The 56,511-nt window shown below is 27.9% G+C and carries 67 protein-coding genes, 2 tRNA genes and 1 riboswitch (1 of these 70 only partly in view); of the genes, 46 read left to right on the top strand and 23 right to left on the bottom strand.

Translation table 11 applies throughout. The features are described from left to right. The 3 genes in view from pyrC to ruvX are tightly spaced (at most 42 nt apart) and all read right to left on the bottom strand, a layout consistent with a single transcriptional unit that may run on beyond the window. Nucleotides 1–1,098: the 5' portion of a dihydroorotase gene (pyrC, locus tag AMN99_RS05325; protein WP_075506775.1), read on the bottom strand. It extends 189 nt beyond the left edge of the window; the window shows 1,098 of its 1,287 coding nt (coding positions 1–1,098); the start codon lies at nt 1,096–1,098; its stop codon lies off the left edge, out of view. Further along, on the bottom strand, nt 1,099–2,037 hold the full coding sequence (locus AMN99_RS05320) for an aspartate carbamoyltransferase catalytic subunit (protein WP_075506774.1): 939 nt from the start codon (nt 2,035–2,037) through the stop codon (nt 1,099–1,101). 42 nt (nt 2,038–2,079) lie between these two features. Further along, nucleotides 2,080–2,535, bottom strand: coding sequence for a Holliday junction resolvase RuvX (ruvX, locus tag AMN99_RS05315; RefSeq protein ID WP_075506773.1), 456 nt, complete (start codon nt 2,533–2,535; stop codon nt 2,080–2,082). A gap of 50 nt (nt 2,536–2,585) precedes the next feature. On the opposite strand from ruvX, the gene gatC reads away from it, so the two are divergent. From gatC to AMN99_RS05280, 7 genes are read left to right on the top strand one after another with little or no spacing between them, the layout of a single operon-like run. Then, on the top strand, nt 2,586–2,873 hold the full coding sequence (gene gatC, locus AMN99_RS05310; RefSeq protein WP_075506772.1) for an Asp-tRNA(Asn)/Glu-tRNA(Gln) amidotransferase subunit GatC: 288 nt from the start codon (nt 2,586–2,588) through the stop codon (nt 2,871–2,873). Further along, nucleotides 2,873–4,330, top strand: coding sequence for an Asp-tRNA(Asn)/Glu-tRNA(Gln) amidotransferase subunit GatA (gatA, locus tag AMN99_RS05305; protein ID WP_075506771.1), 1,458 nt, complete (start codon nt 2,873–2,875; stop codon nt 4,328–4,330). The genes gatC and gatA overlap by 1 nt, the downstream gene beginning before the upstream one ends. Then, the gene (gene gatB, locus AMN99_RS05300; protein ID WP_075506770.1) at nt 4,327–5,790 is read left to right on the top strand and encodes an Asp-tRNA(Asn)/Glu-tRNA(Gln) amidotransferase subunit GatB; all 1,464 of its coding nucleotides are present in this window, start codon (nt 4,327–4,329) and stop codon (nt 5,788–5,790) included. Before gatA ends, gatB begins: the two co-directional genes overlap by 4 nt. A 4-nt stretch (nt 5,791–5,794) precedes the next feature. After that, nucleotides 5,795–6,445, top strand: coding sequence for an O-methyltransferase (locus AMN99_RS05295; protein ID WP_075506769.1), 651 nt, complete (start codon nt 5,795–5,797; stop codon nt 6,443–6,445). Next, the gene (locus tag AMN99_RS05290; protein WP_075506768.1) at nt 6,445–7,350 is read left to right on the top strand and encodes an oxygen-dependent tRNA uridine(34) hydroxylase TrhO; all 906 of its coding nucleotides are present in this window, start codon (nt 6,445–6,447) and stop codon (nt 7,348–7,350) included. The genes AMN99_RS05295 and AMN99_RS05290 overlap by 1 nt, the downstream gene beginning before the upstream one ends. A 20-nt stretch (nt 7,351–7,370) precedes the next feature. Continuing rightward, nucleotides 7,371–8,708 (top strand): MATE family efflux transporter, encoded by a 1,338-nt coding sequence (locus AMN99_RS05285; protein WP_075506767.1) that lies wholly within the window; start codon nt 7,371–7,373, stop codon nt 8,706–8,708. After that, nucleotides 8,708–9,235, top strand: a complete 528-nt coding sequence (locus tag AMN99_RS05280; protein WP_075506766.1) for a thermonuclease family protein — start codon at nt 8,708–8,710, stop codon at nt 9,233–9,235. Before AMN99_RS05285 ends, AMN99_RS05280 begins: the two co-directional genes overlap by 1 nt. A 3-nt stretch (nt 9,236–9,238) precedes the next feature. Here AMN99_RS05280 and AMN99_RS05275 read toward each other — a convergent pair whose 3' ends face one another. The 4 genes from AMN99_RS05275 to AMN99_RS05260 are packed head-to-tail and all read right to left on the bottom strand — an operon-like array spanning nt 9,239 to nt 14,334. Continuing rightward, nucleotides 9,239–9,802, bottom strand: a complete 564-nt coding sequence (locus tag AMN99_RS05275) for a sarcosine oxidase subunit gamma (protein ID WP_075506765.1) — start codon at nt 9,800–9,802, stop codon at nt 9,239–9,241. Beyond that, nucleotides 9,795–12,800 carry a sarcosine oxidase subunit alpha family protein gene (locus tag AMN99_RS05270; RefSeq protein WP_075506764.1) on the bottom strand — a complete coding sequence of 1,002 codons (3,006 nt, stop codon included), beginning with the start codon at nt 12,798–12,800 and terminating at the stop codon, nt 9,795–9,797. Before AMN99_RS05270 ends, AMN99_RS05275 begins: the two co-directional genes overlap by 8 nt. Nucleotides 12,801–12,805: 5 nt before the next feature. Further along, nucleotides 12,806–13,081 carry a sarcosine oxidase subunit delta gene (locus tag AMN99_RS05265; protein WP_075506763.1) on the bottom strand — a complete coding sequence of 92 codons (276 nt, stop codon included), beginning with the start codon at nt 13,079–13,081 and terminating at the stop codon, nt 12,806–12,808. Then, nucleotides 13,081–14,334, bottom strand: coding sequence for a sarcosine oxidase subunit beta family protein (locus AMN99_RS05260; protein ID WP_075506762.1), 1,254 nt, complete (start codon nt 14,332–14,334; stop codon nt 13,081–13,083). The genes AMN99_RS05265 and AMN99_RS05260 overlap by 1 nt, the downstream gene beginning before the upstream one ends. Before the next feature lie 67 nt (nt 14,335–14,401). On the opposite strand from AMN99_RS05260, the gene AMN99_RS05255 reads away from it, so the two are divergent. Further along, nucleotides 14,402–14,493, top strand: a tRNA-Ser gene (locus AMN99_RS05255). On the opposite strand, the gene AMN99_RS05250 is transcribed toward AMN99_RS05255, so the two are convergent. After that, on the bottom strand, nt 14,494–16,680 hold the full coding sequence (locus AMN99_RS05250; RefSeq protein ID WP_075506761.1) for a lytic transglycosylase domain-containing protein: 2,187 nt from the start codon (nt 16,678–16,680) through the stop codon (nt 14,494–14,496). Between the two features lie 43 nt (nt 16,681–16,723). Here AMN99_RS05250 and dapA point away from each other — a divergent pair, with 43 nt between their 5' ends. The 10 genes from dapA to recO are packed head-to-tail and all read left to right on the top strand — an operon-like array spanning nt 16,724 to nt 24,046. Continuing rightward, nucleotides 16,724–17,599, top strand: coding sequence for a 4-hydroxy-tetrahydrodipicolinate synthase (dapA, locus tag AMN99_RS05245; RefSeq protein WP_075506760.1), 876 nt, complete (start codon nt 16,724–16,726; stop codon nt 17,597–17,599). After that, the gene (gene smpB, locus AMN99_RS05240; RefSeq protein ID WP_075506759.1) at nt 17,599–18,069 is read left to right on the top strand and encodes an SsrA-binding protein SmpB; all 471 of its coding nucleotides are present in this window, start codon (nt 17,599–17,601) and stop codon (nt 18,067–18,069) included. Before dapA ends, smpB begins: the two co-directional genes overlap by 1 nt. Further along, nucleotides 17,996–18,553: a 2-amino-4-hydroxy-6-hydroxymethyldihydropteridine diphosphokinase gene (folK, locus tag AMN99_RS05235; RefSeq protein ID WP_256998122.1), complete on the top strand. Its 558-nt coding sequence runs from the start codon at nt 17,996–17,998 to the stop codon at nt 18,551–18,553. Before smpB ends, folK begins: the two co-directional genes overlap by 74 nt. Nucleotides 18,554–18,573: 20 nt before the next feature. Further along, a complete protein-coding gene (locus AMN99_RS05230; RefSeq protein WP_075506757.1) occupies nt 18,574–20,319 on the top strand; it encodes a RelA/SpoT family protein in 1,746 nt (581 codons plus the stop codon). Continuing rightward, nucleotides 20,276–20,863, top strand: a complete 588-nt coding sequence (gene pyrE / locus AMN99_RS05225; RefSeq protein WP_075506756.1) for an orotate phosphoribosyltransferase — start codon at nt 20,276–20,278, stop codon at nt 20,861–20,863. The genes AMN99_RS05230 and pyrE overlap by 44 nt, the downstream gene beginning before the upstream one ends. Continuing rightward, nucleotides 20,860–21,579 (top strand): pyridoxine 5'-phosphate synthase, encoded by a 720-nt coding sequence (locus AMN99_RS05220; RefSeq protein WP_075506755.1) that lies wholly within the window; start codon nt 20,860–20,862, stop codon nt 21,577–21,579. The genes pyrE and AMN99_RS05220 overlap by 4 nt, the downstream gene beginning before the upstream one ends. Further along, nucleotides 21,579–21,962 (top strand): holo-ACP synthase, encoded by a 384-nt coding sequence (acpS, locus tag AMN99_RS05215; protein WP_075506754.1) that lies wholly within the window; start codon nt 21,579–21,581, stop codon nt 21,960–21,962. Before AMN99_RS05220 ends, acpS begins: the two co-directional genes overlap by 1 nt. Further along, nucleotides 21,962–22,699: a signal peptidase I gene (gene lepB / locus AMN99_RS05210; protein ID WP_075506753.1), complete on the top strand. Its 738-nt coding sequence runs from the start codon at nt 21,962–21,964 to the stop codon at nt 22,697–22,699. The genes acpS and lepB overlap by 1 nt, the downstream gene beginning before the upstream one ends. Beyond that, a complete protein-coding gene (gene rnc, locus AMN99_RS05205; protein ID WP_075506752.1) occupies nt 22,699–23,364 on the top strand; it encodes a ribonuclease III in 666 nt (221 codons plus the stop codon). The genes lepB and rnc overlap by 1 nt, the downstream gene beginning before the upstream one ends. A 1-nt stretch (nt 23,365) precedes the next feature. Next, nucleotides 23,366–24,046, top strand: coding sequence for a DNA repair protein RecO (gene recO, locus AMN99_RS05200; RefSeq protein WP_075506751.1), 681 nt, complete (start codon nt 23,366–23,368; stop codon nt 24,044–24,046). On the opposite strand, the gene hemB is transcribed toward recO, so the two are convergent. Beyond that, the gene (hemB, locus tag AMN99_RS05195) at nt 24,047–25,036 is read right to left on the bottom strand and encodes a porphobilinogen synthase (RefSeq protein ID WP_075506750.1); all 990 of its coding nucleotides are present in this window, start codon (nt 25,034–25,036) and stop codon (nt 24,047–24,049) included. A gap of 73 nt (nt 25,037–25,109) precedes the next feature. On the opposite strand from hemB, the gene AMN99_RS05190 reads away from it, so the two are divergent. The 11 genes from AMN99_RS05190 (at nt 25,110) to AMN99_RS05140 (ending at nt 34,638) form a co-directional block, all read left to right on the top strand. Beyond that, a complete protein-coding gene (locus AMN99_RS05190) occupies nt 25,110–25,748 on the top strand; it encodes an aspartyl/asparaginyl beta-hydroxylase domain-containing protein (protein WP_075506749.1) in 639 nt (212 codons plus the stop codon). A 1-nt stretch (nt 25,749) separates the two neighbouring features. Further along, nucleotides 25,750–26,175: a ribose 5-phosphate isomerase B gene (gene rpiB / locus AMN99_RS05185; RefSeq protein ID WP_075506748.1), complete on the top strand. Its 426-nt coding sequence runs from the start codon at nt 25,750–25,752 to the stop codon at nt 26,173–26,175. Nucleotides 26,176–26,181: 6 nt separating this feature from the next. Then, complete coding sequence (glyA, locus tag AMN99_RS05180; RefSeq protein WP_075506747.1) at nt 26,182–27,489, top strand: serine hydroxymethyltransferase; 1,308 nt, start codon at nt 26,182–26,184, stop codon at nt 27,487–27,489. Nucleotides 27,490–27,492: 3 nt separating this feature from the next. Then, nucleotides 27,493–27,951 carry a transcriptional regulator NrdR gene (nrdR, locus tag AMN99_RS05175; RefSeq protein ID WP_075506746.1) on the top strand — a complete coding sequence of 153 codons (459 nt, stop codon included), beginning with the start codon at nt 27,493–27,495 and terminating at the stop codon, nt 27,949–27,951. After that, entirely contained in the window at nt 27,932–29,044 is a 1,113-nt protein-coding gene (gene ribD / locus AMN99_RS05170) for a bifunctional diaminohydroxyphosphoribosylaminopyrimidine deaminase/5-amino-6-(5-phosphoribosylamino)uracil reductase RibD (protein ID WP_075506745.1), read from the top strand. Before nrdR ends, ribD begins: the two co-directional genes overlap by 20 nt. Beyond that, nucleotides 29,037–29,630 (top strand): riboflavin synthase, encoded by a 594-nt coding sequence (locus tag AMN99_RS05165; RefSeq protein WP_075506744.1) that lies wholly within the window; start codon nt 29,037–29,039, stop codon nt 29,628–29,630. Before ribD ends, AMN99_RS05165 begins: the two co-directional genes overlap by 8 nt. Beyond that, on the top strand, nt 29,617–30,717 hold the full coding sequence (ribB, locus tag AMN99_RS05160; RefSeq protein WP_075506743.1) for a 3,4-dihydroxy-2-butanone-4-phosphate synthase: 1,101 nt from the start codon (nt 29,617–29,619) through the stop codon (nt 30,715–30,717). Before AMN99_RS05165 ends, ribB begins: the two co-directional genes overlap by 14 nt. Continuing rightward, nucleotides 30,717–31,106, top strand: coding sequence for a 6,7-dimethyl-8-ribityllumazine synthase (gene ribH / locus AMN99_RS05155; RefSeq protein ID WP_075506742.1), 390 nt, complete (start codon nt 30,717–30,719; stop codon nt 31,104–31,106). The genes ribB and ribH overlap by 1 nt, the downstream gene beginning before the upstream one ends. Continuing rightward, a complete protein-coding gene (locus AMN99_RS05150; protein ID WP_075506741.1) occupies nt 31,103–31,504 on the top strand; it encodes a transcription antitermination factor NusB in 402 nt (133 codons plus the stop codon). The genes ribH and AMN99_RS05150 overlap by 4 nt, the downstream gene beginning before the upstream one ends. Beyond that, entirely contained in the window at nt 31,497–32,456 is a 960-nt protein-coding gene (thiL, locus tag AMN99_RS05145; protein ID WP_075506740.1) for a thiamine-phosphate kinase, read from the top strand. The genes AMN99_RS05150 and thiL overlap by 8 nt, the downstream gene beginning before the upstream one ends. 76 nt (nt 32,457–32,532) lie before the next feature. Next, nucleotides 32,533–34,638, top strand: a complete 2,106-nt coding sequence (locus tag AMN99_RS05140; protein WP_075506739.1) for a sodium-translocating pyrophosphatase — start codon at nt 32,533–32,535, stop codon at nt 34,636–34,638. On the opposite strand, the gene bamE is transcribed toward AMN99_RS05140, so the two are convergent. Next, the gene (gene bamE / locus AMN99_RS05135; RefSeq protein WP_075506738.1) at nt 34,625–35,107 is read right to left on the bottom strand and encodes an outer membrane protein assembly factor BamE domain-containing protein; all 483 of its coding nucleotides are present in this window, start codon (nt 35,105–35,107) and stop codon (nt 34,625–34,627) included. The genes AMN99_RS05140 and bamE overlap by 14 nt on opposite strands. Between bamE and AMN99_RS05130 the strand changes: the two genes are divergently transcribed. The 6 genes from AMN99_RS05130 to AMN99_RS05105 are packed head-to-tail and all read left to right on the top strand — an operon-like array spanning nt 35,106 to nt 37,619. Further along, nucleotides 35,106–35,573, top strand: coding sequence for a ubiquinol-cytochrome C chaperone family protein (locus AMN99_RS05130; protein ID WP_075506737.1), 468 nt, complete (start codon nt 35,106–35,108; stop codon nt 35,571–35,573). The genes bamE and AMN99_RS05130 overlap by 2 nt on opposite strands. A gap of 2 nt (nt 35,574–35,575) precedes the next feature. Next, nucleotides 35,576–35,758, top strand: coding sequence for a 50S ribosomal protein L32 (gene rpmF, locus AMN99_RS05125; protein ID WP_023853776.1), 183 nt, complete (start codon nt 35,576–35,578; stop codon nt 35,756–35,758). A gap of 12 nt (nt 35,759–35,770) precedes the next feature. After that, nucleotides 35,771–36,772, top strand: coding sequence for a phosphate acyltransferase PlsX (gene plsX / locus AMN99_RS05120; RefSeq protein ID WP_075506736.1), 1,002 nt, complete (start codon nt 35,771–35,773; stop codon nt 36,770–36,772). After that, entirely contained in the window at nt 36,773–37,072 is a 300-nt protein-coding gene (locus tag AMN99_RS05115; protein WP_075506735.1) for an HU family DNA-binding protein, read from the top strand. It begins immediately after the preceding gene. Next, a complete protein-coding gene (locus AMN99_RS05110) occupies nt 37,065–37,427 on the top strand; it encodes a MerR family transcriptional regulator (RefSeq protein WP_075506734.1) in 363 nt (120 codons plus the stop codon). The genes AMN99_RS05115 and AMN99_RS05110 overlap by 8 nt, the downstream gene beginning before the upstream one ends. Further along, a complete protein-coding gene (locus tag AMN99_RS05105) occupies nt 37,428–37,619 on the top strand; it encodes a 50S ribosomal protein L33 (protein ID WP_023853780.1) in 192 nt (63 codons plus the stop codon). Nucleotide 37,620: 1 nt separating this feature from the next. On the opposite strand, the gene AMN99_RS05100 is transcribed toward AMN99_RS05105, so the two are convergent. Further along, the gene (locus tag AMN99_RS05100) at nt 37,621–37,911 is read right to left on the bottom strand and encodes a chorismate mutase (RefSeq protein ID WP_075506733.1); all 291 of its coding nucleotides are present in this window, start codon (nt 37,909–37,911) and stop codon (nt 37,621–37,623) included. Between the two features lie 43 nt (nt 37,912–37,954). Between AMN99_RS05100 and AMN99_RS05095 the strand changes: the two genes are divergently transcribed. Continuing rightward, nucleotides 37,955–38,980 (top strand): COX15/CtaA family protein, encoded by a 1,026-nt coding sequence (locus tag AMN99_RS05095; RefSeq protein ID WP_075506732.1) that lies wholly within the window; start codon nt 37,955–37,957, stop codon nt 38,978–38,980. Nucleotides 38,981–39,007: 27 nt separating this feature from the next. Here AMN99_RS05095 and AMN99_RS05090 read toward each other — a convergent pair whose 3' ends face one another. Next, a complete protein-coding gene (locus AMN99_RS05090) occupies nt 39,008–40,336 on the bottom strand; it encodes an O-acetylhomoserine aminocarboxypropyltransferase/cysteine synthase family protein (protein WP_075506731.1) in 1,329 nt (442 codons plus the stop codon). Between the two features lie 2 nt (nt 40,337–40,338). Next, a riboswitch (SAM riboswitch) is annotated at nt 40,339–40,405 on the bottom strand. Between the two features lie 141 nt (nt 40,406–40,546). On the opposite strand from AMN99_RS05090, the gene rplM reads away from it, so the two are divergent. From rplM to AMN99_RS05055, 7 genes are read left to right on the top strand one after another with little or no spacing between them, the layout of a single operon-like run. Next, complete coding sequence (rplM, locus tag AMN99_RS05085; protein WP_075506730.1) at nt 40,547–41,005, top strand: 50S ribosomal protein L13; 459 nt, start codon at nt 40,547–40,549, stop codon at nt 41,003–41,005. Between the two features lies 1 nt (nt 41,006). Beyond that, on the top strand, nt 41,007–41,444 hold the full coding sequence (gene rpsI, locus AMN99_RS05080) for a 30S ribosomal protein S9 (protein WP_075506729.1): 438 nt from the start codon (nt 41,007–41,009) through the stop codon (nt 41,442–41,444). Nucleotides 41,445–41,477: 33 nt separating this feature from the next. Continuing rightward, nucleotides 41,478–42,500, top strand: a complete 1,023-nt coding sequence (gene argC / locus AMN99_RS05075) for an N-acetyl-gamma-glutamyl-phosphate reductase (RefSeq protein WP_075506728.1) — start codon at nt 41,478–41,480, stop codon at nt 42,498–42,500. After that, a complete protein-coding gene (locus AMN99_RS05070) occupies nt 42,497–42,721 on the top strand; it encodes a hypothetical protein (RefSeq protein ID WP_075506727.1) in 225 nt (74 codons plus the stop codon). Before argC ends, AMN99_RS05070 begins: the two co-directional genes overlap by 4 nt. Beyond that, nucleotides 42,718–44,010, top strand: coding sequence for a homoserine dehydrogenase (locus AMN99_RS05065; protein ID WP_075506726.1), 1,293 nt, complete (start codon nt 42,718–42,720; stop codon nt 44,008–44,010). Before AMN99_RS05070 ends, AMN99_RS05065 begins: the two co-directional genes overlap by 4 nt. Continuing rightward, on the top strand, nt 44,010–44,912 hold the full coding sequence (locus AMN99_RS05060; protein ID WP_075506725.1) for an AEC family transporter: 903 nt from the start codon (nt 44,010–44,012) through the stop codon (nt 44,910–44,912). The genes AMN99_RS05065 and AMN99_RS05060 overlap by 1 nt, the downstream gene beginning before the upstream one ends. Nucleotides 44,913–44,928: 16 nt before the next feature. Continuing rightward, the gene (locus AMN99_RS05055; RefSeq protein WP_075506724.1) at nt 44,929–45,780 is read left to right on the top strand and encodes a DMT family transporter; all 852 of its coding nucleotides are present in this window, start codon (nt 44,929–44,931) and stop codon (nt 45,778–45,780) included. 544 nt (nt 45,781–46,324) lie between these two features. Here AMN99_RS05055 and AMN99_RS05050 read toward each other — a convergent pair. The 3 genes from AMN99_RS05050 to AMN99_RS05040 are packed head-to-tail and all read right to left on the bottom strand — an operon-like array spanning nt 46,325 to nt 47,254. Further along, nucleotides 46,325–46,600: a methylated-DNA--[protein]-cysteine S-methyltransferase gene (locus AMN99_RS05050; protein WP_179850447.1), complete on the bottom strand. Its 276-nt coding sequence runs from the start codon at nt 46,598–46,600 to the stop codon at nt 46,325–46,327. Beyond that, complete coding sequence (locus AMN99_RS05045) at nt 46,581–47,018, bottom strand: GNAT family N-acetyltransferase (protein ID WP_075506723.1); 438 nt, start codon at nt 47,016–47,018, stop codon at nt 46,581–46,583. The genes AMN99_RS05050 and AMN99_RS05045 overlap by 20 nt, the downstream gene beginning before the upstream one ends. 35 nt (nt 47,019–47,053) lie before the next feature. Further along, the gene (locus AMN99_RS05040) at nt 47,054–47,254 is read right to left on the bottom strand and encodes a DUF6356 family protein (RefSeq protein ID WP_075506722.1); all 201 of its coding nucleotides are present in this window, start codon (nt 47,252–47,254) and stop codon (nt 47,054–47,056) included. Nucleotides 47,255–47,336: 82 nt separating this feature from the next. Here AMN99_RS05040 and AMN99_RS05035 point away from each other — a divergent pair, with 82 nt between their 5' ends. Further along, nucleotides 47,337–48,290: a site-specific integrase gene (locus AMN99_RS05035; protein ID WP_075506721.1), complete on the top strand. Its 954-nt coding sequence runs from the start codon at nt 47,337–47,339 to the stop codon at nt 48,288–48,290. Between the two features lie 2 nt (nt 48,291–48,292). Here AMN99_RS05035 and AMN99_RS05030 read toward each other — a convergent pair whose 3' ends face one another. The 3 genes from AMN99_RS05030 to AMN99_RS05020 are packed head-to-tail and all read right to left on the bottom strand — an operon-like array spanning nt 48,293 to nt 51,427. After that, on the bottom strand, nt 48,293–49,063 hold the full coding sequence (locus AMN99_RS05030; RefSeq protein WP_075506720.1) for an FkbM family methyltransferase: 771 nt from the start codon (nt 49,061–49,063) through the stop codon (nt 48,293–48,295). A gap of 8 nt (nt 49,064–49,071) precedes the next feature. Beyond that, nucleotides 49,072–51,189: a glycosyltransferase gene (locus AMN99_RS05025; RefSeq protein WP_075506719.1), complete on the bottom strand. Its 2,118-nt coding sequence runs from the start codon at nt 51,187–51,189 to the stop codon at nt 49,072–49,074. Beyond that, complete coding sequence (locus AMN99_RS05020; protein WP_075506718.1) at nt 51,164–51,427, bottom strand: GIY-YIG nuclease family protein; 264 nt, start codon at nt 51,425–51,427, stop codon at nt 51,164–51,166. The genes AMN99_RS05025 and AMN99_RS05020 overlap by 26 nt, the downstream gene beginning before the upstream one ends. A gap of 1,041 nt (nt 51,428–52,468) precedes the next feature. On the opposite strand from AMN99_RS05020, the gene AMN99_RS05700 reads away from it, so the two are divergent. After that, the gene (locus tag AMN99_RS05700; RefSeq protein WP_143323943.1) at nt 52,469–53,065 is read left to right on the top strand and encodes a hypothetical protein; all 597 of its coding nucleotides are present in this window, start codon (nt 52,469–52,471) and stop codon (nt 53,063–53,065) included. On the opposite strand, the gene AMN99_RS05010 is transcribed toward AMN99_RS05700, so the two are convergent. Beyond that, entirely contained in the window at nt 53,062–53,346 is a 285-nt protein-coding gene (locus AMN99_RS05010) for a hypothetical protein (protein WP_075506716.1), read from the bottom strand. The genes AMN99_RS05700 and AMN99_RS05010 overlap by 4 nt on opposite strands. Nucleotides 53,347–53,416: 70 nt before the next feature. Next, nucleotides 53,417–54,130: a glycosyltransferase gene (locus AMN99_RS05005; protein ID WP_075506715.1), complete on the bottom strand. Its 714-nt coding sequence runs from the start codon at nt 54,128–54,130 to the stop codon at nt 53,417–53,419. Between the two features lie 20 nt (nt 54,131–54,150). Between AMN99_RS05005 and AMN99_RS05000 the strand changes: the two genes are divergently transcribed. Then, a complete protein-coding gene (locus AMN99_RS05000) occupies nt 54,151–54,756 on the top strand; it encodes a class I SAM-dependent methyltransferase (RefSeq protein ID WP_075506714.1) in 606 nt (201 codons plus the stop codon). Between the two features lies 1 nt (nt 54,757). On the opposite strand, the gene AMN99_RS04995 is transcribed toward AMN99_RS05000, so the two are convergent. The 3 genes from AMN99_RS04995 to AMN99_RS04985 form a co-directional block, all read right to left on the bottom strand. After that, nucleotides 54,758–54,832: transfer RNA gene (locus AMN99_RS04995), tRNA-Glu, on the bottom strand. A 41-nt stretch (nt 54,833–54,873) separates the two neighbouring features. Then, nucleotides 54,874–55,821 (bottom strand): class II fructose-bisphosphatase, encoded by a 948-nt coding sequence (glpX, locus tag AMN99_RS04990; RefSeq protein WP_075506713.1) that lies wholly within the window; start codon nt 55,819–55,821, stop codon nt 54,874–54,876. Next, nucleotides 55,821–56,511, bottom strand: a 691-nt coding sequence (locus AMN99_RS04985; RefSeq protein ID WP_075506712.1) for an SbmA/BacA-like family transporter, incomplete at its 5' end; no start/stop codon positions are given. The genes AMN99_RS04985 and glpX, both read right to left, overlap by 1 nt.

Below are 56,511 nucleotides of genomic sequence, written 5' to 3'. Positions count from 1 at the left end.
TAAAATTTTAGCTGGATTAGATGTTAGTGCTTGGATTATTGTTTCAAGTTTTACAGATCCATTATGAAATAGTTCCAAACTTAAAGACAATAAAGTTTCAATACCAGAAGCACCTGTTGCTGCTTGCGAAAATGTCAATCGTTTTGATTCTTCATCTTCAGGTTTATGATCTGAAACAATGACATCAATTGTTCTATCTTTTAATCCTTGGACTAAAGCCAATCTATCTTCTTCTTTTCTCAATGGCGGAGATAATTTTAAAAATGTTTTAAAATCTCCAATATCATTTTCATTTAAGGAAAGGTTATTTATTGAAACTCCACAAGAAAATTTAATATCATTTTTCCTTTGTTTAATGATTTCTACTGATTTGCCTGATGATAGTTGAGATATGTGATATCGACACTTTACTTTTTCTAACAATGTTAAATCTCTCTCAATAATTATTCTCTCAGCCACATCTGGTATACTTGATAATCCAAGTTTTGTAGCGATTATACCTGAATTTATCATACCGTTTTTTGCTAATTCATAATCCTCAGCATGTTGCATTATTAGACATCCTAAATCCTTTGCTGAATTCATTATTCTTGACATTAATCTAGTATTTTGAATTGTCTTTACACCATCTGTAAAAGCTACAATCCCTTTACTAGCTAACAATCCAAATTCTGTCATATTTGTTCCCTCTACATTTTGCGTAAGAGATGCGCATGGAAATATATTAATCTTAGATTTATCTCGTCCTCTTCGTTTTAAAAAATCTACTATTGAAACATTATCAATTACAGGATCTGTGTTGGGCATTGTCACTACAGATGTTACTCCTCCAGATAGAGCTGCATTACTTAAAGTTTTAAAATTTTCTTTATACTCATACCCAGGTTCTCCAACAAAAACTCTCATATCGACTAAACCAGGGAATATATATTTTCCTTTTAAATCAATTGGTTTTTCTCTGGACGGTAAATTATTTGTATTTACTTTTTTCCCTATTGCTTCAATTTTACCTTCTTCTCCAACAATAAGTCCTCCATTTTCATTAATTGAATTTTGAGGATCAATTATATTTGCGTTAATAAAATATTGTTTTTTCATTTATTCACAAAATATTTTTAAACAGGCCATCCTTACAGCAACTCCAAGTTCAACTTGCTCTTTGATTACACTTTTATTTATATCGTCTGCCAATCTAGTATCTATTTCGATACCTCTATTCATTGGGCCAGGATGCATTATTAGTGCATCAGATTTAGCATGATCTAATTTATCAGGTGTTAAACCGTAATATTCATAATACTCTCTATTTGATGACAAATAAGAACTTGTCATTCTCTCATTTTGCAATCTTAGCATCATTACAATGTCACAATCTTTCAATCCTTTTTTCATATCGGTAAAAGTATTAACACCAAATTTTTCAATTTCTTTTGGCATCAAATTTGTTGGGGCAACAATATTTACTTCAGCACCAAGCATTGTTAATAAGTAAATATTTGATCTTGCTACTCTGGAATGAAGAATATCTCCACATATAGCAATTTTTAATCCTTCAATTTTTTTCTTTCTATTTCTTATTGTTAAAGCATCCAGTAATGCTTGAGTAGGGTGTTCACGTCTGCCATCACCAGCATTTAATACTACACAATTTACTTTCTGAGATAATAAATTGCATGCTCCAGAATCTTGATGCCTTATTACAATAATGTCAGGATGCATCGCATTTAGTGTCATTGCTGTATCAATTAAAGTTTCACCTTTTTTAATTGCTGAATTATTCATATTCATTGACATCACATCAGCACCAAGTCTTTTTCCAGCTAACTCAAATGAACTTTGAGTTCTTGTTGATGGTTCAAAAAATAGATTAATTTGAGTTTTGCCTCTAAGAACGTCAATTTTCTTGTTCTTACTCTGATTTAATTTAATGAAAGTTTCAGATTCATCTAAGATGTTGTTAATATCACTAACTGATAGATCTTGGATACCTAACAAATGTTTTTGAGAAATTTTAATAGCTTTGATGTTTTTTGCCATTAAAATTAACTCTATAACTATAAAGCCATTGAATGGCAAGGATTAATTATTTAGATAGTCTATGGCTCCCTGAAGAATAAAAGCTGCTGCGTTCTGATCTATATTCTTCTCTCTTTTAGATACATTAACATCTAGTTGACTTGATAAATTAAAAGCCCCAACAGTTGATAGTCTTTCATCCCAAAGACACACATCAACATCTAACTCTTTATCTATATTTTTAGACACATCATTGACTGACTGTGCTGAAGAGCCTAAAGATCCATCCATATTTAAAGGATAACCAATGATAATTGCCTTGATGTCATTCTCTTGAATAATGTTTTTTAACTCTTCAATTAATTCATTATTTTTTGATTTATGTATAGTTTTATAAGGGGTAGCAATTAATTGCTTTTCGTCACAAATTGATACACCAATTCTTTTTGAGCCCAAATCTAAACCTATCAAACGACATTTTTCTGACTGTTTTTTTTTAAATTCTTCTATTGTGATCATGTTGTATATTTTAAACTATAGTGATAGTTTGCGTCATATTTAAATATCATATGAGCATCGATCTTAAAACCATAAAGCATATATCTAAATTATCAAGAATTTCAGTAGATGAGAAAAAAGCTGAAAAACTTGCTAGTGATTTGAATTCAATTTTTGATTTCATTGAAAAACTCAATGAACTTAAAACTGAAAATGTTGAACCACTTACATCAGTGGCTGAAACGACTTTAAAATTAAGACCGGATGAAGTTAAAAGTAAAAATTTAAGGGAACAAATAATAAAAAATTCTCCAAAAGATAATGAAGATTATTTTGTTGTACCAAAAGTTATAGAATAATGTCTGACATAACCAAGCAAACACTTTCTGAATTAGTTAATAATATTAAAGAAAAAAAACTTTCTTCTTCAGAAGTTACCCAAGCTTTTGTTGATAGGTCAGAAAAATCAAAAGAATTAAACACTTATATTACTGAAGATTTTAGTAATGCTTTAGAAAAAGCTAAAAAATTTGATGACAACCCAAAATTGGATTTAAAATTACCAGGAATACCAATGGCTGTAAAAGATCTATTTTGTACAGTTAATGTAAGAACAACAGCTGGTAGCAAAATATTAAACAATTTTGTACCTAGTTATGAGTCTACCGTTACTCAGAATATTTGGAATGAGGGAGCAATTCTTATTGGTAAATTAAATTGTGATGAATTTGCAATGGGATCATCAAATGAAACAAGTTTTTTTGGCAATGTTCAAAATCCGATCGATAAAAATTTAGTTCCAGGTGGTTCATCTGGTGGTTCATCTTCCGCTGTAGCAGCACAATTAACTCCAATTACAATTGGAACTGATACAGGTGGATCTATTAGACAACCAGCGTCATTTACTGGTACAGTTGGTTTAAAACCAACTTATGGTAGTTGTTCTAGATATGGAATAGTTGCTTTTGCATCTTCTCTTGATCAAGCTGGTCCAATGGCTCAAAATGTTAAAGATTGTGCTTTGTTACAAGAGGTAATTAGCTCATATGATCAAAAAGACTCAACTTCTATTGATTTTAAAAGAAACCAGTACAGCAAAGAATTAATAAAAGACATTAAAGGAAAAAAAATAGGTATACCAAAAGAATATAGAGTTGATGGAATGCCAAAAGAAATTGATGATCTTTGGCAAAAAGGTATTGAGTATGCTAAAGATTGTGGTGCGGAAATAATTGATATTTCTCTTCCACACACAAATTATGCTTTACCAACTTACTATATAGTGGCACCAGCTGAAGCATCTTCTAATCTTGCAAGATATGATGGTGTTAAATATGGCTTTAGAGCTGATGGAGAAAACCTTATTGATATGTATGAAAAAACTAGATCAGAGGGATTTGGAGCCGAAGTTCAAAGAAGGATAATGATAGGCACATATGTTTTATCTTCAGGTTATTACGATGCATATTATTTGAAAGCTCAAAAAGTTAGAAAACTAATTAAAAATGATTTTGATGAAGCATACAAAAAAGTAGATGCAATATTAACTCCATCAACACCTAGTTCAGCTTTTAAAATTGGTGAAAAAACAAATGACCCAGTTTCAATGTACTTAAACGATATTTTTACTGTTCCTGTAAATTTAGCAGGTTTACCAGGAATTTCTATTCCAGCTGGTCATGACAGCAAAGGTTACCCTTTAGGTTTACAAATTATTGGAAAAGCATTTGATGAACAAAATATCTTAAACATTGCTTATGCAATGGAAGAAAAAATTAATTTTAAAAACAAAATTACTGATTGGTGGATTAAGTGAGTAAAGAAAAGTCAGAATATTTAATTAATAGAAATGACAATCAATATGAAGTTGTCATAGGTTTAGAAGTTCACGCTCAAGTACTTTCCCAATCAAAGCTATTTTCTACATCAGCTACTAAATTTGGTGCTGAGCCTAACACACAGGTAAGTTTAGTAGATGCTGCATTTCCTGGAATGCTTCCAGTGATTAATGAATTTTGTGTTAAGCAAGCAATTAAAACTGGAATAGGGTTAAAAGCTAAAATTAACAAAAGATCAGTATTCGATAGAAAAAATTATTTTTATGCTGATTTGCCACAAGGATACCAAATCTCTCAATTTAAGGACCCAATCGTTGGTGAAGGTAAAGTTATTTTGGATATGCTTGATGGTCAAAAAGAGGTTGGTATTGAAAGATTACACTTAGAACAAGATGCGGGTAAAAGTATTCATGATTTAGATCCAAAAAACACCTTTGTTGATTTAAATAGGTCAGGAGTAGCTTTAATGGAAATTGTTAGCAAACCTGATTTAAGATCACCAGAGGAAGTTAATGCTTATATTAAGAAATTAAGATCAATAATGAGATATTTAGGAACTTGTGATGGTAATATGCAGGAAGGCTCTTTGAGAGCAGATGTTAATGTTTCTGTGAGAAAAAAAGGAACAAAAGATTTTGGCACTAGATGTGAAATTAAAAACGTTAATTCTATTAAATTCATGCAAATGGCTATTGAATATGAAGCTAATAGACAAGTTGATTTAATTGAAGATGGAAAAACTGTTGATCAAGAAACAAGACTTTTTGATACTAAAAAAAATGAAACAAGATCTATGAGATCAAAAGAAGATGCTCATGATTATAGATATTTTCCAGATCCTGATTTATTACCACTAGAAGTTTCTGATGAATTTATCGATCAATTGCAATCAGAAATACCGGAGTTACCCGACGAAAAGAAAAAGAGATTTATAGATCAATTTAAATTAACCCCATATGAAGCAAATATCATGGTTTCAGATATTGAAACTTCAAACTATTTTGAAGATGTTGTTAAAAAATCTGACGTTAAATTAGCAACAAACTGGATTATAGGTGAATTATTTGCTGCACTTAATGAAAAAAATTTAGAAATAACCGATAGTCCAATTAGTGCTGGTAATTTATCAAAATTAATTAATTTAATTAAGGATGGCACAATTTCTGGAAAAATTGCAAAAACTGTTTTTGAACAAATGATGGAAGGGGACAAGGATCCTAAAAAAATTGTTGAAGAAAAAGGTTTAAAACAAGAAAGTGATCCAAAAGCTTTAGAGACTTTAATTGATAAAGTAATTGATAGCAATAGAGATAAAGCCACCGAATATAAATCTGGTAAAGTTAAATTATTTGGCTTCTTTGTTGGACAAGTAATGAAAGTATCAGGTGGAAAAGCTAACCCTCAGTTAGTAAATGAGATTTTAAAGAAAAAACTTTAGGTTTATGGGCTCAGATCTAAAAATTAGCACCAAAATTCAAGAATACATTTTAAATAATGGACTAGATCTTCATTCAGTTCAAAAAGAAATTATTTCTTATAATGAGTCTCTGGGAGACATCAAAAGGATGCAAATATCTATCTCACAATCTCAATTTTTACACTTAATAGTAAAAACATCTAATGTTAAAAAAATACTAGAGATTGGAACTTTTACCGGTTTAAGCGCTTTATCAATGTCTCTTGCTTTACCAGAAGACGGTAGAATAATTGCTTTGGATAAAAATCAAGAAACTAACGAAATTGCAATAAAATTTTTTGAAAAAGCAAAGCAAAATCATAAAATTCAAACAATAATTAAACCAGCTTTAGAAAGTTTGAGTGAAATAGAAGAAAAGGATTTTGATTTAATCTTTATTGATGCTGATAAGAAAAATTATAAAGAATATTACGAAAAATCTTTAATATTATTAAAGAAAAATGGCTTAATTATAATTGATAATGTTCTGTGGTATGGTCAAGTTGTCGATGAAAATAGTGATGATAAAATCACTTTAACTATTAAAGATTTTAATAATTATGTTTCCAAAGATAAAAGAGTTGAAAAAATTATAGTTCCATTAGGTGATGGTATGACAGTTTGTAGAAAATTATAATGTTTGATGTTTTTGGATTTTATAAGTTTATTAAAATTTCTTATTTAAAGAAAAATCAAAAAATACTTCAAAATCAATTATTAAATAAAAACACACGTGGAACAATTATCATTTCCAGTGAAGGGTTAAATGGAACAATTTCTGGAAAGAATAAAGATATTAAACTGATCAAGGATTATTTACACAAATTATTTAAATTTGAAAAATTTGATAGTATTAATAATTCAAAAAGCACTTTTCAGCCGTTTCATAAACCAAAAGTAAAAATTAAAAAAGAAGTGGTTCCAATGAATTTAAGTTTAAAAAAGAGAATTAAAAAAAAAGATAGTCACGTTAACCCTCAAAAGTGGAACTCATTAATTAAAGATAAAAAAACAGTTTTAATTGATGCGAGAAAACCTTTTGAATATAAAGTTGGAACTTTTAAAGGTTCAATTAATCCAGATGTAGATAACTTTCGAGATTTTCCAAAATATCTTAAAAAATTAAAAAAAAATCAACCTATTGCTATGTTTTGTACTGGAGGTATTAGGTGTGAAAAAGCGTCAGTCTTTTTGGAAAATAAAGGCTACAATAATGTCTACCAATTAAAGGGTGGTATTTTAAACTATTTAAAAAAAACAGACCCAAAAAAAAGTTTATGGAAAGGTGAGTGCTTCGTCTTTGACAACAGAATTAGTTTAAAGCATGGTTTGAAAATAGGTTCTTACTCAATGTGTAGTGGATGCAGAAAACCCATTTCTTTAAAAGATAAAAAATCTAAAAAATATGAAGAAGGGGTTTCTTGTCCAAATTGTCACGATAATTTAACAAATGATCAAAAATCGAGATTTAGAATGAGACAAAAACAAATTAACCTTGCCAAAAAAACTGGAAAAAGTCATATCTTTCAAAAAGAATATTAAAATATTTTTATTTTAAAGAAATGAATTTATTAAAAGATGACGTCTCTCAACTTATAAAAAAACTTGCAATACCGGCAAGTGTTGGGACATTATTTCAAACATTATACACTTTAGTTGATACTTTTTATGCTGGGAAAATTTCACCTGAAGCTTTATCTGCATTAAGTAAATCCTTTCCAATCTACTTTCTAATTATTGCTACGTCTATTGGTGTGACTGTTGCGGGTACTTCATTAATTGGTAGTAGCATTGGGGAAAAAAATGAAAAAAATGTATTAGGTTATTTTACAAATATTATTCTTTATTCAGTAATAATTTCAACAATTGTATCGATAATTGGATTTAGTTTTTCTGAAAAATTATTTTTAACCATGAATTCATCAAGAGAAGTAATTACTCTTGGCCTTGAGTACACTAATGTAATATTTTATGGAACTATTCTCTTTATCCTGGTTGTTGCTTTAAATTCATTTCTACATGCTGAGGGAGATACAGTTACATATAGAAATGCTCTTATATTATCTTTTTTTTTAAACATTTTATTAAATCCAATATTTATATTTGGATTTTTATTTATCCCAGCTTTTGGTGTTGCGGGTATAGGTTATGCAACTTTGATTGCCCAATTTCTTTCTCTAATAATCGTTTTAATTAAATTGTTAAAAAATAAACGTATTAAAGAGATCAATATTCAAAATTTTAAGATTAAATTTTTCTACATTAAAAACATTTTCTTTCAATCAATGCCAATCACAATAGCTATTCTTGGTTATTCAATTGCTGCAACAATTGTATTTACTTATGTTGCATTTACAGGAGAATATGCTGTAGCAGGTTATGGAGCAGCAACAAGGATAGAGCAAGTTGTCTTGTTGCCTGTATTAGGGATCAATACAGCAATAATATCAATTATTGCACAGAATATAGGTGCGAAATATTATGATAGAGTAAAGCAATCTTATTTTACATCAGTAAAATACGGCTTGGTTATAATGTTAGCGTCTGGAGTATTGGTATTTGTAACTGCAGATTTAATGCCAAAATTTTTCTCATCTAACACGGAAGTTATTGAATATGGATCAATGTATTTAAAAATTTCTGCATTTATCTTACCAGCATACCCAATTTTTTTTCTATCAAATGGTTTCTTTATGGCTTTAAAAAAATCTGAGAAAGCAATGATTAACAATATATTAAGGAACGTTTTTGTTCCATTTTTATCTTATTATATTGCGCGTTCTATTGATGCTGATTTTAAAACTTTCTTTTATATTTGGGCAATATTGCAATGGTTAATATCAATCTTACTATTCTTTTATGTTAAATATTATATTAACAATAAATTAACTACTGGTTAATGTTTTATACAAAAAAGAAATTGATAATATTGATAATTATTTCATCTATATTTTTTATACTTACATATAACGATGTAAGATCTGAAAATATAAATAAAATCTCAGGTTTTGCTAAAGTTGTTGATGGAGATACAATTAAGATCAATTCAAAAAAAATTAGATTGTACGGTATTGATGCACCTGAAAAAAAACAAAAATGTAAAAAAATTTATTTAACAATATCTTTTATGTCTTTTACTAAAGATTATATGTGTGGAGAAATATCTACTCAAAAGTTAATTAAAAAGATTAATAAACAAAAATTGAATTGTAATATTCTAGATGTTGACAGGTATAAAAGGTTAATAGGCGAGTGTTTTAAAAGAAATATAAATTTAAATTCTTGGATGGTTTCTAATGGTTATGCAGTAGCATATAGAAAGTATTCTAAAAAATATGTTTCAGATGAAATTAATGCCAAAAATAACAAATTAGGTCTTTGGCAAGGTAAATTTGAAATGCCGTGGGATTATAGGCGTAAAAATTAATCTTTATAATCTTGAAGAGCTATCTTCCATCCATTCCCAAAGGTGTTTAGCAAATGATCTTCTAACAAATAAATTAACAATATTTTCGTCCTTATTGTGAATAATAACATCTATATGATTTAGCAAAGTTTGAGTTGTTGACCCTTTTTTTTCACGAAATAAGTTAAAATTAAAAGGACATCCTGAGGAAAAAAGTTCATATATTTTTTCACCTTTTATCTCTAATTGAACAAACTGGTCAGTTACATCAGTTACTGCTCCTAATGATGTTTTTGAAATATTGTTAAATAATACATCATTTAATTCGTATGTATTGGTTTCTTTGCTAGTAGTCTCATTTGATACAATCATCCACTCATCTGGACTTAACCATATCGCAGTAAGTTTATCACTAGATGAGGATGTATTTGCTTCTGTTGGCAAAATCATATTTAAACTTTTTCCTACATTTGTAAAAAATTCTCTTGTTTTACCTCTTAAATTTAATTTCATTATTGGTGCAATTTCTTTTATGGAAACACCGTTGTTATTAATTTCACTATTTGTTACTTGATTATAACTAAGCATTTAATCTTTCATTAGTTTGATCAAAAAATACTGGATTTGAAACAGTTACATTAATTGTTTTATCTTCCATAGGGATAAATAGTTTTTTACCCATCATATCTTTCCCACCTCTGACAACGGCTAGGGCTATAGATTTATTTAAATTAGGGCTAAAGTAACTTGATGTAACATGACCAAGCATTTCAACAGGATTTTTATTTAGTTCAGAAACAATTTGCGCTCCTTCCTCTAATACAACTTTAGGGTCATCTGTTAATAATCCCACCAATTGTTTTCTGTCTTCTCTCATAGTATCTGATCTGTAAAGAGACCTTTTGCCAATAAAATCATATTTCTTTTTACTGACAATCCAATCCATCTGTAAATCTATTGGTGTCATTGTTCCATCTGTATCTTGGCCAACAATAATAAAACCTTTTTCAGCTCTTAATAAGTGCATTGTTTCTGTACCATAAGGAGTAATATTAAATTCTTTACCAGCCTCTATGCATTTCTCCCATAGATCTTTTCCATAACTTGATTGCACGTTAATTTCAAAACTTTGCTCACCTGTGAAACTTATTCTCATAATTCTGCAAACAATGCTTCCGATTTTTGCTTCTTTAAAAGACATGTGTGGAAAATTTTCATCAGACAAATCTAAATCAGGAATAATTTTTTTAAGAATTTTTTTACTATTTGGGCCACACAAACTTGCTGTAGCAAATTGATCTGTAACTGAAGTTAAATATACATCTAATTCTGGCCATTCAGTTTGAAGGTAATCCTCTAATTTTCCAAGAACATTTGCTGCACCACCAGTTGTTGTTGTCATTAGATAGTGATTTTCACCTAATCTTGTAGTAACACCATCGTCATATACCATACCATCTTCGTTTAACATTAAACCATATCTACATTTGCCAATGCCAAGTTTTGACCATGCATTTGTATAAACTCTATTTAAAAACTCTGAGGCATCACTTCCTTGTATATCAATCTTACCAAGTGTGGACGCATCCAATATTCCTGAACTTTCTCTCGCAGCTTTGCTTTCTCTTTGAACTGCTTGGTGCATAGTTTCACCATTAATAGGGTAGTACCAAGCTCTTTTCCATTGACCAACATTTTCAAATTCTGCTTTTTGTTCAACATGCCAATCATTCATAGGCGTTCTTCTAAAAATATCAAAAAACTTACCAACATTACGTCCTACAATTGTTCCAAATGTTAAAGGAGTATAAGGAGGTCTAAAAGTAGTCGTTCCAAGTTCTCCCATCTTAACACCTGCTGTATCTGCTATTATTCCCAAAGCATGCATATTTCCTAATTTTCCTTGATCAGTTCCCATCCCAGTTGTTGTATATCTTTTGACATGTTCGATAGATCTGAAACCCTCTCTTAGTGCTAATTTTATATCCTTTGCAGTTGCATCATTTTGATAATCAACAAAAGGCTTAGTTTTGCCTAAAGCTTTATCAGAGGGTAATAACCAAATGTTTCTTTTTGAAATCTCTTGGTCGTTATTAACAGTAATATTTTCAAAATCTGTTTTATTTATATCTAAAAAATTTTTTAGTTTTTCATTTAAGTTTTTAAGTATTTCATCAAGCTTAAAATCACCACAACAAGATCCAACACTTATTTGATCTGAATTATTTTTATTTGGAATAAATATTTTTTTATCCTCATCAAAAGCAAGTTTGCTACCTGACTGAGTATATAGGTGAACAGCTGGAGTCCATCCACCAGCAACCCCTAAACAATCACATGAAATAGAAATTTTATTTCCAGTTACTGAAGTTCCATCATTTGATAGTTTCATTATTGAGACATTGTTTAATCTTTTATAACCAGACGTATCAACCACTGTATGTTCCCAGTATATTTTTATACCGGCATCAATAACTCTTTTTTCTAAATTTGTTTCGGATTGCTTTCTAATATCAACTACTGCTTCAACTTTTATACCTTTATCGTTTAATGAAAGTGCACTTTCATATGCACTGTCATTATTTGTAAAAAATATAATCTTCCTGCCACAGGCTACACCATAAAAATCACTATATTTTTTAATTGCAGAAGAAAGCATTATTCCAGGTCTATCATTATTATTAAATACCATCGGTCTTTCCAAAGCACCTGTTGCCAAAATTACCTTCTTTGCTCTTATTTTAAGTAACCTTTGTCTAATTTTGTTTGTCTTATCTTTTTTTTCTAAATGATCTGTTAAGTTCTCTCTTGCAAGCAAATAATTATATTGATGGTAGGCAGCAACACTTGTTCTAGTTTTTATTTCTAAATTTTTAATATTTTTAAGTTCTTCAATTTCTTTTTTTAACCATTCAGATGAAATTTTATTATCAATTTTATTACTTTCATTGTTTTCATAAATAGTTGATCCTCCTAATTCATTTTTTTCATCTAAAAGTAAAGTTTTGTAATTATTCTTCGCAGCATTTTTAGCTGCTAGAATTCCAGATATACCTGCGCCAACTACAAGAACATCACAATGAATATTTCTGTGATCGTAAATGTCAGGATCTTTTAACGTTGGTGATTTTCCTAATCCTGCAGAGTGTCTTATAAAGTATTCATATTTTTCCCAGAAGCTTGCAGGCCACATAAATGTTTTGTAATAAAATCCTGCAGGAAGTAGGGGTGATAAAAAATTATTTATTCCACCAATATCAAAGTTTACACTTGGCCAGCAATTTTGACTTGATGCTTCCATTCCTTCATATATTTCAACTTCAGTTGCCCTAACATTTGGTTCAGTTCTATTAGTATTGGGATTAATTTGAACAATTGCATTGGGCTCCTCAGAACCTGATGTCATTATACCTCTTGGTCTATGGTATTTAAAACTCCTACCTACTAAATGAACATTATTTGCCAATAAAGCAGAAGCAAGCGTGTCTCCTTTAAATCCGTAATAAGTTGTACCATTAAATTTAAACGAAACTCTTGTTGTTTCATCAATATATTGACTAGATTTAACTCTTAAATTTTCTGACATTTGTTTTATATCGAAGGGGGTTTTTCTCCCATTTTATAGATTGCTTTAATCTCATCATTCGAAGTGTCTCTAATCATATTAAACCATTTACGACAACCATGAGCATGGTTCCATCTTTCATATTGAACACCTTTAATATTTTTTCTCATAAATAAATATTCTGCCCATTCATCATCACTAAGTTCTGTCGGTTGTTTTGGTCTTTCAATATGAGCTTCACCACCAGCTTTAAATTCTTGCTGATCTCTCTCACCACAATATGGACAATTAATAACAAACATTAGTGAGCAACTGCTGCAGCGCCATGTTCATCAACAAGGTCTCCACTTACAAATCTATTTAAATTAAATGCTGCGTTGAGTTTGTGTGGCTCATCATTAGCAATTGTGTGTGCAAACAAATCTCCTGATCCAGGTGTAGCTTTAAAACCCCCTGTACCCCAACCACAATTAAAATAAAGTCCTTTGATAGAAGTTTTACTTAATATTGGACTTGCATCAGGACAAATGTCTACTATTCCTCCCCATTGTCTTAGCATTCTCATTCTGCTGAAAATTGGATACAATTCTAAAATAGCATTTAGAGTTCCCTCGACTATTTGATGACTTCCTTTCTGAGTGTATGAAACATAATCATCTGTTCCAGCGCCAATAACTAATTCACCTTTATCAGATTGACTTACATAAGCGTGTACAGCGTTTGACATAACAACTGTATCTATAATTGGTTTCACAGGTTCTGATACTAGTGCTTGAAGAGGTTTGCTCTCTAGAGGAAGTCTTATTCCAGCCATATTAGCAATCACACTTGAATGTCCAGCTGCCACAACTCCAATTTTTTTTGTTTTAATAAATCCTTTTGTTGTTTCTATACCTTCAACACTATCACCATTTCTTTTTATACCTTTTACTTCACAATTTTGAATTATATCAACACCCATTTCATCAGCACCTCTAGCATAACCCCAGGCAACAGCATCATGTCTTGCTGTACCAGCTCTTCTTTGTAATGTACCACCAAGTACAGGATATCTTATATCTTGAGATGTATTTATAATTGGACAAAACTTTTTAACTTCTTCTGTACTCAAGTAAACAGCATCAATGCCATTTAGTCTATTTGCGTGTGTTCTTCTTTTTAAATCTCTTACATCTTGCAAATTGTGAGCAAGATTCATTACACCTCTTTGACTAAACATTACATTGTAGTTTAACTCTTGAGATAATCCCTCCCAAATTTTTAGCGCGTGATCATAAAGTCCAGCACTAGCGTCCCATAAATAATTCGATCTAATAATTGTTGTGTTACGACCAGTGTTTCCTCCACCAATCCATCCTTTTTCAACAACGGCAATATTTTTCATATTGTGTTTTTTTGCTAAATAGTATGCTGTCGCTAAACCATGACCACCTCCACCAACTATGACAGCATCATACTCTTTTTTTGGAGTAGGGTCTTTCCATGCTCTTTGCCAATTCTCATGGTATGAAAGAGCGTTTTTGATTAACGAAAATACTGAGTATTTATTTCTCATAATAATTGAATAATTACTTTATAAATATTGAATTTTCAATAAAATCACTTATTACACAATGTCATACGGAGAGATGGGTGAGAGGCTGAAACCAGTCGTTTGCTAAATGACCGTGCGAGGAAACTTGTACCGAGGGTTCGAATCCCTCTCTCTCCGCCACTAATATAAAGGCTGATCTTTAAAAAAATCTTTCATTACTATTGGATTTTGTTCCAGTACATATCTGTAAACATTATAATTTTCCAATACACGCTGAACATAGTTTCTAGTTTCTCTAAATTTAATTAGCTCAACCCAATCAACATAATTTATTTGTTTTTTTTGTGGATCCTTATTTAATTTTTTCCAATATTTAACTCTATTTGGACCAGCATTGTACGCAGCTATTGCAAATGGATAAGCACCATCATATTGCTGAATTAAACCAGCAATATAATGAGACCCTAAATTTATATTGTACTCTGGGTCGGTTGTTAATCGAGATTTTGCATAAGGAAGCTTTGCTTGTTTAGCAACTAATTTTGCTGTGTAAGGCATTAATTGCATTAATCCTTTTGCACCCGCATGACTATTTGCTTTTAAATCAAATTCACTCTCTTGTCTTATAATTGATAAAATTAATGCGCTTTCAGGAATCTTTCTTCCATTAATGTATTTAGGTGTGCTTATTAATGGATAATTGTATTTGTTATGAAATCTTTTTTGATAAGAGGCAATTTTTGATACTTGTATTGCAAAATCATATCTACTGATACTTGTAGCAAGTTCAGCAGCTAAAAGTTCACTGCCTTCAGAAACGTTATCATTAGCAAGATGTCTTAAGATAAATTTTGTATACTTGTCTTTATCTAATTCATGCAAAAGATGTGTGATTTTTACTAATTCTTTATTAAAAAAAGCTTTTCTATATTCATCTTCAACCAACATTGTTTTATCAAGTTCAAATTTTCCATTAGGATTAATTTTTAAAAATGCTAGTTGTCCGTAATATGTAGTTAAATATTTTGTAGCCTCTTTATACCATTTTTCCGATCGATCTTTATCTTTTAGTTTTTCATATGATCTACCTAACCAATATGCGCCCCTAGAAACACTTATTGGATAATTAACATTATCAAAAAAGTTTTTAAAATGATCTTTAGCAAGAAGTGGATCATTTAAAAAACTTAGCGCTATCCAACCACTCATCCATTCTGCTTCAGCAAATTCAGATCCTTCAGACATTCCGTGATTGCTACTAATTTTATAAGCTAGTTCATATTGTTTTTTATAAATTAATTTTCGAGAAATGATTTCTCTTTCTTTCCACCATTTGTCAGGTCTAACTAAATAATCTTTATCATTTCTTATCTTGAGCAAAATTTCAGTAGAAGACTCCAGTCGTCCTTTTTTTCTTCTCCACTTTAAACGATCATAGTTTAATCCAGCATCGTTTTTAAATTTATTTGGAACATTTTTGATTGCTTGATCTACACCGTATCCCTTGGTCATTAAAATATGTCTTGCTGTATAGAGCAATTCATAGTCTTTAGGTAAATATCTGATTAGTCTTTTTAAATCCCAATGATCACTATTCCATGCAAGATGATCAGCTCTCTTAATATAGTCATTTGCATCAAGATATTTTTTATATTTTTTTCTGAAAAACCTTAACTCACTTTTTGATAAATCTGCAGAAATCCATCCATTTTTAATTAGAGCAATACCTTTTGCTTTGTCTCCTGATAAAATATGACTTTCACCTAAAATCATTTTACCATATCCACTTAAAGGTTCATTTTTTGAAAACCAATTGATTATTTTTTTTGGAGAAACTTTTTCCGTCGAAAGTTTATGTTCAGCCAAATATCTCAATCTATCTATTCTTGGATAATCTGAATTTTCTTCGATAAAGACTTGGTAATCAAAAAATGACTCTTGATTACCTGTAGTTAATAAATGTCTCCATTTTATAAAATTATATATAGATCTATCTTTAGCTTTTTTTGAGATTTTAATTGCAGATTTCCACTGGCCTTTTTGCATTTCGCCAATAGCTTTTTTTGCAATCCCAAAATCTTTTTTATTATAAAATTTAGAAATTTTTACTGTTTCTGAATTAATTAATCCTCTAATAACTGGTTTTTTTTTAGGTAAAAGAATACTAAGTTTGGTTTCTTTTTTAGCTACCTTTTTCTCAACTTTAACTTTTGAAGGTTTTTTTAGAGGTTTGATTGTGTTTAATATTATTTTTTTATTTAATTCCTCAGAGGATAGCGATGGTTTTTTTAAAGGTACAATCTGTGCACCACTGAAATTAAAGCTAATCAAGGAAGTTATTATTAAAAATAATAATTTTTTAATCATAATCTTTTGGTATATGAATCTTTAAACTATGTTATAAGTATTTATGTTCAAAGGATCAAATGTTGCTTTAATTACGCCGTTTAAAAACAATCTCTTAGATGAGGAGGCGTATATTAAATTAATACATTTTCATATTGAAAATGGAACTAGTGGGCTTGTACCTGCTGGTACAACAGGAGAATCCCCAACATTAAGTCATGATGAACATCAAAAAGTAATTGATCTCTGCATAAAAGAAAGTAATGGAAAAATTCCAGTTATAGCTGGAACAGGTTCAAATTCTACTGAGGAAGCTATTTCTTTAACTTCACACGCTGAAAAGGCAGGTGCAAATGGTGCTCTAATCGTAACACCTTATTATAATAAACCTACTCAAGAAGGTTTGTACCAGCATTATAAAGCTATAAATGACAAATGCGGGATACCAATAATAATTTACAATATACCAGGTAGATCAGTTATTGATATGAATGTTGATACAATGGCAAGACTGTTCGAGTTAAAAAATATAGTTGGTGTAAAAGATGCCACTGGAGATTTGGATAGGGTTGATCAACAGTTATCAAAAATGGGTAAAGAATTTGTTCAATTGACTGGTAATGATGACAATGCGCTAGAATTTAATAAAAGAGGTGGAGTAGGTGCAATAAGTGTAACAGCAAACATAGCACCAAAACTTTGTTCAGATTTTCAAAAATTTTCTAAATCTGAAAATGATATTGGTGAAGCTGAAAAATTAGATAAAATTTTACAGCCAATTCATCATTCAATGTTTGTTGAAAGTAATCCTAGTCCAGTAAAATATGCTGCTAAATTATTAAATCTATGCGAAGATGATGTTAGATTACCTCTGGTAAAAGTTACCGAACAAACTAAGGAAATTGTTAAAAAGTCTCTTCAGTCAGCAAAATTGATTTAATGAACAAAAAAACCAATTCTGGTTTAAAAATAATTTGTTTAAATAGGAAAGCTAGTTTTAATTATTTTTTTGAGGATATTTTAGAAGCAGGAATTGTTCTTAAAGGTTCTGAAATTAAATCAGTAAGAGATGGAAAAGTTAATATAGCAGACTCTTATGCAGTTGAAAAAAATGGAGAAATAATTTTAATTAATTCTCATATTTCACCTTACAAACAAGCAAGTTATTCCAATCATAACCCAACCGATGAAAGAAAGTTGTTACTAAATAAAAGAGAAATAAACAAATTGATTGGAAAAATGCAAAGAGATGGCTTTACTATTGTTCCAACAAAAATGTATTTTAAAAAAGGAAAGGCCAAAATTGAATTAGCAGTTGCTAAAGGAAAGAAACAATATGATAAAAGAGCAACAAAAAAGAGCAGAGACTGGAACCGTGAAAAGGCAAGATATATCAGAAAATCAAGCTAAAATTGTTTACTTAGGTATTGGCTCTAATTTGGGTGATAGAAAAAAAAATATAGAAATTGCAAAATCTCATTTAAGCGAAAATAATCTAGATTTTTTATCTATCTCAAGTTTTTATGAAACACCTTCTTGGCCGGACCCCAAAAAACCTGAATTTTTAAATGTAGTTATCAAGGCAAAGTTTTGTTTTGATCCTGAAAGTCTCCTTAAAATATGTAAGAAAATTGAAATTTTATTAGGAAGAAAAAAAGGTAAAAAAAATGATCCACGTATTTGTGATATTGACATTATTGATTTTAATAAAAAGATTTTAAAAGTAAAAAACAAATTAACTTTGCCTCATAAACTTATGCATAAAAGAAATTTTGTACTCATCCCTTTTTTTGAAATTCAAAAAGAATGGCATCATCCAATTATTAAAAAAGATCTTAAAAGCTTGATTTCTTCACTCTCTCAAGCAGACATTAGGTCTATTAAACAAATTTAAATTAATGTTATAATAGGGTTATGCTAAATTCTAATGAACTAATTAATAAAGTTAAAAATTATAATAAATTTTTAAATCCTGAAAAATTAGATAAAGCTTATAATTTTGCTGTAAAGGCCCATAAGAGTCAAAAAAGAGCTTCCGGTGATCCTTACTCAGTACATCCAATTGAAGTTGCAAATATTTTAACAGAGTTAAAATTAGACAGTGCTACAATTGCCACTGGGTTATTGCATGACACTATTGAAGATACCTTTGCAACTTATGAAACAATAAAAGCTGAATTTGGTGATGAGGTTGCTGACTTAGTAGATGGTGTCACTAAAATATCTGTTTTTGAAAATACAGCTGGATCAAATTCTAAAGTAGAAAACTTTAGAAAATTAATTTTAGCAACATCAAAAGATATTAGAGTTTTATTAGTAAAAATTGCAGACAGATTGCACAACATGAGAACGATTAAAGCAATTACTAAAGTGGAAAAAAGACAAAGGATTGCTCAAGAAACAATGGAAATTTATGCTCCATTGGCAGACAGAATGGGTATGCACAGAATACGTGATGAGCTTGAAGATTTATCGTTTGAAATTTTAAATTACGATGCGAGAAAATTAATAAAAAAAAGACTTGATGAAATAAAATTAGATAGAAAAGATATTTTTGAAGAACAATCATATGAACTCAGTGAAATATTGAATGATCACGAAATTAATGCTGAAATTTTTGGAAGAGAAAAAACTCCATTTTCAATATGGAGAAAAGTTCAAAAAAAAAGAGTTTCATTAGAACAGATAACAGACATCATTGGCTTTAGAATTATACTAGATACTATTGATGACTGTTATAAAACTCTTGGTATATTTCATAAGAAATGGAACTGTATTCCTGGTAAATTTAAAGATTACATCTCTTCGCCCAAAATAAATGGATATAAGTCAATTCATACTTCAGTTATTGGTTCAAATAAAAAGCCTATAGAGATTCAAATTAGAACTAAAGAAATGCATGACTTTGCACAAAGAGGTGTCGCATCGCATTGGCAATATAAATCTTCTGAAAAATTTAATTCATTAAGTTGGAAAGAGTATGATTGGTTAAAAGATTTAGTGGAGATTATTGAAAAAAATGAAAATCCTGAGGACTCTTATGAATATACAAAGCTTCAAATGTTTCAGGAAAATGTCTTTTGCTTCACACCAAAAGGATCTGTAATTAAATTGCCAAAAGATGCAACAGCAATTGATTTTGCTTATGCTGTTCACACTAAAATTGGTAATTCCGCAATTGGTTGTGAAGTAAATGGAAATAACTGTGAATTACAAACAATATTAAGAAATGGTGATAGGGTTAACATTCTCACATCTAAAAATAGTTCACCATCTCTGCATTGGATACCTACCACCAAAACAGGTAAAGCAAGAGCTGCTATTAGAAGATATTGGCATGACAAAGGTGAACAAAAAGAGGAAAAAACAAAAAAATATAACACTACACTTTGGATTTCATTACCTGATAAACCCGGTCAACTTGGTGATATAAGTTCTTTAATTGGAAGTCATAAACTTAACATTTCTAATTTAGAGATGGCGGGTAAAAATCCAAACTATATTAATTTTAAATTTAGATTAATAATCAGAAATCTTAAGAATTTTACAAATTTTATTGCAGAGCTAAAGCAAAAAGGTATAAAATTTAAGATAATTAGACACGAAGAAAAAAGAAATGCTTTCACTCAAAAAATCCTTAAATATTTTAAAAAAGACTGATGCGTTATTAGAAGGACATTTTGTTTTATCCTCAGGACTACACTCTCCAAAGTATATTCAATGTGCTAAACTTTTAAGCTTTCCTTATTTAGCTGAAAAAATTTGCAAATCACTAGCAAATAAAATTAAAAAAAATTTTAAAAAAATAGATTTAATACTCGCTCCTGCTATGGGTGGTGTAATAATAGGCTATGAAATTGGTAAAATTTTAAAAAAAGAAACAATTTTTTGCGAAAGAGTGAATGGAAAATTTACTCTCAGAAGAGGTTTTAGTATAAAAAAGGGAGCAAGAGTTTTAATTATAGAAGATGTGATTACGACAGGTAAATCTAGTTTGGAATGCGTAAAACTTATAAAAAAATCAAATGCAAGACTTGTTGGATTTGCTTCTATAATTGACAGATCAACAAAAAAATCTCTGAAAATAAAAAATAAAATTGTTTCTCATTTAAAAATAGATGTCCCTAGCTATAACCTTAAAAATATACCTAAATCTCTAAAATCAATTCCCATTACTACTCCAGGAAGTAGATTTATTAAGTGAAAAGATTAGGTGTAAATATAGATCATATTGCAACACTGCGTAATGCACGTGGTGAAAAACATCCTAATCCAGTATTTGCAGCAAAAAAAGTTATAAAATTGGGTGCAGACTCTGTAACTATTCATTTGAGAGAAGATAGAAGGCACATAAATGATTTAGATACTAAAGAGATTTGTGCTTTGAATAAAGTGTTAGTGAATCTTGAAGTTTCAATGAATAGTGAAATAATTAAAAAAGCTTTAAGATATAAACCAAATTACATTTGTATTGTTCCAGAAAACAGAAAAGAAATAACCACAGAAGGTGGTTTAAATCTAAAAGATAATTATAAAAAATTAAAAGAAATAATTTTTAAATTTAAAAAGTCAAATATTAGAACTAGTTTATTTATCAACCCCAACTTAAATGATATTAAACTTTCAAAAAAATTAAATGTGGATTGTGTTGAAATCCACACTGGAAAACTAGCTAATTATGTTAAATCGCATAAAAATTTTTCAAGCGAATTAAATAGAATTAAAAAAAGCTCAAAACTTGCATCTAAGCTAGATATAGAAGTACATGCAGGTCATGGTTTAGATTACAAGACTACTAAAATTTTAACAAAAATTAAAGAAATCGAGGAATTCAATATAGGACATTTTATTATTGGAGAGTCGATATTTTATGGTCTACCCAGAGTAATTAAAGATTTTAATAAAATTATTAAAAATTAATGAAAATTTTAGGTGTTGGAGTTGATATAATTGAAAATAAAAGAATTAAAGAAGCTATAAAAAATAAATCTTTTATTAATCGAGTTTATAGTGTGAGAGAGCAAAGACAATCAAACTTAATAAAGAATAAAGTGGCTTTTTTTTCAAAAAGATTTGCAGCAAAAGAAGCATTTGCCAAAGCTTTGGGTACCGGATTTAGAATGAAATTGAACTTTAAAGATATAGAAGTAGTTAACGATAAAATGGGTAAACCAAATTATGTTACAAACAAAAAAATCACCAAAATGATCCAAAATAAATTTAAAATTAAAAAATATAATTGTTTTCTATCCATTTCGGATGAAAAAAAATATTCAACAGCATTTGCTATTATTCAATCATAATGAAACTTGATAAAAAATTTTTTTCAGAAAATATAAAAACTTTATTTTATGCTTTGATAATTGCAGTAATAATTAGATCACTTTTAGTGCAACCTTTTTATATACCTTCTTCTTCGATGGAACCCACATTACTTGTAGGTGATAGATTATTTGTTACAAAATATTCATATGGGTATAGCAAACATTCTTTCCCTTTTAGTCCACCAATACTTAGTAAAAGAATAATGTTTAAAAGTCCTGAAAGAGGGGATGTAATTGTATTTAAAACACCAGCTGACAATAGAACAGATTATATAAAACGTTTAATTGGGCTGCCAGGAGATAAAATCCAGTTTATTGACGCCAATCTATATTTAAATAGTAGCGAAATACTTAAATCTAAAATCCCACTTAAAACAAAAATTTATTGTGGTGACACAACAATAGATGTCTTAAAGTTTGAGGAAAAATTACCTAACGGTAAAAAATTTCATACAGTTTATTTAAAAAATTATACATATCAAAATTCAGATGTTTTTACAGTTCCAGATGATCATTATTTCTTTTTGGGTGATAATAGAGATTGTTCTAAGGATAGCAGATTTCTTTCAAGTGTTGGTTATGTTCATAAAGATAACCTGGTTGGTAAGGCTCAATTTATTTTTTTTTCATCTGATAAAAAAATAGGAAGTTTTATTGAATTTTGGAAATGGCATAAATCTATAAGATTTAAAAGAACCTTTAATGTAATTAATTAATGAAAATAAAGCATCAAGAACTAGAAAAAAAAATAAATATAGTTTTTAAAAACAAAAATTTATTATACCAATCTCTTACTCATAAAAGTTTTAATTCCTCTAAAAATAATGAGAAAATTGAATTTTTAGGTGATCGTGTACTAGGACTGGTCATGGCTAAAAAATTATTAGAAATTTATCCAAATGAAAAAGAGGGAATACTTGATAAGAAATTTGCTTCACTTGTTAATAAAAAATCTTGTCTTGAAATTGCAAAATCAATTAATTTAGAAAAATATATTAAAACTTTTAATCCAAGAAATAAAAAAATAAAAATTGAAGATAAAATTATTGCAGATAGTTGTGAAGCTTTAATAGGAGCAATTTATCTCGATAAAGGCTTTAATATTGTTGAAAAATTTATTTTAAAGCAGTGGGAAGCAAAAATTAGCGATAGTGTTGTTACCGAAATTGATGCCAAAACCAAGTTACAAGAACAAACATTAAAAAAATTTAAAAGTCTTCCTAAATATAAATTAATCTCAAATACTGGTCCAAGACACAAACCTGTATTTAAAGTAGGAGTCAAATTACCCAATACAAAATACTTTATTGGCATTGGCAATTCCAAAAAAAATGCCGAGCAAAGTGCAGCTACAGAGTGTTTAAATACTTTCAATAAATAATATGAATTGGTCTGATGAAGGTTTTTTGATAAGTAAAAATAGATATAACGAAAACTCCTTAATTGTAGAAATTTTCACCAAAGAAAAAGGTAAAGTATCAGGCATCATATTTGGTGGAACATCAAAAAAAATTAAAAATTATCTGCAAATAGGAAATAAGTTGCATGTTAATTATAATTCAAAAAATGAGAATAGGATTGGCTATTTTAAAGTTGAAATTTTAAATGCTTACAGCCCTTTGTATTTTGATGATAGACAAAAATTATCATGCTTAACTTCTGCAATGAATTTGATTAAAATTTTAACAGCAGACGCACAATCAAATGAAAAAGTTTTTTTCATAATTCAGAATTTTTTTTTAATTTTACAAGATAAAAATTGGTTAAAAAAATATATTTTTTGGGAATTAGAATTACTCAAAATATTAGGTTATGATTTAGAATTAGAAAACTTAGTAGAAAAAGATACTGAAAATAACGAAACTGTTTACTATGTTTCATCATCAAATGAAAAAAAATATGTTCCAAACTTTCTTATTGAAAAAGATAAAGAGGTTGAAGATATTAAAATTTTACTAAAAGGTTTGAAGTTAGTTAATGATTATCTAGATAAAACAATTTTAAAACCAAATAATATTAATTTTCCAAACAATAGATTGTTATTTCTAAATACTTTAAGGTGATTACTTTATTATTTTGTCAATTCGATCAGCGTAATAACTCACAATCGCATTTGCACCAGCTCTTTTAAAAGACACTAAACTTTCATACACTGCATCTTTATTTACAAGGTTTTTATTAATAGCATTTTCTATTAGACTGTACTCACCAGATACTTGATATGCAAAAACTGGGATTTTGAATTTTTCTTTAATTGATTTAATTATATCCAAATATGGCATTCCTGGTTTAACCATAACCATATCAGCTCCTTCTTTTATATCCAAAGCAACTTCTCTTAATGCTTCATCAGAATTTCTAAAATCCATTTGATATGTTTTTTTATCACCCTTTAATGAACTTTTTGATCCCACAGCATCTCTAAAGGGACCATAAAAGCTGGATGCATATTTTGCTGCATAAGATAAAATCTGAACGTCTTGGAAATTGTTTTGATCTATTGCTTTTCTAATTTTACTAATCCTTCCATCCATCATATCTGATGGAGCTAAAACATCACAACCCATTTCAGCTTGAAGTAAAGATTGGTTTATTAAAACTTGAATTGTTTCATCATTTAAAATTTTATTAGATTTGATTAATCCGTCATGTCCATGAGAGGTATAAGGATCTAATGCAACATCACACATAATTCCAATTTGATTTTTGTATTTTTTTTTAATCATTCTTGATGCTCTACAAACAAGATTATTTTCATTGAGCGCTTCTGATCCTAGTTCATTTTTTAATGACTTTTTTGTGTTTGGGAAAAGGGCAACCATCGGAATTCCTTTGCTTATCGCTTTATCAATAATTTGACCGATTCTATCCACTGAATACCTGTAGACGCCAGGCATTGATTTTATATGTTGTTTTTTATTTACTCCATCAATAAGAAAAATTGGAAGAATAAAATCATTAGGACTTAGGGTATTTTCCTGTATTAGTTTTCTAGTCCAAGAAGATTTTCTGTTTCTTCTTAATCTTAGGCTTGGATATTTTCCTACAATCATGTTTAAATTTACTTTATTAATGCGACAAATGTATTATACAAATAACTCTTAAATTAAGTACAAAACCATTTTTATGAACATTGATAACACAAAAGTTGTAAACCTAAACCTAAAAAAAGAAGAAAGAGTTTTAGATTTTAGCGATTTTCAAAAACAAAACTTGAAATTTGATATAAACAAACTTCAAGAGGCCTATAACCAAATTATTAAGACAAAAAAATTCGAAGATGCTGGAATAACACACTTTGGAGCAATTTCATTAACTCAAATTCCTGGTGATCCTGACTCAATCAAAGGCAATAAAGCTAGAGGTGTTTACTGGACTAAACCTGATAAAACTGGACAAGAGGTTTCTAGAGATGTTGAAATTGATGAAGCAGCTTATTCTGAATTTATAAAAGATTATGAGAACACTTATTTTAAAGAAGTTTATGATGTTTTATCAAGCAAATACAAATTGGGTAGAGTAAGAATTTTGCTAAAAGAACCAAGATCAACTTTAAGTTGGCATAGAGATCCAGAACCAAGATTGCACATTCCGATTGTAACTAATCCTGGATGCTTAATGGTCATAGATAATGTTGCAAAACATATGCCAGCAGATGGTTCTGTGTGGGTGACTAATAACACAAAATATCATAATGCATTTAATGGTGGTGAAGAAAATAGAGTCCACCTTGTTGCTTGTGTGCTAGATTATAAATTCAATTAGTTTGAAAAAGATATTTATTTCATCAGACCACGCTGGTTTTAAACTTAAAGAAGCAATTAAAATTTATTTAGAAAAGAAAAAAATTAATTTCCAAGATTTTGGTCCCTCAAATGAGAATAGCGTTGATTACCCAGATTACGCACATAAAGTTGCAAGAAAAGTAAATTCATCAAAAAAAAATATTGGTATTTTGGTATGTGGATCAGGAACTGGAATGAATATTGCGGCAAATAAACATAAAAATGTTAGAGCCGCTCAATGCTTTAATGAAAAATCGACTAAATTATCTAGATTGCATAATGATGCAAATATCATTACATTGGGTTCTAGATTATTAACTAAAAAAAATGCATTAAAATTTATTAGCATTTTTTTAAATACAAAGTTTGAAGGTGGGAGACACTTAAAAAGAGTAAAAAAAATATAATTGATTATGTCTAGTGAAAAAAGTTATTTAAACGATAGTTATAAGAGTTTCTTTGAAGATGGTTTGTCTAGCAAGGACCCTGAATTATATAAAGCTATAAAAGACGAACTCTTAAGACAACAACAACATATAGAATTAATTGCATCAGAAAATATAGTTTCACAAGCAGTTCTTGAAGCTCAAGGATCAGTTTTAACTAATAAGTATGCCGAAGGATATCCAGGAAAAAGATACTATAATGGTTGCGAACATGTAGATGTTGCAGAAAGTCTTGCAATTGAGAGATTAAAAAAATTATTTAATTGTAAATATGCAAATGCACAACCGCACTCTGGAGCTCAAGCAAATGGAGCTGTATTTTTAGCTTTATTAAATCCTGGAGATACATTTATGGGAATGAGTTTAAATTCAGGTGGACACATAACACACGGATTGAAAATATCTATGTCAGGTAAATGGTTTAACGCTATAGGTTATGACGTTGATAAAGAGTCTGAGCTTATTGATTATGATAATGTTGAAAGACTTGCTTTAGAACACAAGCCTAAATTAATAATAGCAGGCGGCAGTGCTTATTCTCGAGTAATAGATTTTAAAAGATTTAGAGAAATAGCTGATAAAGTAGGAGCCTATTTAATGGTTGATATGGCACATTTCTCAGGACTTGTGGCTGGTAAAGGTTATCCAAATCCATGTGATTATGCTCATGTTGTAACCTCAACTACACATAAAGTTTTTAGAAGTGCAAGAGGTGGAATAATTTTGTCTAATGACGAGGAGCTTGGTAAAAAGTTTAACACAGCTGTTTTCCCTGGTTATCAAGGTGGACCTTTGATGCATATTATTGCTGCTAAAGCTGCTGGTTTTCTAGAAGCTCTTCAACCAGATTTTCAAGATTATATAAAATCTGTTTTAGCTAATGCAAAAATCTTAGCCGAAACTTTAAAAAACAATGGATTTAAAATTTATTCAGATGGAACTGATACTCATTTAATGCTTGTTGATTTAAGACCTTTTAATGTTAAGGGAAATCTTGCAGCGGAAAGTCTATCAAGAGCCAACATAACATGTAATAAAAATGGAATACCTTTTGATACAGAGAAACCAATGATTACATCGGGAATTAGATTGGGTACTCAAGCTGCTACTACACGTGGATTTGGATTAAATGAATTTAAAACTGTAGGTGAATTGATAACAAAAACTATTAAAGGTTTATCTGAAAATCCTGATGATAACAGTAAAGTTGAAAACGAAGTAAGAAATGAAGTTATTAATCTAACTTCGTCATTTCCAATATATAAAAATTTATAAATAATGATTTGTCCTTGTGAAAAAAAAGGTGATACGTCAGTTGTAGATTCTAGACCAACTGAAGATGGAACTGCAATAAGAAGAAGACGATTATGTATATGTGGCGAAAGATTTACTACCTTTGAAAGAATTCAATTTAGAGAATTAATGGTTGTTAAAAAAAATGGAAGAAAATCTTCTTTTGACAGAGATAAATTATCTAAATCAATCTATATAGCACTAAAAAAGAGACCAATTGATACGGAAACTGCTGAAAAATTTATAAGTAAAATCTCAAGATCATTAGAAGAACTTGGACAAACAGAAATATCAACTAGTACAATTGGAACAATGGTTATGGAAGGATTAAAAGAGCTTGATCCTGTAGCATATGTGCGTTTTGCTTCCGTTTATAGAAATTTTAGAGAAGAAAAAGACTTTGTGCAATTCGTGGACAGATTAGATGTCTACAAAAAAAGATAAATTTACCAGTAAAGATAAACAATTCATGCAAATTGCCCTTAATTTGGCAATTGCTCGCGAAGGTTTAACCGGTACAAATCCATCTGTTGGATGTGTAATTGTTAAAAATAATAAAATTATATCTATAGGACAGACTTCATATGATGGAAGGCCTCATGCTGAACGAAATGCAATTAAAGACTCTATTGAAAATGTTGCTGGTTCAAAGATGTATGTCACATTAGAACCGTGTTGTCATAAAGGAAAAACACCACCTTGTACAAATTTAATAATTAAATCAAAAATATCAGAAGTTATTTACTCAAATTCTGATATTGACGAACGTGTTAGTGGAAAATCTTTTAAAGTTTTAAAATCAAGTAAAATAAAAGTTAGAAAAAATCTTTTAAAAAAAGAAATCAGTCGGTTTTACTATCCTTATTTTTTTAACAGAAAAAATAAAATACCTTTTGTTACAGGTAAAATTGCAGTTTCAAAGAACAATTTAATTTATAGTAAAGAAAAGCAAAAAATTACTAATATTTATTCTGATAAGTTTTCACATTTTTTAAGATATAAAAATGATACGATATTAATTTCACACAAAACCTTAAATAAGGATAATCCAAAACTCAATTGTAGACTTAAAAACAAAAATAATTTTTCACCTATAAGAGTCATTTTAGATAATAAGCTAAATTCTAATCCAAACTCTTACTTAATAAAATCTGCAACTAAAATAAAAACAATTATTTTTTATAATGAAGCAACAAAATCAAAAATCTCATTATTTAAATCTAAAAAAGTCTTATTAATAAAATCTAAAATTAATAATAATAAAGAATTCAATTTAAAAGAGATATTAAAAAAAATTTATTCTTTAGGAAGTAGAAATTTATTGGTTGAAGGTGGAGATAAACTTACAAAATCATTCATAAATGATAAAATTTTTAATAAATTTTATTTGTTTAAAAGTTCCAAAAATTTGTCCAAAAATTCTGATTTTGTTGAATTTAACGGTTTAAATACCTTAAAATCAAAATATAGATATAAGTCAAAACTAAACCTTAAATTAAAAAAGGATAAAATAGAATTTTATAAAAACTATGTTTAACGGAATTATATATAACCAAGGTACTGTCAAAAGAATTACTAAAAGACCAAAAGGCATCAATATATTTATTAAAAGTAACTTAAAAGTTTCATCAAAAGATATGGGATTGTCAGTTGCATGTGATGGGGTATGTCTCACACTAATTTCCTATAAGTCAAAAATAATGGAATTTTATTTATCAAATGAAACTTTAATTAGGTCCAAATTTAAATTTCTCAAAACAAATGATGTTTTGAACTTAGAGTTACCTTTGAAATATGGAACTAAAATTTCTGGTCATATCTGCCAAGGTCATGTTGATACGGTTGGAATAGTTAATAGTATTAATAAAATAGATAAATCTTATCTTTTTGATTTTGAGATTCCAAAAAAAGAAAGAAAACATTTAATAGAGAAGGCGTCAATATGCGTAAATGGCATCTCTCTCACAATTTCAAAAATTACAAAAAAAGGTTTTCAAATTTGGATTATTCCCCATACTTATAAAGAGACCAATTTATCTACTTTAAAAAAATCTAGTTTGGTAAATATTGAGATTGATATCTTGTCTAAATATGTAAGAAATTATTTTAATGACAAAAAATAATTTTGCATCAATAGAAACTATTATCAGTATTGCTAGAAAAGGTGGAATGTTCATTTTAGTTGATGATGAAAAAAGAGAAAATGAAGGCGATTTAGTAATATCCACATCAGATACTAATTCAAAAAATATAAATTTTATGGCCAAGTATGGCAGAGGTTTAATTTGTTTAGCTCTAGATAGTGTTCAGGCAAAAAAATTAAACCTTTCATTAATGTCACCAATTAATCAATCAAGAAATAAAACTGCATTTACCGTTTCTATCGAAGCTAAAAAGGGAATTACAACTGGAATTTCAGCGAAGGATAGAGCCAAAACAATTAAAGTTGCTTCAAAGAAAAATGCTAACAAAAATGAAATTGTATCTCCAGGTCATGTTTTTCCAATAATAGCAAAAGATGGAGGTGTACTTGTTAGAGCTGGGCATACAGAAGCTTCAGTTGATATCTCAAAATTAGCAAAAAAAAATAATTCAGCTGTTATTTGTGAAATTATGAACGAAGATGGAACAATGGCCAAAGGTAACGATTTATTTAATTTTGCAAATAAGCATAAACTTAAAATAGGTAAGATTGAAGATTTGATTGCTTATAGACTTAAAAAAGAAAAATTAATTAAATTAAAAAAACAAAGCTCAATAATTGTAAAAGATCAAAAGTATAATATTCGAATTTATGAAAATTTGATTGATGGTGCAGAACATTTTGCTCTAATTAAAGGAAAAATAAAAAAGGGTATTACCCCAAGGGTAAGAGTGATCTCTTCAAATGTAGTTCAAAATTATTTAATTAATCAACAATTACCAAACTCATTTAACAAAACTTTGAATTATTTTAAAAAATATAACAATTGTGTATTAATCTTTATTAAAGACTCTAATTTAAAATCTGTAACACAAACTCTAAAAGATTATAAAAATAAAGATTTTTATAAAAAGGGTAATGATAAATTAATAAGAAATTACGGAATTGGAGCTCAAATTATAAAAGATCTGAAAATTAAAAATATGATATTAATCACAAAATCTCCAAAAAAAGTTATTGGTTTAGATGGTTATGGTATAAAAATTACTAAACAAGAATTGATATAATGAAGAAAAAAATTTTGATTGTTATAGCTGATTATTACAAAGATATTGCAGATGGACTACTTAAGAGTGCTTTAAAATTAATTTCAAAAAAAAATAATATAAAAGTTATTAATGTTCCAGGAGCTTTTGAAATCCCAGTAACTATTTCAAAAAACATTAATAAGCATGATGCCTTTTTAGCTTTAGGCTGTGTTATTAAAGGTCAAACTCCTCACTTTGATTTTATTTCTCAAGCAGCAACTAATGGCATTATGGAATTATCAATTTCAAGTAAAAAACCAATTGGGAATGGAATAATTACTTGTTTGAATATGTCTCAAGCTAAAGCGAGAAAGAAAAAAGGTGCGGAAGCAGCTGAAGCAGTAATTTCTGTTCTATCTCAAAAATGAGAACACATTTTAATCCAATAAATAATCCTAGGGTTATAATAATTCAAAAACTCTATGGTAAATTTTATAACGAAGATGATGAATTACAGTTTCCAAAACACAGATTTAAAAAATTTATTAAAGATATTGTACTAGGAACTATCGAAAGAAATGATCTAATTATAGATGAATTAAAAAATAAATTAGGTGATGAATTTGTCTTTGAAAATTTAGATAAGGTTTTTCAAACTATTTTAAAAGCTGCTACATACGAATTAATGTACAAACCTAATTTATCCTTAAACATTATAATTAAAGAGTATTTAAATTCATCAAATTATTTCTTAGAAAATTCACAAACTAAGTACCTAAATGCTTTGCTTGATAATGTTGGAAAAAAATTAAGAACAAATGCATGAATTTGAATTAATAAATAATTATTTTTCTAATATTTCTAAAAAAAATAAAGCTGCTTTAAGTTTAAATGACGATGTTTTTTTTGATAAAAAAAAAGGATTAGTTATTTCTGTAGACACATATAACATAGGTACACATTTTATAGATTTTAAAAAACCAGATTTAGTTATTAAAAAGATTTTAAGATCTTCAATTTCTGATTTAATCTGTAAAGGAGTAGATCCGAAATATTATTTTATTGCTGGATCAGGTAACAAAAAAAACTTTACAAAAAATAATCTTAAAAAAATATCTAATTCTTTAAGGGAAGAGCAAAAAAAATATGATTTATTATTAGGAGGTGGGGATACAACTTTTTCTAATAAACTTAGTTTTACAATAACTTCAGTTGGATATTCAAAAAAAATAATCTACAGAAATCAATCTAATGTAAATAATGATATATATGTTACAGGAAATTTAGGTGATAGTTTTATTGGACTTCAAGTTTTAAAAAATAAGATAAAATTAAATAAATCTAAAACGAAGTATTTTATTAACAAATATTATATGCCTGATATCCAAAATAAGTTTTCTAAAAATTTACTTTCTCTAGCAACTAGTTCTATGGATATATCTGATGGCTTAATCACAGATTTGAATAAATTAATAAACAAGCAAAATGTTTCTTATAAAATTTATGAAAAGTTTATTCCCGTATCAAGAAATCTTACCAATCTTATCAATAGTAAGAATTTAAAAAAAATTGATCTAGTTTCTAATGGAGATGATTATCAAATTTTGTTTACTGCTAAACCAAACAATGCCAGAATCATAAATAAATTAAGTAAATCTCTCGGTGTAAAAATTTCCAAAATAGGAACTATTTTATCTGGTAAAAACAAGTCTTTAATTTTAGATCAAAAAGGCAGAGAAATCGCCAATAATGTAAGTGGTTATGTCCACCAATTTTGAAGTTAATTATTGTCTTTTTTGACTTTTTTTGTATTGTCCGGGCTTAAAAAATTAACAACCAACAACTAAGGGTTATATGAGCGCAACTGTCGAAACTATTTTATTATACACAATCGGAGCCGGTTTTTTATCTATCGTTTACGGGTTCTTAACTGGAAAAAACATTTTAAATTCAAGCGCAGGAAATGCAAAAATGCAGGATATTGCATCAGCTATTCAAATTGGAGCAAAAGCTTATCTAGCAAGACAATACAAAACAATTGCTATTGTTGGTGCAGCTGTTCTTGTAATTGTTAGTATTGCATTTAGCCCATTAGTTGGTCTTGGTTATTTAATAGGTGCAGCATTATCTGGTATTGCAGGATATGTTGGCATGTTAGTTTCTGTGGAGGCTAATGTTAGAACTGCCGAAGCTTCAAGAAAAGGTCTAGCTCAAGGTCTTTCAGTAGCTTTTAAATCTGGTGCTGTAACTGGTATGTTGGTTGCTGGTTTAGCATTGTTGGCAATAGCAGTTTATTATTTTTTATTATTGAAATTTGAAGTGGATGAAAGAGAAATAGTGAATGCTCTAGTTGCTTTAGGGTTTGGAGCTTCTTTGATTTCAATTTTTGCAAGATTAGGTGGAGGTATTTTTACTAAGGGTGCAGATGTTGGAGCTGACCTTGTTGGTAAGGTTGAAGCCGGTATTCCTGAGGATGACCCGAGAAATCCAGCAGTAATTGCAGATAACGTTGGAGACAACGTTGGTGACTGTGCTGGAATGGCAGCAGATTTATTTGAAACATATGCCGTTACTATTGTTGCAACTATGGTTTTATCATCAATTTTCTTCGTAGGTGATCTTAATATGATGATCTATCCTCTTACAATTGGTGCTGCTTGTTTATTAACATCTATTATAGGTACATTCTTTGTTAAACTTGGAAAAGATAACAATGTGATGAACGCGTTATACAAAGGGTTTATTGTATCTGCCGTTGCATCATTAGCTATTCTTTGGCCTGTAACTGATCATGTAATTGGTTTTACAAATGAATACACTGTTAATGGAAATACATTTAATGGAATGGATTTATATTATTGTGGAGTAATTGGTTTAGTTATTACAGGTTTGTTAATCTGGATTACAGAATATTACACAGGAACAAGTTATAGACCAGTTAAATCTGTAGCTTTATCATCAACAACTGGTCACGGAACTAACGTTATCCAAGGTTTGGCTGTATCAATGGAAGCGACAGCAATACCTGCTTTAATTATTGTTGCTGGTATCTTAATTACAAATTCTATTGCTGGCCTATTTGGTATTGCAATTGCTGTTACAACAATGTTAGCGTTAGCTGGAATGGTTGTTGCGTTAGATGCTTATGGCCCAGTAACTGACAATGCTGGAGGGATCGCAGAAATGTCTAACTTAGATAAAAAAGTTAGAAAAACAACAGATGCTCTAGATGCTGTTGGGAACACTACAAAAGCTGTAACAAAAGGTTATGCGATTGGTTCTGCTGGTTTAGGTGCACTAGTTTTATTTGCAGCTTATACTGAAGATATCAAACATTTTTCTAAAGAAGCAGGCTCTGCACTTGAAGGAATAGTTGTAACTTTTGATTTATCAAATCCTTATGTTGTTGTTGGGTTATTAATTGGTGGAATGTTGCCTTACTTATTTGGATCTATGGGAATGCAAGCTGTTGGAAGAGCAGGTGGTGCTGTTGTGGTGGAAGTAAGAAGACAGTTTAAAAAATTTCCAGGTATTATGAAAAGAAAACAAAAACCTGATTATGCGAAATTAGTTGATTTATTGACTGTTGCTGCGATTAAAGAAATGATAATCCCATCATTATTACCAGTACTATCACCTGTAGTTTTATATTTTATAATTCTATCAATAGGTGGTCAGGTAGCAGCCTTAGCCGCAGTAGGAGCTATGCTTTTAGGAGTTATTATTACTGGATTGTTTGTGGCTGTTTCTATGACTGCTGGAGGTGGCGCATGGGATAATGCTAAGAAATATATCGAAGATGGAAATCATGGCGGAAAAGGTTCAGAAGCTCACAAAGCTGCTGTAACAGGTGACACTGTTGGAGATCCATACAAAGATACTGCAGGTCCAGCTGTTAATCCAATGATTAAGATTACAAATATTGTAGCTTTATTATTGTTAGCAGTTATCGCTGGTTAATTTCTTTACGTTTTTTGGCCCTCTTTCCAAGAGGGTCATTTAGTTTTTGTCTCATACTCGACATAAATGAATATATAAAAGAACTTTTATTTATACCTGATTTAGTTGAAATATCTGAAATTTTTATATTTTCCATATCCTCTAAATTATATAAATTTTTTTTTTTTAATAATCCATATTTATCAATTTCCAAAACCAATACATCATTTTTAAATATTTTCATTTTACCAAAATTACTTAGCTTTGATTGTGTTTGTTTTCGTTCAATATATATCCATACATCATTATCAAATTTACTCGTTGTAGAAGGATTTCCCAAAATATTAGTGATATCATTTTTATTACTTTTATTAATTATTAAATTATTTTGTTTTTTTTCCAAAAATGGTACACCATGATGTTTAACAACAGGCTTAAAAGAGCAATTTGAAAGTATTAAAAATAAAAAAAATATATATAATTTATTCATGAATGATGAGTATATACATATTTATAACAATTTAATTAATTTCACTAGAAATAAAGATTTATATAAAGATTTAAATAGGGATGATAGTTTTTCTGATAGATTGACATTATTTTTGCTTCATTTTTCATTTTTTCTCAAAAATTATAAAAATGAGGAAAATAAAAAAATTCTACAAGAAATTTATGATTTTAATTTTAGGCAGTTAGAATTAAGCATAAGAGAAATAGGATATGGTGACCAATCTATAAACAAAAAAATGAAAGATTATATAAATTTGTTTCATTCCATGGTTTCAGAGATTCATTTTTGGGATAATTTATCTGAAACTGACAAAATTGAAAAATTATCAATATTTTTAGTTGATTTTAACAATATTGCTTATTTACTTAAATATTTTGAGGAATTTAACTTAAATTTATCAAAAAAAACTTTGAATTCTTATTTAAAAAGTGTAAGTAACTCGTAATTATGGCTGTACCAAAACGAAAACAAACCCCTTCCAGAACTGGAATGAGAAGAGCCCAAACAATGAAATTTTCAACTAAAAATATAGTTGAGGATAAAAAATCAGGTGAATATAGACTTTCTCATCATTTAGATTTAAAAACTGGTATGTATAAGGGTAGACAAGTTTTAGACCCAAAAGAATAGTATAATTACTTAATGTCCGAAAAAATTAAAATTGCAGTTGATGCAATGGGTGGTGATGGTTCACCAAAAAAAATTATAGATGGAATCATTCATAACCATCAATCAAATAAAAACATTTTTTACAAAATATTTGGAGATAAAAATAAAATTTCTCCATTAATTGAAAACAAAATTAATAAAGAATTCTATGAAATTTTTCATACAGAGAATGCAATTAAAAGTACTGACAGTCCTTTAGAAGGTGCAAAAAGAGGAAAAGACACAAGTATGTGGCTTGCTATTCAAAGTGTTAAAGAAAAGCATGCTGATATAGTTATATCTGCTGGTAATACTGGCGCTCTATTAGTTGTATCAAAATTGAATCTTAAAATGATTGAAAATATAGATAAACCAGCTTTATCTGCGCTGTGGCCAAATAAAAAAGGCATGAGCGTTGTATTAGATCTTGGAGCTAATATTGAATGCAGTACAAAAAATCTAAGTGATTTTTCTTCGATGGGAGCTGCACTTTATAACTCGTTATATCCAAATGAAATGGCCAATGTTGCTTTATTGAATATTGGTTCAGAAGAATTAAAGGGTAATGAAGTAATAAAAGAAACATATCAAATTCTTAATGACAAAAAATCTGAAAATTTTAATTTCTCAGGGTACATCGAGGGCAATCACATAATGGACGGTAAAGTTGATGTAATTGTATCAGATGGATTTACTGGGAATGTTGCATTAAAAACAGCTGAAGGGACTGCAAATTTTATTACCAGTGAATTAAAAAAAGCGATGACTGGAAATTGGATAGGAAAACTATCTTCTCTTCTAAATATTTCAAATTTAAAAAAATTTAAAAAAAGATTAGATCCAAGGTTGTACAATGGTGCAATTTTTATAGGATTAGACTCTCCAGTAGTAAAAAGTCATGGTGGTACCGATTACGTTGGCTTTGCTAACTCGTTAGATGTTTGCCACAGAATTGTTAAAGGTAATTTGATAGAAAAAATTAAACAGAATCTTTAAATGAGAATAAATTTAACTAAAAAAGATTTAGTTAATTTAGTTTATATGCAACTAGGTTTTTCTAAACAGATTTCAGAAAATTTAATTGATGATTTTTTATCAACAATTATTTCCAGCATTAAATCTGAGAAAAAGCTAAAATTATCTAAATTTGGAACTTTTTCTATTAGACAAAAAAAAAGTAGAATTGGTAGAAACCCAAAAACTAAGGAAACTAAAGTAATAACTAGTAGGGATGTTGTTTTATTTAAACCTTCAAAAGAATTTAAAGAGTTTATAAATCTTAAAGATTATGGATAAAGCTGATCAGGCTTATAAAACTATTGGTGAAGTTGCTAAAATTTTAGACTTAAAAGTCAATAAGAAGGGTTCTTTGCCTACACATATAATAAGATTTTGGGAAACACAGTTTAAACAAATCAAGCCAAAAATTCTTAATTCTAATAGAAGATACTATGATGAAAAAAATATTGATCTTCTTAAGAAGATTAAATATTTGCTTAAAGATCAAGGAATGACAATTAATGGAGTTAAAAAGATCCTTAATAATGAAGATACTTTAAAGCTTGACGAAATGGCAGATAAATCTATAAAAGCTGAAAAATTAAAAAATAAGTTAACTAAAATATCAAAAATTTTAAAAACATTAAAATAAATGGCAAAAAAAACACACGTAAAAGTTAGAATGGTGCCTGAAGCTAAACCAGATAGTCCTTATTTTTATTATGTAAAAAAACCTGCAGGTGGCGAAAAAGCTAAAGTAAAATTATCTGCAAAAAAATACAATCCTGATACTAGAAAACACGAAATGTTTGTGGAGAAAAAACTTCCACCACATAGTAAATAAATTATTTTTTTTTAAAATTTCTTCTTTCGTAATCAATATAAGACCAAATCATATTTTTCCAAATACGATTAGTTATTTTTGGATCTATGCCTTGTTTTAAGGATTTTGCTTTTATTTTTTTTAAAATAAAATTAATTCTTTTCTTATCTACGATTTCTTTTTTAAATTCTTTAAGCTTTAAAACTTCCTCAACTAGCTTTGTTCTATATTTTATAAGTGATAACAGTTTATTATCTAATTTATCTAGCTTAACTCTTATTAAATCTAGTTTTTTTTTATTATTTGGCGACATTTAATTTATTGGAATACTTAATAATTATTATATTTATCTGATCATGTACAGTGAGAATAATCATTTAAATAATCAACTTAAATTGTGGATGCTATCATTATTAGTTTTAGTTTCTTTAATAATATTGGTAGGAGGCTTGACTAGATTAACTGACTCCGGTTTATCAATTACGACTTGGGAATTATTTGTTGGTTTTTTTCCTCCTTTTACAAATGAAAAATGGTTGGAATATTTTAGTTTATATAAAACAATTCCTGAATACAGCCAACAAAACTTCAATATGACTCTTGATGAATTCAAAGTAATATTCTGGTGGGAGTGGGGGCACAGGCAGTTAGGGAGAATAATTGGTTTAACCGTATTATTCCCAATGGTTTATTTTTCACTAAAACAAGGAGTTTGGATTATAAAAAAATATGGACTTATTTTTTTACTGGTTTGTTTTCAAGGGTTTTTAGGTTGGTACATGGTATCTAGTGGATTAGTTGAAAGAATTGATGTTAGTCATTATAGACTTGCAATACATTTGGTAACAGCTTTTATCATTTTATCAATTGTATATTGGCAATTTTTAAAGTTATCATCCTCTTCAAATCAAACAGTTTCTATTAATTTTTTTATAGTAAAAATTTTTTTAGTTTTATTATTTTTGCAACTAATTATAGGCGCTTTTGTATCTGGTATGGATGCTGGCAAAATTTATAACACTTGGCCATTGATGGGTGTTAATTATTTTCCTGATGATAGTAGTTTTAAAGAGTTTTTGAATTTAAAAGTATTTGATAATCCCTCTATTGTTCAATTTATACATAGAAATTTAGCATACTTAATTATAGTCATATATGCTCTAATCCTCTTTAAAGTAATTAATACTGGAAACAAAAAATTATACAAACCTATTACTTTAATTGGTTTGACTTTGGCATTTCAAATTTTTCTTGGAGTGATAACTATTTTATCTGGAGTAAAAATGTTATTCGCATCTTTACACCAGATAAATTCTATTTTGATAATACTTTCAACTTTGTATTTTATATTTATCTCAAAATACAAAAAACAGATTAATTAATTTCTATTTGTAGACATATAAATAAAATTAACTAACTGCTTTTAAATTACCTTTTGAAGATTTGTCTAAAGCTTGATCTAAATCATCAATGATATCATCAATATGTTCTAAACCAATACAAAGTCTAACATATCCTGGGGTTACACCTGAAGCAGCTAATTCATCCTCATTTAATTGACTGTGAGTTGTTGTTGCTGGGTGTATTGCTAAACTTCTAGCGTCACCTATATTTGCAACGTGGTAAAACATTTTTAAAGCCTCAATGAATTTTTTACCAGCTTCTATACCACCAGATAATTCAATACCAACTAAAGCACCATTACCATTTTTAAGATATTTTTTTGCTCGACTTGATATCTCTTCATTATGTTCAGTAGCGTAAATAACTCTCTTAACTGCTTTATGATTTTTTAAGTACTCAACCACTTTTGCAGCGTTATCACAGTGTTGTTTCATCCTTAAAGCAACTGTTTCAAGTCCTTGTATGACACCGAATGCATTATCCGGAGAAAGTGCTGATCCTAAATCTCTTAACAAGGTTACTCTCGCTCTTACTGCAAAAGCAACATTTGCACCTGTTAATTCGGGCACAGCTTTACCCCAAACAACACCTCCATAACTAGCATCAGGTTCATTAAATAGTGGCTGTCTTTTTGGATCTGCTGTCCAATCAAAATTTCCACCATCTACTAGTGCACCTCCGACTACTGTTCCATGACCAGCTATATATTTTGTTAAAGAATAAACAACCACAGCAGCACCATGTTCAATTGGTTTACAAATTACAGGGGCAGCAGTGTTATCCAAGATTAATGGAATGTTATATTTTCTACCAATATCTGAAACTTCTTTAATTGGAAAAACTCTTAAATATGGGTTTGGTAATGTTTCTCCATAAAAAGCTCTAGTTTTATCGTCTATTGCTTTTTCAAAGTTTTTTGGATCTGATGGATCTGCATATCTTACTTCTATACCAAGCTTACTTAAAGTATGTGTAAATAAAGAAACTGTTCCACCATAAAGATCTGTTGAACTAACAATATTGTCTCCAGCTTGAGCAACGTTTAATATTGCAAAAGTAGAAGCAGTTTGACCAGAAGCAACAGTTAAACTTGCAAGACCACCTTCAAGAGCAGCGATTCTCTTTTCCAACACATCGTTAGTTGGATTCATTATTCGTGTATAGATATTTCCAAACTCTTTTAACGCAAATAAATTTGCTGCATGTTCAGTGTTATTAAATTGATACGAGGTTGTTCTATAAATTGGAACTGCTACTGAATTTGTGGCTGGATCACTTCTGTAATCTCCACCATGTATCGCAATAGTTTCTGGATTATTTCTTTTTGTACTCATTTTTACTCCTTTTTTAGTGCTTTTGCTTTATGCAAGGCGCACAATACAGTTCAAATGCCTACCGATTATAATTTTATGAAAATTCCATTTTAGCAGTTTTATGCCCGCAATAGGATCAAATCGGCAAGTGATAAATAGCATATTAGTTATGTTTTACAAGCTAAATATAAAATTGACTTTGAATAATTTAATAGTATTAATCCACGCACAATGACAAAATTCACAAAAAAAGATCAAGTTACATCATCTTGGTACGAGATAGACGCAAAAAATGCAGTTGTTGGAAGATTAGCGACTGTTGTATCTAATATTATTAGAGGCAAAAATAAGACTACTTATACACCTCACATGGATGATGGAGATTTTGTTGTAGTAAAAAATATCGAACAAGCAAAATTTACTGGTAATAAATTTCAAAACAAAAAGTACTATAGACACACAGGACATCCTGGTGGAATTAAAGTTACCACACCAGAAAAACTTCATGAAAAAAAACCTGGAGAAACTTTAAAGCTAGCAGTTAAAAGAATGTTGCCAGGTGGTGTTTTGGGTAGAAAACAATTAACAAAATTAAAAATTTATTCAGGAAGTGAACATCCTCATGCTGCACAAAATCCAAAAGTTATAGAATTAGATAAACTAAACAATAAAAACATAGCAAGAAATTAATATGGAAAACTTACAATCAAATACAAAAACTACTAAGCTAAAATTAGATTTTAAAGATAGTAAGTACGCGACAGGTAGAAGAAAAACTTCAATAGCAAAAGTATGGTTAAAAAAAGGTTCTGGTAAAATTTATGTAAATGGCAAATTATATAATGAATATTTTGCTGATGAAATTCACAAAATGCAAATTACAAGACCTTTTGAAATTATAAATCAAGCTACAGATTATGATGTTAGATGTAGCGTAAAAGGTGGCGGACCCACAGGTCAAGCTGGAGCAATGGTTCATGGTATTTCTAAAGCTTTGGTTCTCTTTGATGAAAATTTAAAAACAACATTGAAAACCGAAAAGCTTACAACCAGAGACTCTAGAGCTGTTGAGAGAAAAAAACCTGGTAGAAGAAAAGCTAGAAGAAGCTTCCAGTTTTCTAAAAGATAATTTTTTTTACAATTTAAACTGCTATAATAAAAAATGCCTAAGCTTAATGCATTAGTTGCCGGATCTACAGGATATATTGGTGTTCAATTAATCAAGTTATTAATTAACCATAAATATATTAATATTAAATATCTATGTGGAAATTCGTCTGTTGGAAAAAATATTTCTTATTATGATAAATCTCTTTCAAAAAAAAAATTACCTAAAATCGTAAAATTTAATCCTAAATTGTTAAATGGTATTGATGTTGTCTTTACAGCTCTGCCAAATGGTGAAGCTCAAGATATAGCAAAAAAACTTAATGATAATATTACTCTAATTGATTTAGCAGCAGATTTTAGATTAAAAAAAGCTAATGATTATTTAAAATGGTATAAACAAAAACATCGAGCTCCAAAACTACAGAAGAAAAGCATTTATTGTTTACCAGAAATAAATCGTAATGAATTAAAAAATCACAATATTATTTCATGTCCAGGATGTTATCCAACATCAATATTATTACCTCTTGTTCCGCTAATTAAAAAAAAATTAGTTAAATTAGACAATATAATTATTGATTCAAAATCTGGATATTCTGGTGCCGGTAGAGGAGTTCATAAAAAATATAAAGATAAGAATTTATACGAGTCTTTAAGTGCTTATGGCGTTGGTTTTCATAGACATAATTCTGAAATTCATCAATTTTTAAACAAATTTACAAATAAAAATTTTCAATTTAGTTTTACTCCACATTTATCTCCAATGTTTAGAGGTATATTAAGTACAATTTATTTAGATTTAGAAAAAAATGTTAATCAATCGAAAATCATCAAAACACTTAAGATGTCTTATAAAGGAGAAAATTTTGTTAAAATATTAGACTCTGATAAACTCTTGAGCACAAATGATGTTGTCAATACAAACAATTGTTTTATCACAGTGTGTAAATCAAAATATAAAAACAAAATAGTTATTATTTCTGCAATAGACAATTTAATCAAAGGTGGAGCAGGTCAGGCTGTTCAAAATTTAAATAATAAATTTAATTTTCCTGAAAGAACTGCTTTAAAATGAAATATTTGTTAATTATTTTTCTAATTTTTTTAAGTAATTGTTCTTTAAATAAAGATTCTCAGTATTGGACAGAACATCCTGCTGAAAGTAAAAAAAATCAAAAAAAAATAACTGAAATACTTAAAAAGTCAGACGATATAACAAAAATGACATTAGAAGAATATGAGATTTATATAGATGACTATACTAAAAAAAGTAAATATCCAGATATAAGCAAATGAATAATATAGTGAATATTGCAGTTGTTGGACTTGGTCAAGTCGGTAATTATTTATTTAATGAACTAATTGTTAAAAAAAAAGATATTGAACTTAAAACAGGTAAAAGAGTTAATGTAATAGCTATTTCAGCAAAAAATATAAATAAAAAAAGAAAATATAAAATTAATAGAAAAATTTTTTATAAAAACCCTTTTGAAATTTTTAAAAAAGAAAAAGTTGATATATTATTTGAAGTAATTGGACAATCTGATGGGGTTTCTAAAAAATTAGTTGAAACTGCTTTAAAAAATAAAATTCATGTAATTACTCCAAACAAAGCTTTAATTTCAAAACATGGAAACAATTTAGCAAAACTAGCTGAAAAAAATAATGTCAATTTAGAATTTGAAGCATCAGTTGCTGGTGGGATACCGATATTAAGATCAATCAAAGAAGGATTAGCTACTAATAGATTATCTAAAGTTTATGGAATTTTAAATGGTACTTCAAATTATATATTATCAGAGATGGAAAATTCTGAGCAGAATTTTGCAGATGTTTTAAAAAAAGCTCAACTGCTTGGATATGCAGAACCTGGTAATCCTAAATTAGATTTAAATGGTTTTGATGCATTTGCAAAAGTAAGAATTTTATCTGCTTTGGCTTTTAATAGTAAAATATCTAATAAAAAATGTTTAATGGAAGGAATAGAAAAGATTGATTTAAAAGATATTAAAATTGCAAATCAATTAGATTTAAGAATTAAACTACTGGGTATCTCTGAACTCAAAAACAATGAACTTTTTGAAACTGTTCATCCATGTCTTGTAAGTAAAAAATCATATATTGGTAATGTAAATGGAGTAATGAATGCAGTGATCCTTAATGGTAAGCCAGTAGGAGAAAGTGTATTACAAGGGGAGGGTGCTGGACCAGGACCCACATCATCATCTTTATTATCTGACTTATTATCTATTTTAAGAGGAAACATCAAAAAGCCATTTGGTGTAAGCGTAAACAAGCTAAAAACTTTAAAGACTTACAACGTAAATAATTATGTTAATTCTCTATATTTAAGATTTGAAGTTAAAGATAAACCAGGCGTTTTATCTCAAATAACCAATCGTTTAGCTAAATATAAAATTTCTGTCAAAAGATTAATTCAAACTCCAGATAAAAAAAATAATAAAGCTACAATCGTAATAGTTACTCATAAAACTACAGAATTAAATTGTAATAGCTGTTTATCTATATTTAAAAAAAATAAGAATATCTTGAAATCACCTACTTTAATTAGATTGCTTGATTAATGGAAATATATTTCAAACTTATTGAAGTATTATTTCCTGTATTTTTTGTTGTTGGGATTGGATATTATCTTGGTAAGAAAAAACCAGATTTTGATAATTCCTTTATAACTACTTTTGCCTCAAATGTTGGTACGCCTGCAATGGTTATATATTCTATTACTTCTACAGGTATAACATTTGAACAATATACCAGTTATTTTATTTATTATTTAATTGCTATTGTTGGTTTTGGTTTAACAGGCATAATTATTTTATATCTATTAAAAACTAAAGATATCATTAGAGAAATCCCAGTTTTTCTTCTTCCTAACAATGGAAATATGGGTATTCCTATTTGTCTTTTTGCTTATGGTTCACAAGGTTTAGGAATAGCTGCATCAATATCTTCGCTTATAATTTTACTTCACTTTACATTAGGAGTGTTTTTAGCTGACAGAAAATTTGACTTTAATATTTTAATTAAAAATCCACCTTTTTACGCAATCATATTTTCAGTTACTTTTATTTATTTTGACTTGGAGATGCCCAAGGCAATTATTAATCTAACTGAATTGTTAACATATACAGCAATTGTTTTAATATTAATGTCGTTAGGAATTGCATTAACAAAATTAAAAGTTTTTTCTTTCACTAATTCAATAATTGCCTCTATTGGAAGAGTAATCATTGGACCCATAATTGGTTTTTTAATTATAATTTTTTTCGATCTTTCTGGATTTGGTGCAGGTGTAATTTTAATTCAATCTGCTATGCCAAGCGCTATTTTAAATTATTTAATTGGATCAATGTACTCACCAAAAGAAATAGTCGATAACATTGCTAGCACAATTGTTGTTTCTACATTAATGTCATTTATTACAGTTCCAATAGTTGTATTCTTTGCTTTAAAATACTTCTATTAAGATATATCTTTCAGTTGTGAAGGCTATAATTTTAAATGCATCTGCTTGGATGATTGTCCCTGTTATGGATGCGTTTGCAAAATATTTAAGCTCATCAATGGATGTTTTACAAATAACATGGGCTAGATATTTTTTTACAGTAGTTTTTACCTTGTCTTTAATGCTTATATTTTATAGGCAATCATTAGTTTGGACAAAAAAACCAGCTCTTCAACTAATAAGAGGTTTGATATTTGTTTTTTCTACGTATTTATTCTTTTATGCGATTTCTGAAATTTCACTCCCTAAAGCTTTAACTTTAGCATTTGTAGCACCAATTTGTGTCACAGCTTTATCTCCATTTTTTTTAAATGAGAAAGTAGGGGTAAAAAGATGGACTGCTGTATCGTTAGGATTTGTTGGTACTTTAATTGTTATTAGACCTGGATTTATTGAACTTAATCTAGCTACTTTAGCTGCTTTAGGTAATGGAATTTGTTATGGATTTTACCTTATTATAACAAGAAAACTTAGCACTTCAGACAACCCTCTTTTAACGCTTTTGCTTTCAGGTTTAATAGGAACGGTCATTATTAGCTTATTTATGCCTACTGTATGGGTAAATCCTACTACAAATCAGTGGATTTTAATGGCTTTAATCGGCCTTATAGCCTCTGTAGCACATCTTTTCTTAATTTTATCACTCAAATATGCTGATGCCTCAAAATTAGCTCCTTTGGGTTATACAGAAATCATAACAAACATATTAATTAGCTATTATTTCTTTCATGAATTACCAGATAATTGGACTTATTTAGGTCTATTTATAATTGTCTTAAGTGGTCTCTATATAACCAGAAGAGAATATATTTTAAAAAAAAGTAATTAATAGTATTTATTTGTATACTAATTATTAATTTTTTACATTAATATATACAATTAAATTATTGTAATTATTGAATAAATTATTTATATATAAATTTAATTAAAATGCATTAAAATTTTTTGAAGTAGAGTAATATTTTGGTTTTTTAATTAAAATCATTAATATTAATAGCTTTTTTGGATCACATTGATTTAGAAAAAAAAACTAAATTTAGTTAAAGCGTTGAAAAATAATATAAATTGCTAGAAGTGTTTAATTGCAACAGTTTTTTACTAATGAAATTCTAAAGTATATTTTTGCATCAAAAATTGTAGGGCAGGTGGCTTAAAAAACCTGTAAAATAGAGCAAATTTTAGACGTTAAAAAAGGGTTGATATCATTGAAAAATAGAGCAATGCAGTAATAGAATATGCTCTTTAATCGCCCATAGAGGGTACTTATTTAGTTATATTTAGATATATAGTACAACTGAAGGGTGAATAGCGTTATTTACATGATTATTCAAGAAAATCGTCTAAAAGTCTTTATTTTCAACACTTTTTTAACCTTAAATGTCTACTTTTTCAGATCTAAGTAAACGCAGTTTAGTCTTAATTCCACCTTTTCCTGAGTATCCTCCGAGTGACCCATCAGTCCTAATTACCCTATGACAAGGTATTTTAGGTGGATATGGGTTTTTCCCAACTGCATTTGCTACCGCTCTATGGGCTTTTGGCTTTCCAATAGCTTTTGCCACCTGAAGGTAGGTTCTGACTTCTCCTCTAGGTATTTTTTTCAAGTAATTCCAAACTTTTATCTGAAATTTAGTCCCTTTTAAGTTCATATAATTCAAATCCTGTATTTTTTGCAATTTTATCATATAATTTTTTTGCTGTCTCATTGGAAGAGTGGGTTATCCAACGAATTCCATTCCAATTATTTTCTTTAGATAAAGATTCAAGGTATTTTATAAGTTTTTGAGCTATTTTCTTACCTCTAAAGTGTTCATCCACAAATAAATCATCTAAAAATCCTATATATTGACCTTTTATTGGTCTTGGCATTGTTCTGTAGTGTGCAATTCCAACAATTTTATCTTCAATTTCGTAACATATTCCATTCACAACATGATTTTCATCGTGTATCCAACTCCATAAAGTATCTAAAATCTCTTGTTTCATAGGTACTTTATAAAATTTAGCATACCCGCAGTACAATTTTATCCATTTTTCTTTATCTTTTCTTTTAATTTTTCTAATCATTTACATTAGTTATTTACATTAAATTATTGTAATCATTATCTTTTTTGGTTTATAAAATTATGCAGTTCTTTTATTCTATTGCTTGCGTTTTTTTCGAAAATTGCTGGTATTAATCCATGAATTAAAGCCATAAATCCACTAGTAATCATTTTTGAGCCTACTTTTAACGCTACGCTCATATGTTCTGCATAACTTTCATTAACTGAATTGAGATGTTCTTGTGATTTTTTGATCATAATTTTTATAATTATTAGTATTGACTATTAAAATCTATTAATATATTACTAACGATAATTAATTGTTATCAATAGTAATAATATGAATCAGCTAACAACAGATCTGAAAATACTACATGATGCGACATTAGAAAATTTAAAAAGTTCTAAGGCAAATAACACACTAAGAGCTTACAAATCTGATTTTAAAGACTTTGGGGCTTTTTGTTCCAGGCATGGATTAAGCTCATTACCAACTGAACCTAAAATAGTTTCTTTATATTTGACCTACCTTTCTAAAAACTCAAAATTCAGCACTTTAAGAAGACGCCTTGTGTCTATTAGCATGGTTCATAAATTAAAAGGTCATTACCTAGATACCAAACACCCAATAATTGTTGAAAATTTAATAGGTATTAGAAGAGTTATAGGCAGCATTCAAAAAGGTAAAAAACCTTTATTAATTAATCATTTAAAATTAATAATTAATTCAATAAATGAGCAAAACACAAATGAAGCTAAGAAGCTTAGAGACAAAACAATAATTCTAATTGGTTTTGGAGGTGGTTTCAGACGATCAGAGTTAATATCTATTGATTATGAAGATTTAGAATTTGTACCTGAAGGGTTGAAAATAACTATTAGAAAATCAAAAACTGATCAATTTGGAGAGGGAATGATTAAGGGGCTACCCTATTTTAATGATAAAAATTATTGCCCTGTAGCCAACCTTAAAAAGTGGTTAGAAATTTCCAACATTAATTCTGGTCCAATTTTTAGACGATTTTCAAAAGGATCAAATTTAAGTGATAATCGCTTAACTGACCAATCTGTAGTTTTGTTAATTAAGGAACATTTGAGATTAGCAGGAATAGAAAATAAAAACTTTGCAGGTCATAGTTTGAGATCAGGTTTTGCTACTGTTGCAGCCGATTCTGGAGCTGATGAAAGAAGTATTATGGCAATGACAGGTCACAAAACTACACAAATGGTCAGAAGATACATCAGAGAAGCAAATTTATTTAAAAATAATGCTTTGAATAAAGTAAAAATATAAATTTATATTGTAATACGTTCTTCATAAAAGTTAGAAAAAAAATAATCTGTCTTATTAAATTTATTAATTGAGATTAATTTAAAATTATTATTTTTTAAAAATGAACAAACTTCTTGATAATTATTATTTTTAATTTCAATTTGACAAAATACTTTATTATTTGACAGCAATTTTTCAGCTCCTTTTAATACATTAAATTCAAATCCCTCAGTATCAATCTTTAAAGCAATAAATTTATCATTTATATTATTATGAAGATTATCTAATGTATCAATTTCACATTTTTCAGTGACTACAGCATTTTTTTCATTTATCTCATAATTTGGAGAGTAAGTTTCGGTGGCACCCAAAGTAACAAAACCTTTTTTATCTCCTATTGCAACTTTTAAAGGACGAACATTAGAAATTTTATTTTTAATTATAGAATTTTTTAATCTTTCAATATTTTTTTTTATAGGGTCATAGGCAACTATATTAAGTTTATTAAATTTTTTTGCCAATCTTAAGGAATAGATACCCCAACAAGATCCAATATCAAAAAAATAATCTACATCATATTTTTCAATTATATTAGACAAAGGTATGAATAGCTCATTTTCATAGGCTTTGTGAAAAAAAAAACGTCTATCAATTAAATGTCGCAAGTCTAAATCAAAATAAATACCATTAACAATTATTGTTTTTTTATGATCTTTAAAGAAAAAAATATATTTTTTGTATAAAGAGGGAATTAATCTTTTAAGAATTGGTATCTTTAAAATAAAACTTAACATAATTTTAATTAGAGCAACTTTGCATTATTACCCAAAGATATATCTATAAAATATTTTGATACTTTAGTTTCATTAAATAATTTAAAATATTTTTTTTGTCCTGATCTAGCAATTTTTTGTCTGATTTTATTATTTTTAGAATAAAATTTTATTTTATCTGCTAGATCGTTAATATTTTTGTAAAAAACAATCTCATTTTTATCAAAAAAATCTCTCATTTGAACTTTTTCATCGATAAATGTAAGCAAACCATTTCCCATTATTGAAGCAATTCTATTACTAGAATAATATTTTGTTGGTTTTCCTCTGCTAAGATTAAGTCCCATTTTTGAATTTATAAGGGCGTTGTTAAATTCATTTCCCCAAATAGGTTGTTTATTTGAGAAGCCATAAAAATCATATTTTATGTTAGGAATTTTTTTAACAAGTTTATCAAGAAAGATAATTCTTTCATCTTCCGTTCCTTCTTTTAAGGTAGCTCTGTTAACACCATGGCTCATTGCATAAAATAAATCTTTTTTAGGACGCATTTTGTAAACTTCAAAACTCTCAATATTTTTATCAACAGGTACAAAGAAAAAATGAAAATTATTATTAATTTCTTTTTTTAGTACTGATGGATGGGTGGTAATGAAATTATGATCTACTAAATTTGAATATAGTTTGATATTAGAAATATTTTGTTTTGAATAATTGAGGCTAGGCATGATTGGATCTTCATTCCATTGAGACATAATAAGATTTTTATTAATTGCTCTAAATTCTTCAAGAGTATTAGCTTCAATATTTCTGGTATGGCCAAAAAAAATAATATCAGGATTATAATTTTTAAAGGTTTCAATTAAAAATTTTTGAAAATTACTTTTGTTAGGAATTAAACTAAAAGATTTATTATTTCTTAAAAAATCTCTATCACTAATTTCTAATACATCATGGCCATTCCTAACAAACCCATTAGTGAATTTTTTACCCAAGGAAATATTAAATAATCGATGATTAAGTTTTTGTCCTTGATTATATAAATTTATTATTTTTAATTTTTTTTTGTTAAAATTAATTTTGAAAAAAGGAACACAGCTTTCTCTTATTTGGTCTATATATTTGGTATTTTCACTAATTAGATGTTTGATGTTATTTCTACCTTTTAATTGTAAAAATTTCCTTTTTTGGTTGTTATTAATTAGCTTTTTAATTTCTAAATAAAGGTCGTTCGAATTAAGATTTTTTAAAATTATTGCCGCATCAGTTGTCTCTGTCAAACCTCCCCTATTACTTATTATTGTAGCACAACCTCTAGAAGAAGCTTCAAGAGATGTTCTTCCAAATGGCTCTTCCCATCTTGATGGAACAACAGCTATCTCAGATTGGTTTAATATGTTTAAAGTTTTTTTATGGTTGAGAAAACCGAGTTCTTTATGTCTATTATGATTTATATAAATGTTTCTTCTATCTTCATCACCTAAAGAATAAGCGTTCCAATCATTAAATTCATCAAGTATTTTTAATATTGATGTTTTAAAAATATCATAACCTTTAGAATAATTTAATCTCCCAACAAAGATTATGTTTTTCTTTTTTTTAATTTTTTTTTGTTTATGTACACTTGGGTAAACTATTTCGGTTTTAGTCTGTAATTTCTTGTCTAAATTTAAAAAAAATCTATTACGAACCCATTCACTTACAAATATTATTTTTTCAACAGAATCTAATATTTTTAATCTTTCTTTTACTGTTTTCGAACCTTTCATAGACAAAGGATCGTTATGAAAATAAAAAATAAATCTACTTTTAACTGACTTGACTAATTTAAATAACAATTGAGGTCTATTATGAATTTCTACTAGATCAAAATCTTTATTATTTAATTCTTTAGACAATTTGTAAGCATATTCATTTGTCGTACTTTTTAATTTATTTTTTATGTTGTTTAATTTTATATTTTTATAGTTAACAGATAAATAATCATGATGTTTAGTATGACCATAAATTATATTTTCTTTTTTATATTTTGATTTTTTAAAAAATTCCGAAACCCAAAGAGATGCCGCAGAAGCTTTGCTGTGAGAATAGTTTTCTTTGTAGGGTAATATTGTTGCAATGTTAAGATTTTTTTTTGTTAAAATCATAAATTATCTGTGATCTTTCTTTTCTATCTTTTTTTAACTTATATTCAAATGAAAGTGCTTTTGATTTTGAATAAAATTTTTTTTTATAAATTAACTTCCACTTATAACCTTTAGTAGATTTTGCACCTTTATTGGAATTATGTTTGAGCAACCTTTTATCTAGATTATTAGTAAATCCAACATATGTTTTTTTTGGAAAATTATTTAAGGTTTTGATTAAGTATACATAATATAGCATTTTTTATATATATTTTATTAATAATTTACAGAATTTAAACAAGAGATTTAAAAATATTTAATGATTACAAAGTATAACATAGGAATTACTTTAATTCTTTCTTTATCAATAGTAGGCGGAATATTAAATTCGCACATTATAAATGATGGTTATCATTGGGGATTTATTTATTCTAATTCTACAGATTTTTTATATGGAAAAAAACCATATGAAGACATTTTTTTAGAATATGGTTTTTTGCAAAATTTAATTAATGTTTTCTTAATTAAAATTTTTGGGGATAAAATTATTATTATACAGTACTTTATTATCTTAATTTATGCTTCATCATTATTTTTTATTTATTTAATTATTCAACAGATTACTAATAATATAAAAATATCTTTTTTTTCTATTTTATTAATTTTTATTTTATATCCATGGCCGACAGTTCCCTGGCCTACATTTATTTCTTTTTTTTTTAGTATTTTATTTATTTTTTTCTATTTAAAAAATAAAATAATCTATTCCTATCTCTCTGGCTTCGCCCTTTTTTTTGCATACTTATCTTATACAACTTTATTTAATATTATAATTTTTTTTTACATTATATACTTAATATTTATATTTAGTCTAACCAAGTATCTAAATTATAAAAGTAATCATAAATTCAATATAAATTTTTTTATTACTTTTATTTTTTTACTTTCAATTTTTATTTATTATTTAATAATTAATAATATTTTTTTGGAATGGTTATCTTTTCAAAAAATACCTTTTATTGTAAAAGAAAATTTTAATTATTCATATATTACTTTAATAAAGGATTATTTCTATTTTTTATTTATTTATCCAATTTTAAATATAATTTATGAACCTCAATGGGTTTTTTATTCATTTTTTTTTATTTCAAATATATTTTGTTTTTTTTGTTTTTTTCAAAAAAAGTCAAATGAATATAAGAAATTAAATTTAAAATTATTAAATATTTTTATATTTATTTTTTTATTAAATATTTTAGGTCAAACTAAAACTTTATTGTATTTCTCTTGTTCCATATCGTTGGCTATTATTTGTTTTGCTTATTTATTTGATACTCTAAATAAAAAAGATAATAAATTTATTATATCATCATTGTTAGTTTTATTGAGTATTTATTGTGTTTTTAATTACAACATGCATTATTCTAAACATGCACAAAGTAGAAGTGGGAGTCTTAAAAATTTATATAATAATAATCTTATATCAAGCAATAATATTGAATATTTCAAAAATTTTAAATGGGATAAAAATTATTTTGATTTTTTATTCAAAGTAGAAAAAAAAATTAATTCAATAAATAAAAACTGCAATAAAATTGCTGGTGTTAATCTTACTCATGATACTTTTTTGTATCTTTTGTTAAAAAAAAATACAATTCAAAAAATTCCTTTTTATCTAACTGGTTCTAAATATCAATTTAACGAAATATTTGATCCTTTTTTATTTAGCAAAGTTCAAAATTATATAGACAACAACAATATTATTATCTTGAGTCACAAAAATTCTGAAAAACAACTAAATTTTAATAAAAATTATTCATTTACAAAGCTAAAAAGAATTACAACAAAAATTATTGATGATGAATATATAATATTCTATCCAAAAAAATGTGATTAGTTTTTATTTATTTCGCTATCTGCTTCTTTGATAGCTTCATTTATTAATGGTTTCCATTTTATATATGCTTTTTTAATTATTTTTTTATAAAAATCTCTTTTTTCAGGTGTGAAATCTTCAACACTATTTTCCAATTCTTTTTTTAATTTTTCTGAAAATTTTTTTTCTGAGATTGCACTTTTTATCTGTCTTTCTATTACAGGCTCAACTAACCTAATAGATATTATAATAAAAAAAATAATTAAAATAAAAGTAAATATAGCTTTTTTATAATAGTCCATTATTTAATGAATTCTTAATATTAACTATCATATAATGAAATTTCCTAAATTCACAAAGTTTTTATTAAATTTATTTTAATTTAAGATTTTTAATTAAAAAACATCTTAAAATCGAAATTAAATAGAAAGATCCATTTATTATAAATTTAATTATATTTGGTCCAGATTTACTATTAAATTCAGTAATCTTATCTTGAGTAAATGGTACTTCAATTAATATTTTATTTTTTCTTTTTAAATCAAAAATAAAATCGATAATGAAATTTGCATAATTAGTTTTTTTTGGAAAGATTTCTTTTAGTACTTTTTTTTTTATTATAATAATACAACCAGTATAATCTTTTATATCTTTAAAAAGTAATAACTGACATAATTTGTTTAATATCCAGCTAGGAATACTTCTATAATTGCTTCTTTTGTCAATGCCATTTTCAACATATCTAGAAAAAATCAAACAATCTGTTCTGTGATCAATATTGAGGAAGGTGTCTATAAAAAAATCAATATAATTAAACATATCCAAATCAAATCTTAAAATATAATCACCTTTTGCTAAATATAACCCATCTATAAATGCTGATGAAAAGTTTTTGGTATTTTTTCTTACCTTAAAATAAATTTTTGGATTTTTATATCCATTTAAAATATCAATAGTCTCGTCTTGAGAATCATCATCAATAATAATTATCTCTTTTACAGTATCTTTAATTAGCAATTTATCAATTGCAGACGCTATATTTTTTCCTTCATTAAGAGTACATAAAACTATTGATAGATTGTTCATATAAATATAATTAACTATTAATGATAGACTACTTGAAAACTTTACTTAATATATTTAAACATTATCATTTATATAGCATACCCATTATTTTTAATGAATTATTTTTTTATTTTAAACATGATAAATTTCTAAATAAAATTAAAATTTATAAAAGCAATTCCTTATCAAATTCGATACCTTGCCCCTATTTTTTCTTAAAAATAATTAATAAATTTATTAAAAAAAAAAATATTAATTATTTATGTGATTTAGGTTCTGGATATGGAAAAATATTATATTTTTTTGGCAAATTATCTAAATATAAAATAGATGGTGTGGAAATAAATAATGAAATTTTTAAAAAATCTAAAATTCTAGAAAATCAAAACATAAGAATTATTAATGATAATATTTTATATTTTGATTTGAACAATAATGAATATGATTTATTCATATTGAATGATCCTTTAAAACAATTAGATGATTTGAGAATGTTAATTAATAAGTTGAGTAACTTACAATATAATTGTTATATTGTTTTAATTAATATGACATTAGAAAAAGCTGATATTGTGAAACAAAACTTGAAAGTAATTCAGATTTACAAAATTTCTTCTACTAAAAATATCTATTTTTGTACCAACTAAATGGCGGTCCCTAGGGGAATCGAACCCCTCTTTCGAGGATGAAAACCACGTGTCCTAACCGATAGACGAAGGGACCGAATTGCTGCTTTTTATTGCAAAAAAGACGATTAATCAAGCTTATCGTATTAATTTTTGATTTAATTTTACAACCTTTTTCAGGTTCGAGACTTTATGTGTCACTAATGTTTCTGAAATAAATTTATCTTCTTCAATTTTTATGCCTGAAACTAAATCACCTGACGTAATCCCAGTTGCACAAAAAATCGAGTCACCTTTAATAATTTCAGTTAAATCATATTTTTTTGTTAAATCTTTGATACCCATTTCTTTAGCTCTTTTCTTATCTTTATCTGTTTCGAATAAAAATCTACCTTGAAAACCACAATCATAAGCATCTAATGCAGCAGCTGCCAAGACTCCTTCAGGTCCTCCTCCTGTTCCTAAAAAAATATCAACAGAGTATTTTTCATCAGTTACTAATAGTGCTCCAGATACATCTCCGTCTGATATAAATTTAATTTTAACTTTTAAATCTCTTAATTCTGCAATAATTTTATCATGCCTGGGTCTTTTTAAAATACATGCAGTTAAATTCTCTGGTTTTTTGTTTAAGTATTCACTCAGATTAAAAATATTTTTTTTAACCGAATAATCTAAATCAACTACGTTTCTCTCCTTTACTTTAGTTGAGATTTTTTCCATGTAAGTTTCAGGAGCTTTAAATAAGTTATTTTTTTCCCCAATTGCAATTACTGATAAGGCGCCTGGAAGATTATTAGCTGCAAAATTAGTACCTTCCAATGGATCAACAGCTATATCAAATTCAGGGCCAGTTTTAGTACCAAGTTTTTCACCAATGTACAACATTGGAGCCTCATCTAACTCACCCTCCCCTATAACTATTTGACCTATCATATCTATATTATTTAACTCTGACCTCATACAGTCTACAGCTGCTTTATCTGCTGCAACTTTATCTTTTTTTCCAACAAAATATGATGAAGCAATTGCAGCCTTAGAGGTCACGTTAACAAATTGGTCAATAAATTTTTTATCGATTGCCATTAGGCTTTTTTATCAATTAATTCTTCTTGTATAATTTTGGATTCAAATTCTCTTAAACGTTTATATACACTAGCAAGTTCAATTATAGTAGGCCAAGCTTTTAATATATATTGCATTGAACCCTCTACTCTACCAAAAGCTCTAATTATCTGTTGCATTACACCAAGTGTAACTGCTCCAGCTACAATTGCTGGTGCCAAAAAAACATATGCAGATAATACATTTGCCTGTAAGTAAGCAATTCTTCCAATATTAAAATACAAATATCTAATGTAACTTAGGAAGTGAATACTTCTAACTCCATCAAATAATTCTTCTATAGTTTTTGGACGAATAGTTCCATCATCCTCTGCAATTACGAGTATTTTCCTGTAAGCTGCCTCTTTTTTTTGTAGATCGTACTCAACACCTACTAATCTTAAAATTAAACCAAGAATAATTAAAAATATAGTCCCCCCTACTGACCAGATTAAAGCACCTACTATCAATCCATAATCCCAATCACCAAAGAAAAAAATTGGAATTCCTACACTTAAGCCAAATAAAATTGGCATAAATTCAATAAGTATCATTAAAGCTTCAATTAAACTTGTTCCAAGCGATTCCATTATTCTTGAGAATTTAATAGTATCTTCCTGAACTCTTTGTGCAGCTCCCTCTATTTTTCGAGCTTTATCATAAACGCTATGA

Source organism: Candidatus Pelagibacter communis (assembly GCF_001180225.1).
Taxonomy (GTDB): Bacteria; Pseudomonadota; Alphaproteobacteria; order Pelagibacterales; family Pelagibacteraceae; genus Pelagibacter; species Pelagibacter ubique_D.
Note: the sequence above shows the minus strand (reverse complement) of the source record. Positions and strands in the feature narration are given on the sequence as shown.

Bases quoted from the DNA above. Each gene is read 5' to 3' on its own strand.
- AMN99_RS05320 (WP_075506774.1), bottom strand. From the start codon at position 2,037: ATGGCAAAAAACATCAAAGCTATTAAAATTTCTCAAAAACATTTGTTA.
- ruvX (WP_075506773.1), bottom strand. From the start codon at position 2,535: ATGATCACAATAGAAGAATTTAAAAAAAAACAGTCAGAAAAATGTCGT.
- gatC (WP_075506772.1), top strand. From the start codon at position 2,586: ATGAGCATCGATCTTAAAACCATAAAGCATATATCTAAATTATCAAGA.
- gatA (WP_075506771.1), top strand. From the start codon at position 2,873: ATGTCTGACATAACCAAGCAAACACTTTCTGAATTAGTTAATAATATT.
- AMN99_RS05295 (WP_075506769.1), top strand. From the start codon at position 5,795: ATGGGCTCAGATCTAAAAATTAGCACCAAAATTCAAGAATACATTTTA.
- AMN99_RS05290 (WP_075506768.1), top strand. From the start codon at position 6,445: ATGTTTGATGTTTTTGGATTTTATAAGTTTATTAAAATTTCTTATTTA.
- AMN99_RS05285 (WP_075506767.1), top strand. From the start codon at position 7,371: ATGAATTTATTAAAAGATGACGTCTCTCAACTTATAAAAAAACTTGCA.
- AMN99_RS05280 (WP_075506766.1), top strand. From the start codon at position 8,708: ATGTTTTATACAAAAAAGAAATTGATAATATTGATAATTATTTCATCT.
- AMN99_RS05275 (WP_075506765.1), bottom strand. From the start codon at position 9,802: ATGCTTAGTTATAATCAAGTAACAAATAGTGAAATTAATAACAACGGT.
- AMN99_RS05270 (WP_075506764.1), bottom strand. From the start codon at position 12,800: ATGTCAGAAAATTTAAGAGTTAAATCTAGTCAATATATTGATGAAACA.
- AMN99_RS05265 (WP_075506763.1), bottom strand. From the start codon at position 13,081: ATGTTTGTTATTAATTGTCCATATTGTGGTGAGAGAGATCAGCAAGAA.
- AMN99_RS05260 (WP_075506762.1), bottom strand. From the start codon at position 14,334: ATGAGAAATAAATACTCAGTATTTTCGTTAATCAAAAACGCTCTTTCA.
- AMN99_RS05250 (WP_075506761.1), bottom strand. From the start codon at position 16,680: ATGATTAAAAAATTATTATTTTTAATAATAACTTCCTTGATTAGCTTT.
- dapA (WP_075506760.1), top strand. From the start codon at position 16,724: ATGTTCAAAGGATCAAATGTTGCTTTAATTACGCCGTTTAAAAACAAT.
- smpB (WP_075506759.1), top strand. From the start codon at position 17,599: ATGAACAAAAAAACCAATTCTGGTTTAAAAATAATTTGTTTAAATAGG.
- folK (WP_256998122.1), top strand. From the start codon at position 17,996: ATGATAAAAGAGCAACAAAAAAGAGCAGAGACTGGAACCGTGAAAAGG.
- AMN99_RS05230 (WP_075506757.1), top strand. From the start codon at position 18,574: ATGCTAAATTCTAATGAACTAATTAATAAAGTTAAAAATTATAATAAA.
- pyrE (WP_075506756.1), top strand. From the start codon at position 20,276: ATGCTTTCACTCAAAAAATCCTTAAATATTTTAAAAAAGACTGATGCG.
- acpS (WP_075506754.1), top strand. From the start codon at position 21,579: ATGAAAATTTTAGGTGTTGGAGTTGATATAATTGAAAATAAAAGAATT.
- lepB (WP_075506753.1), top strand. From the start codon at position 21,962: ATGAAACTTGATAAAAAATTTTTTTCAGAAAATATAAAAACTTTATTT.
- rnc (WP_075506752.1), top strand. From the start codon at position 22,699: ATGAAAATAAAGCATCAAGAACTAGAAAAAAAAATAAATATAGTTTTT.
- recO (WP_075506751.1), top strand. From the start codon at position 23,366: ATGAATTGGTCTGATGAAGGTTTTTTGATAAGTAAAAATAGATATAAC.
- hemB (WP_075506750.1), bottom strand. From the start codon at position 25,036: ATGATTGTAGGAAAATATCCAAGCCTAAGATTAAGAAGAAACAGAAAA.
- AMN99_RS05190 (WP_075506749.1), top strand. From the start codon at position 25,110: ATGAACATTGATAACACAAAAGTTGTAAACCTAAACCTAAAAAAAGAA.
- glyA (WP_075506747.1), top strand. From the start codon at position 26,182: ATGTCTAGTGAAAAAAGTTATTTAAACGATAGTTATAAGAGTTTCTTT.
- nrdR (WP_075506746.1), top strand. From the start codon at position 27,493: ATGATTTGTCCTTGTGAAAAAAAAGGTGATACGTCAGTTGTAGATTCT.
- ribD (WP_075506745.1), top strand. From the start codon at position 27,932: ATGTCTACAAAAAAAGATAAATTTACCAGTAAAGATAAACAATTCATG.
- AMN99_RS05165 (WP_075506744.1), top strand. From the start codon at position 29,037: ATGTTTAACGGAATTATATATAACCAAGGTACTGTCAAAAGAATTACT.
- ribB (WP_075506743.1), top strand. From the start codon at position 29,617: ATGACAAAAAATAATTTTGCATCAATAGAAACTATTATCAGTATTGCT.
- ribH (WP_075506742.1), top strand. From the start codon at position 30,717: ATGAAGAAAAAAATTTTGATTGTTATAGCTGATTATTACAAAGATATT.
- AMN99_RS05150 (WP_075506741.1), top strand. From the start codon at position 31,103: ATGAGAACACATTTTAATCCAATAAATAATCCTAGGGTTATAATAATT.
- thiL (WP_075506740.1), top strand. From the start codon at position 31,497: ATGCATGAATTTGAATTAATAAATAATTATTTTTCTAATATTTCTAAA.
- AMN99_RS05140 (WP_075506739.1), top strand. From the start codon at position 32,533: ATGAGCGCAACTGTCGAAACTATTTTATTATACACAATCGGAGCCGGT.
- AMN99_RS05130 (WP_075506737.1), top strand. From the start codon at position 35,106: ATGAATGATGAGTATATACATATTTATAACAATTTAATTAATTTCACT.
- bamE (WP_075506738.1), bottom strand. From the start codon at position 35,107: ATGAATAAATTATATATATTTTTTTTATTTTTAATACTTTCAAATTGC.
- rpmF (WP_023853776.1), top strand. From the start codon at position 35,576: ATGGCTGTACCAAAACGAAAACAAACCCCTTCCAGAACTGGAATGAGA.
- plsX (WP_075506736.1), top strand. From the start codon at position 35,771: ATGTCCGAAAAAATTAAAATTGCAGTTGATGCAATGGGTGGTGATGGT.
- AMN99_RS05115 (WP_075506735.1), top strand. From the start codon at position 36,773: ATGAGAATAAATTTAACTAAAAAAGATTTAGTTAATTTAGTTTATATG.
- AMN99_RS05110 (WP_075506734.1), top strand. From the start codon at position 37,065: ATGGATAAAGCTGATCAGGCTTATAAAACTATTGGTGAAGTTGCTAAA.
- AMN99_RS05105 (WP_023853780.1), top strand. From the start codon at position 37,428: ATGGCAAAAAAAACACACGTAAAAGTTAGAATGGTGCCTGAAGCTAAA.
- AMN99_RS05100 (WP_075506733.1), bottom strand. From the start codon at position 37,911: ATGTCGCCAAATAATAAAAAAAAACTAGATTTAATAAGAGTTAAGCTA.
- AMN99_RS05095 (WP_075506732.1), top strand. From the start codon at position 37,955: ATGTACAGTGAGAATAATCATTTAAATAATCAACTTAAATTGTGGATG.
- AMN99_RS05090 (WP_075506731.1), bottom strand. From the start codon at position 40,336: ATGAGTACAAAAAGAAATAATCCAGAAACTATTGCGATACATGGTGGA.
- rplM (WP_075506730.1), top strand. From the start codon at position 40,547: ATGACAAAATTCACAAAAAAAGATCAAGTTACATCATCTTGGTACGAG.
- rpsI (WP_075506729.1), top strand. From the start codon at position 41,007: ATGGAAAACTTACAATCAAATACAAAAACTACTAAGCTAAAATTAGAT.
- argC (WP_075506728.1), top strand. From the start codon at position 41,478: ATGCCTAAGCTTAATGCATTAGTTGCCGGATCTACAGGATATATTGGT.
- AMN99_RS05070 (WP_075506727.1), top strand. From the start codon at position 42,497: ATGAAATATTTGTTAATTATTTTTCTAATTTTTTTAAGTAATTGTTCT.
- AMN99_RS05065 (WP_075506726.1), top strand. From the start codon at position 42,718: ATGAATAATATAGTGAATATTGCAGTTGTTGGACTTGGTCAAGTCGGT.
- AMN99_RS05060 (WP_075506725.1), top strand. From the start codon at position 44,010: ATGGAAATATATTTCAAACTTATTGAAGTATTATTTCCTGTATTTTTT.
- AMN99_RS05050 (WP_179850447.1), bottom strand. From the start codon at position 46,600: ATGAACTTAAAAGGGACTAAATTTCAGATAAAAGTTTGGAATTACTTG.
- AMN99_RS05045 (WP_075506723.1), bottom strand. From the start codon at position 47,018: ATGATTAGAAAAATTAAAAGAAAAGATAAAGAAAAATGGATAAAATTG.
- AMN99_RS05040 (WP_075506722.1), bottom strand. From the start codon at position 47,254: ATGATCAAAAAATCACAAGAACATCTCAATTCAGTTAATGAAAGTTAT.
- AMN99_RS05035 (WP_075506721.1), top strand. From the start codon at position 47,337: ATGAATCAGCTAACAACAGATCTGAAAATACTACATGATGCGACATTA.
- AMN99_RS05030 (WP_075506720.1), bottom strand. From the start codon at position 49,063: ATGTTAAGTTTTATTTTAAAGATACCAATTCTTAAAAGATTAATTCCC.
- AMN99_RS05025 (WP_075506719.1), bottom strand. From the start codon at position 51,189: ATGATTTTAACAAAAAAAAATCTTAACATTGCAACAATATTACCCTAC.
- AMN99_RS05020 (WP_075506718.1), bottom strand. From the start codon at position 51,427: ATGCTATATTATGTATACTTAATCAAAACCTTAAATAATTTTCCAAAA.
- AMN99_RS05010 (WP_075506716.1), bottom strand. From the start codon at position 53,346: ATGGACTATTATAAAAAAGCTATATTTACTTTTATTTTAATTATTTTT.
- AMN99_RS05005 (WP_075506715.1), bottom strand. From the start codon at position 54,130: ATGAACAATCTATCAATAGTTTTATGTACTCTTAATGAAGGAAAAAAT.
- AMN99_RS05000 (WP_075506714.1), top strand. From the start codon at position 54,151: ATGATAGACTACTTGAAAACTTTACTTAATATATTTAAACATTATCAT.
- glpX (WP_075506713.1), bottom strand. From the start codon at position 55,821: ATGGCAATCGATAAAAAATTTATTGACCAATTTGTTAACGTGACCTCT.